The sequence below is a fragment of the Methylocystis borbori genome, from assembly GCF_036576025.1.
Lineage (GTDB): Bacteria > Pseudomonadota > Alphaproteobacteria > Rhizobiales > Beijerinckiaceae > Methylocystis > Methylocystis borbori.
The window spans coordinates 1-54428 of record NZ_JAZHYN010000006.1 but is presented as its reverse complement, the minus strand read 5'-3'; the positions used below and the strand labels follow the sequence as shown (position 1 = coordinate 54428).

The 54428-nt window shown below is 63.7% G+C and carries 58 protein-coding genes and 3 tRNA genes (1 of these 61 running past the window's edge); 38 read left to right on the top strand and 23 right to left on the bottom strand.

Translation table 11 applies throughout. From position 1 onward, the window contains the following. The 4 genes from V3H18_RS03375 to V3H18_RS03360 form a co-directional block, all read left to right on the top strand. Window positions 1–1607, top strand: partial view of an autotransporter outer membrane beta-barrel domain-containing protein gene (locus V3H18_RS03375; RefSeq protein WP_332080480.1) — the 3' portion only. Its footprint begins 205 nt before the window's first position; 1607 of the gene's 1812 nt are visible here — the last part of the coding sequence; its start codon lies off the left edge, out of view; it ends in the stop codon at window positions 1605–1607. Window positions 1608–2067: 460 nt separating this feature from the next. After that, complete coding sequence (locus V3H18_RS03370; protein WP_332080479.1) at window positions 2068–2571, top strand: type III secretion system chaperone family protein; 504 nt, start codon at window positions 2068–2070, stop codon at window positions 2569–2571. Further along, window positions 2568–3392 (top strand): pyrroline-5-carboxylate reductase, encoded by an 825-nt coding sequence (gene proC / locus V3H18_RS03365; protein WP_332080478.1) that lies wholly within the window; start codon window positions 2568–2570, stop codon window positions 3390–3392. Before V3H18_RS03370 ends, proC begins: the two co-directional genes overlap by 4 nt. 75 nt (window positions 3393–3467) lie before the next feature. Next, on the top strand, window positions 3468–4142 hold the full coding sequence (locus tag V3H18_RS03360) for a TetR family transcriptional regulator (RefSeq protein ID WP_332080477.1): 675 nt from the start codon (window positions 3468–3470) through the stop codon (window positions 4140–4142). 6 nt (window positions 4143–4148) lie between these two features. On the opposite strand, the gene V3H18_RS03355 is transcribed toward V3H18_RS03360, so the two are convergent. The 3 genes from V3H18_RS03355 to V3H18_RS03345 all read right to left on the bottom strand — a co-directional run bounded on the left by V3H18_RS03355 (window position 4149) and on the right by V3H18_RS03345 (window position 6945). Beyond that, window positions 4149–5519, bottom strand: coding sequence for an ATP-binding protein (locus V3H18_RS03355; RefSeq protein WP_332080476.1), 1371 nt, complete (start codon window positions 5517–5519; stop codon window positions 4149–4151). Window positions 5520–5629: 110 nt separating this feature from the next. Then, window positions 5630–6385, bottom strand: coding sequence for a response regulator transcription factor (locus tag V3H18_RS03350; RefSeq protein WP_332080475.1), 756 nt, complete (start codon window positions 6383–6385; stop codon window positions 5630–5632). Then, complete coding sequence (locus V3H18_RS03345) at window positions 6382–6945, bottom strand: MarR family winged helix-turn-helix transcriptional regulator (RefSeq protein WP_332080474.1); 564 nt, start codon at window positions 6943–6945, stop codon at window positions 6382–6384. The genes V3H18_RS03350 and V3H18_RS03345 overlap by 4 nt, the downstream gene beginning before the upstream one ends. A 137-nt stretch (window positions 6946–7082) precedes the next feature. On the opposite strand from V3H18_RS03345, the gene V3H18_RS03340 reads away from it, so the two are divergent. Then, window positions 7083–7970, top strand: coding sequence for a branched-chain amino acid aminotransferase (locus V3H18_RS03340; protein ID WP_332080473.1), 888 nt, complete (start codon window positions 7083–7085; stop codon window positions 7968–7970). Between the two features lie 174 nt (window positions 7971–8144). Here the strand turns inward: V3H18_RS03340 and V3H18_RS03335 are convergent, their stop codons facing one another. Continuing rightward, entirely contained in the window at window positions 8145–9614 is a 1470-nt protein-coding gene (locus V3H18_RS03335) for an aspartate aminotransferase family protein (RefSeq protein WP_332080472.1), read from the bottom strand. Between the two features lie 442 nt (window positions 9615–10056). On the opposite strand from V3H18_RS03335, the gene V3H18_RS03330 reads away from it, so the two are divergent. The 10 genes from V3H18_RS03330 (at window position 10057) to V3H18_RS03285 (ending at window position 14919) form a co-directional block, all read left to right on the top strand. Then, on the top strand, window positions 10057–10644 hold the full coding sequence (locus V3H18_RS03330; RefSeq protein ID WP_332080471.1) for a cold-shock protein: 588 nt from the start codon (window positions 10057–10059) through the stop codon (window positions 10642–10644). Between the two features lie 49 nt (window positions 10645–10693). Beyond that, the gene (locus V3H18_RS03325; RefSeq protein ID WP_332080470.1) at window positions 10694–11158 is read left to right on the top strand and encodes a DUF192 domain-containing protein; all 465 of its coding nucleotides are present in this window, start codon (window positions 10694–10696) and stop codon (window positions 11156–11158) included. Between the two features lie 84 nt (window positions 11159–11242). Continuing rightward, window positions 11243–11319 (top strand) — tRNA-Pro (locus tag V3H18_RS03320). Window positions 11320–11382: 63 nt separating this feature from the next. Beyond that, a complete protein-coding gene (locus tag V3H18_RS03315) occupies window positions 11383–11694 on the top strand; it encodes an ETC complex I subunit (protein WP_332080469.1) in 312 nt (103 codons plus the stop codon). Between the two features lie 8 nt (window positions 11695–11702). Next, window positions 11703–11779: transfer RNA gene (locus V3H18_RS03310), tRNA-Arg, on the top strand. 99 nt (window positions 11780–11878) lie between these two features. After that, a tRNA-Arg gene (locus V3H18_RS03305) sits at window positions 11879–11955 on the top strand. Between the two features lie 27 nt (window positions 11956–11982). Further along, window positions 11983–12693, top strand: a complete 711-nt coding sequence (locus V3H18_RS03300; RefSeq protein WP_332080467.1) for a DUF2865 domain-containing protein — start codon at window positions 11983–11985, stop codon at window positions 12691–12693. Between the two features lie 109 nt (window positions 12694–12802). Further along, window positions 12803–13447, top strand: coding sequence for a DUF47 domain-containing protein (locus tag V3H18_RS03295; protein ID WP_332080466.1), 645 nt, complete (start codon window positions 12803–12805; stop codon window positions 13445–13447). Window positions 13448–13456: 9 nt separating this feature from the next. Continuing rightward, window positions 13457–14455, top strand: coding sequence for an inorganic phosphate transporter (locus tag V3H18_RS03290; RefSeq protein ID WP_332080465.1), 999 nt, complete (start codon window positions 13457–13459; stop codon window positions 14453–14455). Next, window positions 14452–14919 (top strand): NUDIX hydrolase, encoded by a 468-nt coding sequence (locus V3H18_RS03285; RefSeq protein ID WP_332080464.1) that lies wholly within the window; start codon window positions 14452–14454, stop codon window positions 14917–14919. The genes V3H18_RS03290 and V3H18_RS03285 overlap by 4 nt, the downstream gene beginning before the upstream one ends. A gap of 4 nt (window positions 14920–14923) precedes the next feature. Here V3H18_RS03285 and V3H18_RS03280 read toward each other — a convergent pair whose 3' ends face one another. From V3H18_RS03280 to metC, 3 genes are all read right to left on the bottom strand, one after another. Continuing rightward, window positions 14924–15403 carry a hypothetical protein gene (locus tag V3H18_RS03280; protein WP_332080463.1) on the bottom strand — a complete coding sequence of 160 codons (480 nt, stop codon included), beginning with the start codon at window positions 15401–15403 and terminating at the stop codon, window positions 14924–14926. A 110-nt stretch (window positions 15404–15513) separates the two neighbouring features. After that, the gene (locus tag V3H18_RS03275; protein ID WP_332080462.1) at window positions 15514–16569 is read right to left on the bottom strand and encodes a TIR domain-containing protein; all 1056 of its coding nucleotides are present in this window, start codon (window positions 16567–16569) and stop codon (window positions 15514–15516) included. Between the two features lie 149 nt (window positions 16570–16718). Further along, window positions 16719–17903 (bottom strand): cystathionine beta-lyase, encoded by a 1185-nt coding sequence (metC, locus tag V3H18_RS03270; protein ID WP_332080461.1) that lies wholly within the window; start codon window positions 17901–17903, stop codon window positions 16719–16721. Between the two features lie 77 nt (window positions 17904–17980). Between metC and V3H18_RS03265 the strand changes: the two genes are divergently transcribed. Then, window positions 17981–19018, top strand: coding sequence for an amino acid ABC transporter substrate-binding protein (locus V3H18_RS03265; RefSeq protein ID WP_332080460.1), 1038 nt, complete (start codon window positions 17981–17983; stop codon window positions 19016–19018). Here V3H18_RS03265 and V3H18_RS03260 read toward each other — a convergent pair. Next, window positions 19011–19592: a DUF2478 domain-containing protein gene (locus V3H18_RS03260; protein ID WP_332080458.1), complete on the bottom strand. Its 582-nt coding sequence runs from the start codon at window positions 19590–19592 to the stop codon at window positions 19011–19013. The genes V3H18_RS03265 and V3H18_RS03260 overlap by 8 nt on opposite strands. A gap of 140 nt (window positions 19593–19732) precedes the next feature. Between V3H18_RS03260 and V3H18_RS03255 the strand changes: the two genes are divergently transcribed. Both V3H18_RS03255 and V3H18_RS03250 read left to right on the top strand, forming a co-directional pair. Further along, entirely contained in the window at window positions 19733–20440 is a 708-nt protein-coding gene (locus tag V3H18_RS03255; protein ID WP_332080539.1) for a VWA domain-containing protein, read from the top strand. Between the two features lie 10 nt (window positions 20441–20450). Next, window positions 20451–21176, top strand: a complete 726-nt coding sequence (locus tag V3H18_RS03250) for a DnaJ domain-containing protein (protein ID WP_332080456.1) — start codon at window positions 20451–20453, stop codon at window positions 21174–21176. A gap of 54 nt (window positions 21177–21230) precedes the next feature. Here the strand turns inward: V3H18_RS03250 and V3H18_RS03245 are convergent, their stop codons facing one another. Further along, window positions 21231–22916: a serine hydrolase gene (locus tag V3H18_RS03245; protein WP_332080455.1), complete on the bottom strand. Its 1686-nt coding sequence runs from the start codon at window positions 22914–22916 to the stop codon at window positions 21231–21233. A gap of 260 nt (window positions 22917–23176) precedes the next feature. On the opposite strand from V3H18_RS03245, the gene V3H18_RS03240 reads away from it, so the two are divergent. From V3H18_RS03240 to lipA, 5 genes are all read left to right on the top strand, one after another. After that, window positions 23177–23518, top strand: coding sequence for a phasin family protein (locus V3H18_RS03240; RefSeq protein WP_332080454.1), 342 nt, complete (start codon window positions 23177–23179; stop codon window positions 23516–23518). A 116-nt stretch (window positions 23519–23634) separates the two neighbouring features. After that, window positions 23635–23991 (top strand): hypothetical protein, encoded by a 357-nt coding sequence (locus V3H18_RS03235; protein ID WP_332080453.1) that lies wholly within the window; start codon window positions 23635–23637, stop codon window positions 23989–23991. Between the two features lie 190 nt (window positions 23992–24181). Further along, window positions 24182–27643, top strand: coding sequence for a DNA polymerase III subunit alpha (gene dnaE / locus V3H18_RS03230; RefSeq protein WP_332080452.1), 3462 nt, complete (start codon window positions 24182–24184; stop codon window positions 27641–27643). Window positions 27644–27903: 260 nt separating this feature from the next. Then, window positions 27904–28218, top strand: coding sequence for a hypothetical protein (locus tag V3H18_RS03225; protein WP_332080451.1), 315 nt, complete (start codon window positions 27904–27906; stop codon window positions 28216–28218). A gap of 26 nt (window positions 28219–28244) precedes the next feature. Further along, the gene (gene lipA / locus V3H18_RS03220) at window positions 28245–29234 is read left to right on the top strand and encodes a lipoyl synthase (protein ID WP_332080450.1); all 990 of its coding nucleotides are present in this window, start codon (window positions 28245–28247) and stop codon (window positions 29232–29234) included. 25 nt (window positions 29235–29259) lie between these two features. Here lipA and V3H18_RS03215 read toward each other — a convergent pair whose 3' ends face one another. Next, window positions 29260–29742, bottom strand: coding sequence for a hypothetical protein (locus V3H18_RS03215; RefSeq protein WP_332080541.1), 483 nt, complete (start codon window positions 29740–29742; stop codon window positions 29260–29262). Between V3H18_RS03215 and V3H18_RS03210 the strand changes: the two genes are divergently transcribed. Together V3H18_RS03210 and V3H18_RS03205 are read left to right on the top strand one after the other, a co-directional pair. Continuing rightward, on the top strand, window positions 29647–30252 hold the full coding sequence (locus V3H18_RS03210) for a protein-L-isoaspartate O-methyltransferase family protein (RefSeq protein WP_332080538.1): 606 nt from the start codon (window positions 29647–29649) through the stop codon (window positions 30250–30252). The genes V3H18_RS03215 and V3H18_RS03210 overlap by 96 nt on opposite strands. A 42-nt stretch (window positions 30253–30294) precedes the next feature. Beyond that, entirely contained in the window at window positions 30295–31464 is a 1170-nt protein-coding gene (locus tag V3H18_RS03205) for an acyltransferase family protein (protein ID WP_332080449.1), read from the top strand. Window positions 31465–31595: 131 nt separating this feature from the next. Here the strand turns inward: V3H18_RS03205 and V3H18_RS03200 are convergent, their stop codons facing one another. Continuing rightward, window positions 31596–32090, bottom strand: coding sequence for a hypothetical protein (locus V3H18_RS03200; protein ID WP_332080448.1), 495 nt, complete (start codon window positions 32088–32090; stop codon window positions 31596–31598). Between the two features lie 140 nt (window positions 32091–32230). On the opposite strand from V3H18_RS03200, the gene V3H18_RS03195 reads away from it, so the two are divergent. Further along, a complete protein-coding gene (locus V3H18_RS03195) occupies window positions 32231–32701 on the top strand; it encodes a type II toxin-antitoxin system RatA family toxin (RefSeq protein WP_332080447.1) in 471 nt (156 codons plus the stop codon). A gap of 55 nt (window positions 32702–32756) precedes the next feature. Here the strand turns inward: V3H18_RS03195 and V3H18_RS03190 are convergent, their stop codons facing one another. The 3 genes from V3H18_RS03190 to V3H18_RS03180 all read right to left on the bottom strand — a co-directional run bounded on the left by V3H18_RS03190 (window position 32757) and on the right by V3H18_RS03180 (window position 35006). Continuing rightward, on the bottom strand, window positions 32757–33254 hold the full coding sequence (locus tag V3H18_RS03190) for a CinA family protein (RefSeq protein ID WP_332080446.1): 498 nt from the start codon (window positions 33252–33254) through the stop codon (window positions 32757–32759). Then, complete coding sequence (gene arfB / locus V3H18_RS03185) at window positions 33254–33688, bottom strand: alternative ribosome rescue aminoacyl-tRNA hydrolase ArfB (protein WP_332080445.1); 435 nt, start codon at window positions 33686–33688, stop codon at window positions 33254–33256. Before arfB ends, V3H18_RS03190 begins: the two co-directional genes overlap by 1 nt. Before the next feature lie 106 nt (window positions 33689–33794). Then, window positions 33795–35006: a bifunctional 2-C-methyl-D-erythritol 4-phosphate cytidylyltransferase/2-C-methyl-D-erythritol 2,4-cyclodiphosphate synthase gene (locus V3H18_RS03180; protein WP_332080444.1), complete on the bottom strand. Its 1212-nt coding sequence runs from the start codon at window positions 35004–35006 to the stop codon at window positions 33795–33797. 108 nt (window positions 35007–35114) lie between these two features. On the opposite strand from V3H18_RS03180, the gene dusB reads away from it, so the two are divergent. From dusB to hflX, 9 genes are all read left to right on the top strand, one after another. Beyond that, window positions 35115–36146, top strand: coding sequence for a tRNA dihydrouridine synthase DusB (dusB, locus tag V3H18_RS03175; RefSeq protein ID WP_332080443.1), 1032 nt, complete (start codon window positions 35115–35117; stop codon window positions 36144–36146). Continuing rightward, window positions 36143–37321 (top strand): two-component system sensor histidine kinase NtrB, encoded by a 1179-nt coding sequence (locus V3H18_RS03170; protein WP_332080442.1) that lies wholly within the window; start codon window positions 36143–36145, stop codon window positions 37319–37321. Before dusB ends, V3H18_RS03170 begins: the two co-directional genes overlap by 4 nt. A gap of 28 nt (window positions 37322–37349) precedes the next feature. After that, window positions 37350–38819 (top strand): nitrogen regulation protein NR(I), encoded by a 1470-nt coding sequence (gene ntrC, locus V3H18_RS03165; protein WP_332080441.1) that lies wholly within the window; start codon window positions 37350–37352, stop codon window positions 38817–38819. Window positions 38820–38978: 159 nt separating this feature from the next. Then, a complete protein-coding gene (locus V3H18_RS03160) occupies window positions 38979–39308 on the top strand; it encodes a hypothetical protein (protein WP_332080440.1) in 330 nt (109 codons plus the stop codon). 100 nt (window positions 39309–39408) lie between these two features. Further along, on the top strand, window positions 39409–41091 hold the full coding sequence (locus V3H18_RS03155) for a B12-binding domain-containing radical SAM protein (protein ID WP_332080439.1): 1683 nt from the start codon (window positions 39409–39411) through the stop codon (window positions 41089–41091). A 75-nt stretch (window positions 41092–41166) separates the two neighbouring features. Beyond that, window positions 41167–43455: a sensor histidine kinase NtrY-like gene (locus V3H18_RS03150; RefSeq protein ID WP_332080438.1), complete on the top strand. Its 2289-nt coding sequence runs from the start codon at window positions 41167–41169 to the stop codon at window positions 43453–43455. Beyond that, window positions 43455–44822 (top strand): nitrogen assimilation response regulator NtrX, encoded by a 1368-nt coding sequence (gene ntrX, locus V3H18_RS03145; RefSeq protein WP_332080437.1) that lies wholly within the window; start codon window positions 43455–43457, stop codon window positions 44820–44822. The genes V3H18_RS03150 and ntrX overlap by 1 nt, the downstream gene beginning before the upstream one ends. 243 nt (window positions 44823–45065) lie before the next feature. Further along, entirely contained in the window at window positions 45066–45329 is a 264-nt protein-coding gene (gene hfq / locus V3H18_RS03140; protein WP_332080436.1) for an RNA chaperone Hfq, read from the top strand. Between the two features lie 32 nt (window positions 45330–45361). Continuing rightward, window positions 45362–46714, top strand: coding sequence for a GTPase HflX (gene hflX, locus V3H18_RS03135; protein ID WP_332080435.1), 1353 nt, complete (start codon window positions 45362–45364; stop codon window positions 46712–46714). Window positions 46715–46730: 16 nt separating this feature from the next. On the opposite strand, the gene mazG is transcribed toward hflX, so the two are convergent. The 7 genes from mazG to V3H18_RS03100 form a co-directional block, all read right to left on the bottom strand. Next, window positions 46731–47546: a nucleoside triphosphate pyrophosphohydrolase gene (mazG, locus tag V3H18_RS03130; protein WP_332080434.1), complete on the bottom strand. Its 816-nt coding sequence runs from the start codon at window positions 47544–47546 to the stop codon at window positions 46731–46733. Between the two features lie 70 nt (window positions 47547–47616). Continuing rightward, entirely contained in the window at window positions 47617–48306 is a 690-nt protein-coding gene (locus V3H18_RS03125; RefSeq protein ID WP_332080433.1) for a cold-shock protein, read from the bottom strand. A gap of 547 nt (window positions 48307–48853) precedes the next feature. Continuing rightward, entirely contained in the window at window positions 48854–49648 is a 795-nt protein-coding gene (locus V3H18_RS03120; protein ID WP_332080432.1) for an MBL fold metallo-hydrolase, read from the bottom strand. Next, a complete protein-coding gene (locus V3H18_RS03115) occupies window positions 49645–50436 on the bottom strand; it encodes a TatD family hydrolase (RefSeq protein ID WP_332080431.1) in 792 nt (263 codons plus the stop codon). The genes V3H18_RS03120 and V3H18_RS03115 overlap by 4 nt, the downstream gene beginning before the upstream one ends. 2 nt (window positions 50437–50438) lie before the next feature. Then, on the bottom strand, window positions 50439–50558 hold the full coding sequence (locus V3H18_RS03110; protein WP_332080430.1) for a type II toxin-antitoxin system RelE/ParE family toxin: 120 nt from the start codon (window positions 50556–50558) through the stop codon (window positions 50439–50441). Then, complete coding sequence (locus V3H18_RS03105) at window positions 50528–50734, bottom strand: type II toxin-antitoxin system RelE/ParE family toxin (protein WP_332080429.1); 207 nt, start codon at window positions 50732–50734, stop codon at window positions 50528–50530. The genes V3H18_RS03110 and V3H18_RS03105 overlap by 31 nt, the downstream gene beginning before the upstream one ends. Then, the gene (locus V3H18_RS03100; RefSeq protein WP_332080428.1) at window positions 50731–50991 is read right to left on the bottom strand and encodes a type II toxin-antitoxin system ParD family antitoxin; all 261 of its coding nucleotides are present in this window, start codon (window positions 50989–50991) and stop codon (window positions 50731–50733) included. The genes V3H18_RS03105 and V3H18_RS03100 overlap by 4 nt, the downstream gene beginning before the upstream one ends. Window positions 50992–51177: 186 nt before the next feature. Here V3H18_RS03100 and V3H18_RS03095 point away from each other — a divergent pair, with 186 nt between their 5' ends. The 3 genes from V3H18_RS03095 to V3H18_RS03085 are packed head-to-tail and all read left to right on the top strand — an operon-like array spanning window position 51178 to window position 52978. After that, window positions 51178–51432: a hypothetical protein gene (locus V3H18_RS03095; protein WP_332080427.1), complete on the top strand. Its 255-nt coding sequence runs from the start codon at window positions 51178–51180 to the stop codon at window positions 51430–51432. After that, a complete protein-coding gene (locus V3H18_RS03090) occupies window positions 51429–52580 on the top strand; it encodes a CapA family protein (RefSeq protein WP_332080425.1) in 1152 nt (383 codons plus the stop codon). The genes V3H18_RS03095 and V3H18_RS03090 overlap by 4 nt, the downstream gene beginning before the upstream one ends. Window positions 52581–52609: 29 nt before the next feature. Further along, on the top strand, window positions 52610–52978 hold the full coding sequence (locus V3H18_RS03085; protein WP_332080423.1) for a VOC family protein: 369 nt from the start codon (window positions 52610–52612) through the stop codon (window positions 52976–52978). A 7-nt stretch (window positions 52979–52985) separates the two neighbouring features. Here V3H18_RS03085 and V3H18_RS03080 read toward each other — a convergent pair whose 3' ends face one another. Together V3H18_RS03080 and V3H18_RS03075 are read right to left on the bottom strand one after the other, a co-directional pair. After that, a complete protein-coding gene (locus V3H18_RS03080; protein WP_332080422.1) occupies window positions 52986–53453 on the bottom strand; it encodes a hypothetical protein in 468 nt (155 codons plus the stop codon). Further along, complete coding sequence (locus tag V3H18_RS03075; protein ID WP_332080421.1) at window positions 53450–54262, bottom strand: class I SAM-dependent methyltransferase; 813 nt, start codon at window positions 54260–54262, stop codon at window positions 53450–53452. Before V3H18_RS03075 ends, V3H18_RS03080 begins: the two co-directional genes overlap by 4 nt. Window positions 54263–54428: the final 166 nt, after the last annotated feature.

Sequence of the window (54428 nt, the reverse complement as noted above, 5' to 3'; positions counted from 1 at the left end):
TTTACCCGTCGATTACGAACGGGCACGACGCCGATACTTACCTGTTGCCTTATACTTGGCCCTCGACGACGACGCCCCCTTTCGTCGATTCACCGCTCGCCGCCGTGGCTGTGGTTTGGACCTCGACGCCAACCCAATATGTGCGTTTTTACGACGCTACGAGCAATCCGGCCGGGAGCTGGGTTGTGCCGTCCAACCAAGTGCGCGGTTTGACCCCAGAGCAAATTAAGGACGTTTTGGCGCTGCCTACCACTCCCACAATGCAGACCATCGCCTTACTGCCCGCCCACACTTGTATCCTCCTTGGGCAAGCGGGCCCCATTACGGACTCGCAACAAGTTCAACCACACGGCTTCTGGGGAAACGGAGGCGCGATTCAGGGCTACTTAATCGGCCAAAGCCCAAGCGGATGTGGGCCGAGCTCTGATCCCTTGTTTATCGACCAAAGCAACTTCGTCAATCGGCAATCCATCGGACTTTTCGCGCTGGCTTATGGCCCTCGGGCCGGGGGCGGCAATCCTGGGACGGTGGCCTTCGCCCTCGACCACGCGATTTTTCCTGCGCAATTCACCGATATGGACGGCGTCTACAACGCCCTTGATCTCCTCAACTATGGAGATTCCGGCTCCTTGCGTTACGCATTGAGGCAGTTGGACGGCGAGGTTAACGCTAATGTGGCGTCGATCGCGATCGGGGCAGGACGCATGTTCGCGCAGGTTCTGCGAGATCAAATTCATTTGGGCCGGGTCCCAACCGTTCCGCGCTTGGCGAATGGTTGGCGGCCCTGGATAAGCGGATTTGGGGGCGCGGCCTCGCTATATGGAAGCCAAGATTTTGAGGGATTACGCTTCTCCGGCGGCGGAGCGGCCGTCGGAGCGGATTACCTTTTCAGTCCCGCGCTTCTCGTTGGTTTGAGCGCGGCCTACACGCGTAGCTCTTTCGGTTTGAATGGCGTTTCCGGCTCGGGAAATCTTGATAGCTATTCCATAGGATCTTATGCGGGATATGCTTCGAACGATGTCTATATCGACGCGGCTTTGGGATACTCCTACAACCAAACGGCGGTTAGCCGCAGCATCGCCTTCCCCGGACTTGCGCGAACGGCGACCGCGAGTTTCAACAACGACTCCCTGCTTTCCACGGCGGAAGTCGGCTATGATTTTCACTGGAGCGATAGGCTGACAACCGCGCCTTTTGCGTCGTTTCAAAGCATTGTGTTTTTTGCGAGAGGTTTTTCGGAGCAAGGAGCTGGAGCCGTCAATCTCAATGTCACGCAGCGTACGGTGGCGACGGCAATGAGCGCTTTGGGCGCAGAGCTTTCCTATGGTTTGCCTCTTGGCTTGAGCGCTCCCTTGACTCTCTCTGGGCGAGCCGGCTGGGCGCATGATTTCGCCGATGTGCATCGGAAGGTCCTGCAAAACTTCCAAGGCGCGCTGCGCACTGATTTTTGGGCGGAGGGCGCGCGATGGCCGCGTAACGCCGCAGCGGTTGGAGCCAAACTAACCCTCTCCATTGCCGAAGCCGATCTCTTTATTCGCTATGACGGCATGTTTTCGAACAATGCGGACATCTTTAGCGCGACAGGCGGCGCGGCAATAAGATTTTGAAGGCGCTTATGCCTTAGCTAAGCGAAGCGTCGGCTTTTCCTTCAAGGCTCCGCCGCCCAAACGAAAAAGCGATTCTTTCGAATCGCATGCGATCGAAAGTTTGCGCGGCGTCGAGGACCGGGCGACGAAAAATCCTTCTTCTCCAAAGATTTTTTATCGCGAACGCCGCCTCTTGCTGTGGAAGAGAGGGCGGGCGCCGATTTACGCCCAAGAGCGAATCCAGCAGTCTCCGCCGCGAAAGAACCGGCGAAGAAATCTACGCGATGGGAGAACGACCATCATCCTCGCAAGCGACGACGCACTGCTTTCTAGCGTCATGGTTGATGTGGAGTATAGTGACGGCAAGAGTTGATTCGCTCTCGAATCAAATGCTTGAAAAGGAGGCGCCTCCTCGGAAGCAGCATTGTCGCTCGTTTGTTTAGTCGCCGCGTTCTGCTGACATTTACAAAAAGGTTGGCACATGCTGATCGCAACAGAAAAAGAAATGGAACGCGCCGAACATCCCGTGGATGTTGTGGAGCAACTGGCGGCCACCAACGACTGGTCTTTCGACAGAGACGATGAAGATGAAATCTCCATTTCCGTCGCCGGCGCATGGACGGAATATCACGTCGCCTTCACCTGGCTTCCCGACCTCGAAACCCTGCATGTGAGCTGCGCTTTCGATCTCAAGGCGCCGGAGCGCCGGCGCGGCGAGGTGATGTCGCTCGTCAACGCCATCAACGAGCAGATGTGGATCGGCCATTTCGACTTCTGGCCGAAGGAGGGCGTCGCCATGCACCGGCACGGGCTGATCCTCACCGGCGGCGCGCAGCCGTCGGCGACGCAATGCGCAGCGCTGCTCGACAATGCGCTGCAGGCCTGCGAGCGGCATTATCAGGCCTTCCAATTCGTGCTCTGGGCCGGGAAAAGCGCGAAGGAGGCGCTCGAGGCCGCGAATTTCGAGACGAAGGGCGAGGCGTGAGCGCCGAAGGGGCGTTGCGCGGCGCGTCGATCGCGCTGATCGGCGCCGGCAATATGGGCCTTGCTTTGCTTGAAGGCTGGGCCGCGCATGGCCTCTCCGGCCCCGACGCGGCGATCGTCGAGCCGCAGCCTTCGCTCAGGCTTCAATCGTTGTGCGCCGCGCACGGCTTTTTGCTTAACGGCGCAACGGCGCCGCGCGACGCCGTGCTTCTCGCCGTCAAGCCGCAGATGCTGGAAGCCGGCGCGGAGACGGCGGCGTCTTTCATCGGCGAGGAGACGGTCGTCGTCTCCATCCTTGCCGGCAAGCGCATCGCCGATCTTGCGGGACGTCTTCCGGACGCGCGCGCCATCGTCCGGGCCATGCCCAATACGCCAGCGGCCATCGGACGCGGCGTCACCGGCGCTTACGCCAACCCCGAGACCGGCCCAGCCCAGCGCGCGCTCGCCGACGCGCTGCTCGCCACTGTTGGCGGCGTCGAATGGGTCGAGAGCGAAGCGCTGATCGACGCCGTCACCGCCGTGTCGGGATCTGGCCCCGCTTACGTCTTCTATCTCGTTGAATGTCTCACCGCGGCCGGCGTCGACGCAGGCCTGCCGGAAGCGCTCGCCGGCCGGCTCGCGCGCGCAACCGTCGAAGGCGCCGGCGAATTGTTGCATCGCCAGTCCGAAACAAGCGCCGAGACCTTGCGCCAGCGCGTGACCTCTCCCGGCGGCACCACGGCGGCGGCGCTCGAAGTTTTATCGGCGAGCGACGGCTTGGCTGCGCTCATGCGCCGCGCCGTCGCCGCGGCCAAGCGCCGGGCCGGCGAACTTTCGGGTTGATTAACCCGCTTGCCTTGTCCTGCCGCGGCGCTGCAATAGAATACTCCTGACGACCTCTTGCAGGCGGAGAGCGATATGAAGAGCGGCGATTCCCGGAACAATGTGATCGACGCCGCGCTGCGGTTGGCCGCGCGGCGCGAATTCGCTGAAGTCACGCTGACCGATATCGCCCATGAGGCGAATATCTCGCTGGCCGATCTGCGCGACCTCTTTCCCTCGAAGGGCGCGATCATCGGCGGCTTTTCCCGGCGCATCGACCGCGAGGTTCTCGACGCTTCGCCGGCTGACGGCTCTCACGAACCGGCGCGCGAGCGGCTCTATGAGGTGCTGCGCCGCCGGCTCGAGGCGCTCGAGCCGCATCGCGAGGCGCTGGCGAGCGTCGCCCGCTGGGCGGCGCGCGACCCGCTCACCGCCGCGGCGCTCAATCGGGAGACGGTGAATTCCATGCGCTATATGCTGGAAGCCGCCGACATCGACAGCGAGGGTCCCGTCGGCTCGCTCAAGCTTCAGGGCCTCGCTTTCGCCTGGGGCCGGGTGCTCGACGACTGGCTCTCCGGCGACATTCACGACGCGCTTTCGACGCTCGACCGCGAGCTTGCGCGCGGCGAGCGCTACGTCGATCGCGCCGAAGATTTCGCCCGGTTGACGCGGCCCTTCTACTCCTTCGCGCAAAGCCTGTTCGGCGGGCGAACGAAACGTGGCGGGAAGGATTACGACGACGAGGATTCCTATCCGCACGCGCGTGCGTGACAGCCGCTACAGCGGCAGGCTCACCGTGGCGCGCAGACCGCCGAGCGGGCTGCGGTCGAGCGTGATGTCGCCGCCGTGGGCGCGCGCGATGTCGCGGGCGATGGCGAGGCCGAGGCCCGAATTGCCGCCGTCCTGATTGCGCGACTCGTCGAGACGATAGAATGGCCGGAAGGCGTCTTCTCGCCGCTCCACTGGAATGCCCGGCCCGTCGTCGTCGACATGCAGCGTCAATGTCGCGCCGTCGTTGATCGCCGAAAGCTCGATCTGCTTGCCATAGCGCTGGGCGTTGCCGACGAGATTGGCGAGCAGCCGCTTGATCGCCGCGGGCCGAACGACGATCTGCGGATCGCCCTCGATCTTGATCGCGGCGGCGATCCCGCGCTTTTCGGTATCCGCCTTCAACTCGTCAAACAGGGCGCCGATGTCTGTGAGCGCCGAGGCCTCGCCGCCGTCGCCGCGCGCGAAGGCGAGATAGGCTTCGAGCATGCGCTCCATCTCGTCCACGTCCTTGCGCATTTCGACCGCCTCGCTCGACTCGGGCATCAGCGCGAGCGACAGCTTGAAGCGCGTGATGAGAGTGCGCAGATCATGCGAAACGCCGCTGAGCATAGTGGTGCGCTGCTCGATCGCGCGCTCGACTCGGCGCTTCATCTCGACGAAGGCCGCCCCGGCCTGTCGCACCTCGCGCGCGCCGCGCGGCCTGAAGGCCACCTCGCGTCCCTTGCCGAATTCCTCCGCAGCATGCGCGAGCCGCAAGATCGGGCGGATCTGATTGCGCAGGAAAGAGGTCGCTATGGCGAGGATGATGATCGACGCCACCGCCATCCACATGAAGAAAATATAGGAGTTCGAGGCGTAGGCGTGCGCTCGCGTCGCGAGCATCTTCAGCGTCGCGTCGTCGAGCGCGACGCGAATTTCGATGAGATTGCGGGGAACGGACGTGTTGACCCAGAAGGGCTGCGGAACGCGCCGCGACAGCTCCTTGGTCAGCGCCCTGTCGAGCAGGGAGAACAGCGACGATTTCGGCGCGGGCGGCGGCAGCGGCTGCTTGGGCAGCACCGCGACCTCCATATTGAGGTCCGTGGCGGCGATATGGCGCAAACGCGTATGTTCGGCGTCGTCGGGCATGTTCCGGTAGATGTCGACGAGCGCCGCCACCTGGCGCGCCATGCCGGCCGAGAGCCGATAAGTGACGACCTCCCAGTGCCGCTCCATGAACACATAGGCGATGGCCGATTGCAGCAGGACGACGGGAAGAATCACGATCAGCAGCGTGCGGGCGTAAAGCCCCTTTGGCATACGATCATGCAGCCAGGTGGCGAAGAACCGCCAAAGATTTCGCGGGGCGGCCAGAACTTCCGGTAGGACCACGGTCATCGTGACGCCTCCATGGCGTTTCCCGCCGAAGTGGATGCCGCTTCAGCGTGGAAATGCGTCAATTCAAGAATGCGGAGCGTGTACATAAACGGACGACTCATGGACATGCTCTAGCATTTCGGGCCGCCGCCGCGCATCGGCTCGACGAGCAGCCGGTAGCCGTGGCCGCGCACCGTATGCAGGTAGCGCGGCGCATTGGGATCGGTCTCGATCTTGCGGCGCAAGCGGGCGATCTCGACGTCGACGCTGCGTTCGCTCGCGCTTTTGCCCGGATCGCGTTGCGCCAGAAATTGCCGAGAAACAATGGCGCCGTCATGTTCGACAAGCGCGCGCAAAAGCCCGCGCTCGCGCGTGGTCAGGCGCACCGGCGCGCCGGCGCGCAGCAATTCGTCGCGCGCGGGATAGAAGACGAAATCGCCGAAACGCTTGGGAGCCGCCGGCTCGACGCGCCGCGCGCGCCGCAAAATGCTGGCGATCCGCAAGGACAATTCGCGCGGATCGAAGGGCTTGGCGAGATAGTCGTCGGCCCCGGCCTCGAGCCCCAGGACGCGATCGGCCGTCTCGGTCAGCGCCGTCAGCATCAGAATGGGCGCCGAGCGCATGGGCTCCGCGCTCTCGCGCAGCCGCGCGGCGAAGGCGGCGCCGCTTTCGCCCGGCATCATCACGTCGAGCACGATGAGATCGAAGGCGAGGTCGCGCATTCTGGCCGCGGCTTCCTGCGCATCGGCCGCCGCGCTGACGAAATAACCTTCGTTCATCAAATAGCGCGATAGAAGCGTGCGGATCCGCTTGTCATCGTCGACGACGAGAATATGCGCGCCCTTCGCCTGCGGCGGCCCCGGCGCGCGTTGCGGCGTCGCGGTCATGAGGGGCCGCCTTTGCGTCTGGCTCTCGCGAGATGCGCGCGCACGCGCTCGCGTTCGTTGGGATCGATCATGGCGAACAGGAATTGAGACGCGGCGCCGCGCGCGGCGGGCGGCAATTCCTCCATGACGCGCAGAAATCGCTCCGATTGCAGCGCGGCAAGTTCGCGCGCCAACTTCGCGCCCTGCGGCGTCGGATAGAGCAGGCGCTGACGGCGGTCGACGACGCCGGCGTGCGCCTCGACAAAGCCCGCGTCGAGCAATTGCTTGAGCACTCTGTTGAGGCTCTGCTTGGTGATTTTCAGGGTCTCGAGCAGCGCCGCGATGGTGAGGCCAGGGCGCCGATGCACGAAATGCAATACGCGGTGATGCGCACGCCCGAAGCCGTAATTTTCGAGAAGCCGGTCGGCGTCGCCGACGAAATCGCGATAGGCGAAAAAGAAGAGCTCGACGAGTTCGAGCGCGTCGGCTCCTTCCAGCTGCGCCGCGGCTTTCGCGGGCGCGCGTCGAAAGGCGGCGACAGGCGTCGACACGGTCGTTTTGCGCTGCAAAATTTCGCTCACGCTTGTCAAATCCTTGACGGTCGGCGCCGGCTTTTTATGTCAGCTATATTGACATATTTCTGACCGATGGCTAGTGCTGACCGCGGATTGTAACGCGCCATTCGGCCCTGTTCGACCGTATCTTCCCGGAGCCCGCCATGTCGCTTCCGCCCTTCGACCAGCGCGACGGATTCATCTGGTATAATGGCGCGCTTGTTCCCTGGCGCGACGCCAAGCTCCACGTCCTGTCGCATGGATTGCATTACGCCTCCTGCGTCTTCGAGGGCGAGCGCGCCTATGATGGCGCGATCTTCAAGTCGCGCGAGCATTCGGAGCGCTTCAAGGCTTCGGCGCGGGTGCTCGATTTCGAGATTCCCTACAGCGTCGAGGAGCTCGACGCGGCCAAGGACGCGACCGTCAAGGCCAATGGCCTGATGAATTGCTACGTCCGACCGGTCGCATGGCGCGGCAGCGAAATGATGGCGGTGGCGGCGCAGAATTCAACGATCCATGTCGCCATCGCCGTTTGGGACTGGCCGAGCATGTTCGACGTGAACGCGAAGATGAAGGGCATCAAGCTCGACATCGCCGAATATCGCCGGCCCGATCCGCAGACGGCGCCGTCGCTGGCCAAAGCCGCCGGCCTTTATATGATCTGCACGATCTCCAAGCATCGCGCGGAGCGGCGCGGCTACGCCGACGCGCTGATGTACGACTGGCAGGGCAGGGTGGCCGAATGCACCGGCGCCAATGTCTTCTTCGTCAAGGACGGCGCGCTGCATACGCCCATCGCCGACTGCTTCCTCGACGGCATTACGCGCCGCACGGTGATCGGCCTCGCCAAAAGGCGCGGGATCGATGTCGTCGAGCGGCGCATCCTGCCGGAAGAGATGGCGTCTTTTTCGGAATGTTTCATCTGCGGCACCGGCGCCGAAGTGACCCCGGTGTCGGAGGTCGGCCCCTATCGCTTCACCCCAGGGGAAATGTCCCGCCTCCTCATCGAGGATTATTCCAACGAGGTCGTAAGGAAGAGGGACGCCGCCTGAGCGCGCGTCAAAGAGCCTCTAATCGAGTCTTTCCGGTGTCATTCCCGACGCGCGAAGCGCGATCGGGAATCCAGGGCCACGACAAAAATCCTGACTATTGCTCTGGATTCCCGGTCCGGCCTTCGGCCTGCCGGGAATGACACGCCAAGCAAACCGCTTGATCGAAAGCAGACCTCAGCCGCTCATGCGCGCCTTTATGGCATGCTCCGCAAGCGTTTTGCCAAGCGACCAGACGGCGGAAGGCGCCTTATGCGCGTCCGCGATGACGGCGTCGAAGGAAGTTTCGATCCAGTCGCAGTCGGCGTCGGAAATCGTCAGCGGCGGCAGGAGCTTGATCGTGTGATTGCCATGTCCCGCGACCTGCGTCAGCACCTTGTGGTCGCGAAACAGCGGGATGGAGATGAGCTGGCAGAACAGCCCCGAATTGACCGTCTCCAGAAGATTCCACGCCGCTTTGAGCTTGAAGGACTGCGGCGGACCGAATTCCACGCCGATCATCAGCCCTTTGCCGCGAATGTCGGCGACGAGTTCATAGCCTTCCGCCATTTTACGGAATGAGGCGAGCAGGCGTTCGCCCTTCGCCGCCGCATTCTCGACGACGCGCTCGTTTTTCATCACGTCGAGCGTCGCGACGCCCGCCGCCATGGCGAGATCATTCTTGCTGAAGGTCGAGCCATGAACGACGGCGCGATCCATACGATCGAACACCTTGTCGAAAATCCATTTGCGCGTCAGCACGGCGCCGACGGGCACATGGCCGCCCGAAAGCGCCTTGGCGACGACGATCATGTCGGGCTCGATCCCGTCGAAATGATCGATGGCGAAGAAGCGCCCGGTGCGGCCAAGGCCGGTCTGGATTTCGTCGGCGACGAAGAGTGTTCCATATTTGCGGCAGAGCGCCTGCGCGCCGGCGAGATAGCCGTCGCTTGGAATATTGACGCCCTTGCCCTGGATCGGCTCGACGAAAAAGGCGGCGACGTCCCGGCCTTTCAGCGCCGCGTCGAGCGCCGCGAGATCGTCGAAGGGAACCTCGCGCGCATTTGGCAGCAGCGGCCCAAAGCCCTTTTTGAAAATCTCGTCGCCATTCATCGACAGCGAGCCGTAGGTGAGCCCGTGAAAGGAATGCGCGCAATGCAAAATGCCCGCGCGTCCCGTCGCCGCGCGCGCGAATTTGATCGCGGCCTCGACCGACTCGGCGCCGGAATTGGCGAAGAAGACCTTTTCGAGTCCGGGCGCATAGGCGAGCAGTTTTTCGGCGAGCACGCCGGCGAGGACCGAAACGTCGAGTTGCACCAGATTAGCGAATTCGCCGTCGAGAACGCTCAGCAACGCCTCGCGCAGCGCCGGGTGATTGCGGCCCACCGCAAAGACGCCCCAGCCGCTCAGGAGATCGAGATAGCGGTCGCCCTTGCGGTCCCAAAGATAGGGGCCGAGGCCGCGCGTGAAGCCAACGTCATAGCCGATGGTCTTGAGAACGCGCACCCACATTTCGTTCAAATATTTCGAGTGCAGCGCGAAACGCTCGTTCTCGCGCGCGGCGACGAGCGCGGCGAGATCATATGCGGAATCGACAGGCGCGCTCGCGCCGTCGTTCTGTGAAACGCCCCGGGGCGCGGTTGCGGGCGCGGTCGACGAATGGGTCATTGCGGCGGCTCCAACCGATCGAGCGGCGGCGGGAAGAAAAGCGGGTCCATGGCCCCCGCGACAAGGCCGCCGCCGGTTTCGATTGCGCGCGCCGGGCGAATTTGTCAAATCCGCAGATGTTGCCCGGACGCCACATGTCTTCGAGATTTTTGCGGCGGCAGTCTCCACATTTCTTCGCCGTCGCGCGCTTTGGCCGCTGCCGCGGCGCGCGCGCCAAGCCGGTAATGCTTATCGTTTCAGCATCGAGGCGAGAGTTTTGGCGCGACGGGCGGCTGCGCGCGCGCCTATCCACAGGCCCTCAAAGCTTGGAAAAATTGCGGTTGGATGAAACGCGGCGAATGCTATCCTACCGACGTGATTCAGAGCGACTCGACGATTCGGGCTGACGGGAATCGCTTTACGTCGGCGCGTCGCTGCTCTGGATCAGCAGGGGAGTTGGTCAGTGGTAGCCAAAGTGACTTTTCATGATGAATTAGGCGCCGCGAACGCAACAGAGCCGGATGAAGCCGGTCTGGACCTTGTTGAAATCGCCGGCCACATAAAATGGTTCGATGTTGCGAAAGGATATGGTTTCGTCGTTCCCGACGACGGCTCGGCCGACATTCTTCTTCATGTCACCATCCTCCGCCGCAGCGGGCTGCAAACCGCCTTCGAGGGCGCGCGCGTCGTCTGCGAGGCGCAAAAGCGCGCGAAAGGCATGCAGGTCTTCCGCGTCATCGCGATGGACGAGTCGACCGCCGTGCATCCATCCCAATCGATGGCCGGACGCACCCATGTGCAGGTCACGCCGACGAGCGGCTATGAGATCGCTATCGTCAAATGGTTCAATCGCGTGAAAGGATTCGGCTTTCTCACGCGCGGCGAGGGCACCGAGGATATTTTCCTGCATATGGAGACGGTGCGCCGCTATGGCATGACGGAGCTCAAGCCCGGCGATAGCGTGCTGGTGCGCTACGGCGGCGGTCCGAAGGGGTTGATGGCGGCGGAGGTGCGCCCGCTCGACGCCAAGAGCCTGCCGTCGTCGCATTGAAAGCGCCGTCCGATTCGACATGCGACGTCGCTTTCGAGAGTTTTCCCCGATGAGCGCGTCGCGGCCCTTTTCGCTCCTGCGGGTTTTGACGCTGTTCTGCGCGCTTGCGGCCTTCTGTCAGGCCCGCGCCGAGCCGACGCTGGAGACGGTGCGGATCGTCACCGCAACGGGCGAACATGTGTTTAAGGTCGAAATCGCGGATACGCCGAAGACGCGCATGCGTGGGCTGATGTTCCGCAAATCCATGCCGCAGGATCAAGGCATGCTCTTCGATTTCAAATCCGAGGAGCCCGTCTCCATGTGGATGAAAAACACCCATATCCCGCTCGACATGGTGTTCGTCGCCCATGACGGCAGGGTGGCGTCCATCGCCGCCGACACGGAGCCTTTTTCGGAAAAGATCATCTCCTCAGGCGAGCCGGCGCTGGCGGTGATCGAACTCAACGCCGGCGCGGCGCGCCGCATTTCGCTCGCGCCCGGCGACATGGTGCGCCATCGCCTGTTCCGGCAATGAGGGCTTCGCTTGTGAGGCGGCCTGCCGCATGCTAGCGAAAGGGCCGCCGAGAGCAGGGCCGCTTTGGCGCGTCTTAACGTCCGGCGGGGTATAGCGCAGCCTGGTAGCGCGGAAGTTTTGGGTACTTCAGGTCGCAGGTTCGAATCCTGCTGCCCCGACCAGCCTGCGCGTTCCGCGCCGAATTTCGCGACTTGGTTCCGCCAGCGGCGCATTATGAGGAAGCCATGACCGCACGCATCTTTCGCCCGGCGCCGAGCGCCACGCAATCAGGACCTGGTTCGGTCAAGCCCTGGCGCCTGGCCTTCGATCCCGAGTCGCCGCGCAGCATCGATCCGCTGATGGGCTGGACGAGCTCCGGCGACATGCGCCAGCAGATCCGCCTGAACTTCGCCACCAAGGAAGAGGCGATCGCCTATGCCGAGCGCAACGGCCTCGCCTATCGCGTCGAGGAGCCGAAGCCGGATCTCGCCGCCCGCCGCGGCGCGTCCTATTCCGACAATTTCAAAACCAGCCGTATCGGCCTCTGGACGCATTGAGGCGCTTCGACCCCGTAGCTCAGCCGGATAGAGCAACCGCCTTCTAAGCGGTAGGTCGCAGGTTCGAATCCTGCCGGGGTCGCCATAAATGACGCGATCTGTATGTAAGTCATCTGGAGCGGCCGGGCCGGGGGTGATAGGGTCCGGGCGGAAGCTTCGACGCGCCATAACTTCAACGCGTTTTGACTCCGTAGCTCAGCCGGATAGAGCAACTGCCTTCGAAGCAGTAGGTCGCAGGTTCGAATCCTGCCGGGGTCGCCAGACGGACAAAGGGACGGGACGAGCAAGATGCGGCTCATTCGGCGTCATCAGGCAGTTATTGCAGGGGCGCTCGCTTTTGGGCTGGCGCTCGCGCCGCGCGCCGTTCCGGCCCAGGAAAGCCTGTTCGATTTTCTGTTCGGTCCAGGGCCTTCCGCGCCCAGGGCGCCTTCTTCGCAAGGACCGCGCGATGGATCGAACGGCGCGCCGGCCGCGCCGCGGCCGGAGGGCGGCTCCGGCGCCTATTGCGTGCGCGCATGCGACGGTTACTACTTTCCGCTCGTGCGATCGTCGCAGGCGACGCGCCAGCAGTCGTGCGAATTCCTCTGCCCCTCCGCAAGCGTCGAAGCCTATGAGGGCGGCGGCATCGAATATGCGCGCAACGCCAAAGGGCAACGCTATTCGGCGCTTCCGACGGCTTTCAAGTTTCGGGAAAAGGTCACCAAGGACTGTTCCTGCAATGATCCCGCCACGTCGCAGGCGCATTTCCTGCGCCTGTCCCTCACCGACCCGACATTGCGGTCGGGCGACGTCGTTGTCGAGCCGAACGGCCCTTTCGTCTATAATGGCGAGAAACTCGTCGCGTTGAGCCGCTCCGCCTTGCCGGCGCCGGTCAAGGCGCATCTTCGCGAGCTGCTTCGCCGCAAGAATGCTCCCGACGAGGAGAGCGCGCTCACGTCGGACGACGCGCTGGCGTTAAGCAAGCCGGACGGGCAGGCTGCGCCTGAAGGCGCGAGATAATCGCGCCCAACGGACGCTTTGCCGCTTTACAGCCGCCCGCCGCCCCGGCTATGTGGCCGAGCCGATTTATGACAGTTTTGTGACGATTCGGCGCGAGCGAGGAATCTCCATGCTGTCTTGGTTTCAGGCGCTTATGCCCGGAGAGGAGCGCTTCTTCGATCTCTTCGAGCGCCACGCCGAGACGCTGGTCGCCGGCTCGCTCGCCTTGCGGGCGCTGCTCGAAGGAGGCGAGGGCGTTCTCGTCCACAGCCAGGAAATCCGCCGCAAGGAACACGAGGCCGACGCCGTCGCCCGCGACGTGCTGCTTGCCGTGCGCCGAACCTTCATCACGCCTTTCGACCGCAGCGACATCCGCGATCTTATCACGGCGATGGATGACGCCATCGACCAGATGCACCAGACCGCGAAGGCGACGCTACTCTACGAGACCCGCGATTTCGATCCCCCCATGCGCCGCATTGGCGACATCATCGTCGAGGCGGCGAAGCTGACGCGCGACGCGATTCCGCTCCTGCGCGCCCTGCGCCAGAACGCCGCCAGGCTCAACGCCTTCAGCGAAGAGGTCATCCGCATAGAGGACGACGCCGACGGCATTCACGATCAGGGGCTCAAGGCGCTGTTCCAGGCGCATCGCCACAGCGATCCAATGGCCTTCATCGTCGGCGCGGAGATTTACGACCATCTTGAGAAAGTCGTGGACTGTTTTGAGGACGTCGCCGACCGCGTCGCCGGCATCGTCATGGAACACACATAGAGACGAAGCGTGCAGGATTTCTCCGCCTATCTCTATGGCCTTGTCGCGGTCGCGCTGATTTTCGACTTCCTCAACGGCCTCCACGACGCCGCCAATTCCATCGCGACGATCGTCTCGACGCGCGTGCTGCGGCCGCAACTCGCCGTCTTCTGGGCCGCCTTCTTCAACTTCGTCGCCTTCCTGTTTTTCGGCCTGCATGTGGCGCAGACAGTGGGCGCCGGCATCATCTCGCCGGAGATCGTGGACGATTTCGTCATTTTCGGCGCGCTGATGGGCGCGATCGTCTGGAACCTCATCACCTGGACGCTGGGCATTCCTTCGTCGAGCTCGCATGCGCTCGTCGGCGGCCTCGTCGGCGCTGGCGTCGCCAAGGTCGGAACCTCGGCGATCGTCTGGGAGGGTCTCGCCAAGACCGCCGCCGCGATCGTGCTGTCGCCGGCGCTGGGGTTCCTGCTGGCGCTGGCGCTCGTCCTAGCCGTGTCGTGGATTTTCGTGCGCAAGACGCCGGGCGCGGTCGACGCCTTCTTCCGTTCCCTCCAATTCGTGTCGGCCTCGCTCTATTCTTTGGGCCATGGCGGCAATGACGCGCAGAAGACCATGGGAGTGATCGCGGTGCTGCTCTATTCGCATGGCGCGATCGAGGGGAAGTTCCATGTGCCGTTCTGGGTCGTCATCGCCTGCCAGGCGGCGATGGGCCTCGGCACGCTTTTCGGCGGATGGCGAATCGTGCGCACAATGGGGTCGAGAATCACGCGGCTGACTCCGATGCAGGGCTTTTGCGCCGAAACCGGTGGCGCGGTCACGCTCTTTCTGGCGACGGGATTGGGCGTGCCCGTCTCTACGACGCATACGATCACCGGCGCCATCGTCGGCGTCGGCGCGGCGCGGCGAACTTCGGCGGTGCGCTGGAACGTCGCCAAGGACATCGTCGTCGCCTGGATCATCACCATGCCCATGGCCGCTTTTATCGCCGCGACCTGTTACGCTCTGGCGAGGATCGCCGCATGAAAGTTCCCAAGGTCAAGAAAAAGCGGGAAGGCGCGGGGCCGGAGCCGCGCGTGCAATATGCGGCGCTGCCCTGGCGGCTGAAGGACGGCCGCGTCGAAGTCCTGCTCGCCACCTCCCGCGACACCAAGCGCTGGGTGATCCCCAAGGGCTGGCCGATGAAAGGCCGCAAGCCGCATATCACCGCGGCGATCGAAGCGCTGCAGGAGGCCGGCCTCCTCGGCAAGGTCGAAAAGGTCAAGCTCGGCGACTATCATTACGAAAAGCGCCTGAAGGGCGGCGCGACGCTCGACTGCCGCGTCGAGGTCTTTCCGCTGCGTTTCCTGCGCCAGCGCAAGGACTGGCCGGAAAAGAAACAGCGCGCGACGCAGTGGTTTCACTATGAGGTCGCCGCCGATCTCGTGGACGAGCCGGAGCTGCGCGGCCTGATGCTGGGCTTCGGCGCGTCGCTGGCCGAAAAGGGCTAAAGCATCAACGACCGTGTGTCTTTATCCAGTTCGAAAGAGATTTGGAGAATTGCCGATAGCCGGCGCTTGCTAACTTTTCCGCCGCGAGCTGAAGCGATTGGAAAGCTTTCGCTTTTTGCTCGGTCGAGGCTTCGACGCCTGACTGAAATACGGCGGCATAGTTTTCTTGCGCTTCGACCAATTCGGCTGGATCACTCGGCGAGGATTTGCCTGGCAGCGCGACGCCTTCCCGTTCATGAACGGGTAGGAGAGCCCTTAATCCGGCTTGCAAAAGAAGCCCCATGTTCATGAGCGCGTCTGCAGAAGGTTCGGGAGCCGATTGGTCACGTCCGCTTCCTGAAATCTCTCGAACGATTTCTCCGATCCGCAATTTGGCGATCGCGACGGGATTGAAATCAGATTTTTTTTCCGCTCTGGCGGAACCAAGATCGGCGCTCACAAAAGCCAAAGCCGCAAGAATGGCGCGCCTTCGATCAATGTACATCGCGATCCTCCTGCGCCGTCATTCGCCCGCATTTGTTCAACGAGATTCGATAGTTGACTTCGGCGCCTAACCTATTGGTATGATCCGCATTCAATGAAGTCAAATATGCTTCAGTCAACCCATTTAAGTTTTATTACGCCTTCCAAATGGCTCCCGTCGGTGGACGCCAACAAATGTTCAAGCGCCCTGAAAAAAGTCCTTGCCTCGCGCCTATCCAGAAGACCGCGTTCATCCGCTCTTTCGCCCAGCGCCTGTTGGGGAAGTATAAGACTGATAGCGTCGGAAGAGGCGCGCATGGTTGTCGGATAATCGCAAAAGTGAATCGGGTCGTCGTCCTTCCGCTCGGGGTAGGCAAAGAAGGAATAGGATCTGTTTGACTGTACATCAATTTGTTGTTCTTTTTCGGCTACAATCGACTCCCAATTTCGCTCTTTGGCGTAGCGATCGCGCATCTGCACGGTTGCTTTTGAGGCGAGTCGTGGAATATTTATCGTGAAATCATAGTTGCGTTTTTTGAAATCAAATCGTTCCTTGGTTGATCCATAAAAGACTTTTCTGTCGTCAATAAGCCTATTGACGGGAAGAATGAAGTTATGAAAATAGCCAAAAGCAAGACCTACGGAAGGCAATAGAGACAGCGGCGTTTCTTTCCAGCGCTCTTCCAGCACGGCGCGGATTTTGGTGATTTCTTGATGTAAGATTTTCATGTTTTCATTAGATAAAATGGATAAATTATCGATATTCTGCAGTTGGACACGACAAGTTAAGAGGCCTTCAAGGTCGCTTGGGAGTTTGGGGAGGCCGTTTGGTCCGTAAATGATGACCGGGAAAGCGCGTCTGCGACCGATCGTCCCCATAAACATTCCAAGCTCAAAGATGACATTGTCGCGCGGCGAGTCGAGTTGCTTTCCATTGCTTAATGTTACATCGTCGGCGGTGATGACAAAAAGCGCGAAATCGGAAAGCGCCGCCCTCCGCAACAGGGCGTCCAGCAAGACGTCTCCCAACTGCAAAATGCCTTGGTTCCAGACGTCCACCTCGATCGTATGGTTATCTTCCAAGATTTTCGCAATCGCGTGAGTGATAGGCAGGGCTCTTGAAGAGCTTCCGATAAATACGCGAGGGGCAATCTTTTCTTCTTCAGAATTGCTTGAATCAAGTGACATATAATTCTCTCCATGAAATATCGAGAGATAAAAGAAGCGTTTGCGACAGCGCCCACGAGGAAGATATCTTCGCCGAGGCCATGTGACAATCAAAGCATGAGCCGATCCAGAACCTGCGAACAAAACAAATCAATTTATGGCCGAACGCTCTATCCGCCGATTAGCCGCGCCAAGCCAGTCTCCAAATCCTCCTTAAGGTCCGCTGTATCCTCAAGGCCGATCGAGAAACGCAGCGCCGGCCCCTCGGGCGCCCAGCGCGTCGCCGTGCGATAGGTCTCGCAATCAAAAGGCAGGACGAGGCTCTCATAGCCGCCCCATGAGTAGCCGATCCCGAAAAGCTCCAGCCCATCGACGAAGGCCGCGACCGCCTGTTTGGAGAAGGGCTTCAGAATGACCGAAAAGACGCCGGAAGCGCCCGAGAAATCCCGCTTCCACAGCGCGTGACCCGGATGCGTCGCCAGAGCGGGGTGCAGTACGCGCGCGACTTCCGGCCGCCGCTCCAACCATTGCGCGATGTCGAGCGCGGCGCGCTCCTGCTCGCGCAGACGCAGCGTCATGGTGCGCAGGCCCCGCAGGGCGAGCGCAGCGTCATCAGGGCTCGAACCGATCGCGAAGGCGTTGAAGGTCGTCCGCAGCCGTTTCGCCCATGCGGCGTTGGCGGAGACGAGCCCCATCAAAAGGTCGGCGTGCCCCGAGAGATATTTCGTGCCGGCGTCAACAGATAGATCGCAGCCGCGCTCATGCGGCGGGAAAAGCAGAGGCGTCGCCCAGGTATTATCGGCGATGACGCAGGCGCCATGCGCATGGGCGATTTCGGCGATCGCCGGAACGTCCTGAATCTCCATGCTCTGCGAACCGGGCGATTCGACGAGCACGGCGGTGGTCTGAGGCGTCATCAACGCCTCTATGCCGGTGCCGATCAGCGGATCGTAATAATCCACCTTCACTCCGAACCGGGCGAGAAAGCCGTCGCAGAACATGCGCGTCGGCTGATAGGCCGAATCGACGACGAGCGCATGGGCGCCGGCGCGGGTCGCCGTCAGCAGCGCGAGGGCGACCGCCGCGAGTCCGGAAGGAACCAGCACGGTGTCGGCGGCGCCGGCGATTTCGCTCCAGGCGGATTCGAGCGCGCGCGTCGTCGGCGTGCCCTTGGTGCCGTAGGTATAGGGCTGGCGTAGACCTTCCAGATCGGCGACCGTCGGAAACAGCACAGTGGAGCCGCGATAGATCGGCGGATTAATGAAGCCGAAATGATCGAAGGGCGCGCGCCCGGCCTGCGTCACCAGCGTCGCCGGCCTTAATTTTATTCTGGATTTTTTCTTATCTGTCGACATCCCGCCTCCCTGCGCCCCTATATTTGCGCAAGCGTCGCGCGACCGTAGTATATCGCCCGCCGGATGCCGAGCACGCCATGATCCGCTGCAGATTTTTCCTCTCCGTCGCCGCGGCTTTCCTCGGCGGCCTTCTCCTTGCGCCGCCGGCGCGCGCGCAGATCGAGATCGGCCCCACGCTCGCGCAGGTTTTAAAGCGGGAGCAGCTCGTCTGCGGCGTCACTGAATCGCCGGGCTTCGCCCAAAAGGACGGCGCGGGCGTATGGCGCGGCTTCGAGGCCGACTTGTGCCGCGCCGTCGCCAGCGCGGTTCTCGACGATCCATCCAAAGCGCATTTTGTTGCGCTCTTGCCAAAGGAGCGCGTTGGCGCGCTGCAGAACGGCCAGATCGACCTTCTCGTCAGCGCCTCGCCCTGGACGCAGTCTCGCGACGCGGGACAAAAGGTCATCTACGTCGCCGTCGCTTTTTACGATGGGCAGGGCTTTCTCGTCCGCCGCCAGCGCGGCTTCGCCTCGGCGCAGGATCTGGACGGCGCCTCGATCTGCGTCGAGCAGGGCACGCCGAGCGAGTTGGAAGCGGCCGACTTCTTCCGGACGCGCAAGGCGAAATATGAGTTGAAGCTCTTCCCGGCGCTCGAAGACGCGGCCAAGGCCTATGACCAAAACAAATGCGACGCGCTGACCGCCGACGTTTCGACGCTGAACGGGCTGCGCGTCGGCCTTGCGGCGCCCGCCGACCACGTCGTCCTGCCCGATTACCTTACAAAGGCGCCGCGCGGACCGCTCGTGCGCCAAGGCGACGATCACTGGCTCAATATCGTGCGGTGGACCCTCTTCGCGATGCTGGACGCGGAGGAGCTAGACGTCTCGAAAGAGAGCGTCGATGCGGCGCTCAATTCTGAAAATCCGCATATCCGCCGTCTTCTCGGCGTCGACGGCGCGCTGGGCGACGACCTCGGCCTGCCGCACGCCTGGGCCTATCGCATCGTCAAGGAGGTCGGCAATTACGCCGACGTCTTCGAGCGCAATCTGGGGCAGGGCGCGCCCTTCGCCATGGAGCGGCGGCTGAACGCGCTATGGACCAAGGGCGGGCTGATGTACGCGCCGCCGGTCAGATAGGCGCTTCGCCGCGGGTCTTCGCCCACCATTGCGCGAGCGCCTCGCGCTCGGGCGCGACATCCTCGGCGAGCGGCCCGGCGAAGGCGCGCCATTCCTCACGAAAATGCGGCGAGACCGCAGCGATGACGGGAACGCGCGCCGTCATGGCGGCGCGAAAGGCGTCGCAGAGGCCGCCGCGCGCCGCCTCCTGCTTGGAGAATTTGCTGATGACGATGAGGTCCGCGCCGGCCCGCGCCGCGCGCTCGATCGCGGCGCAGGCCATCGCCAGCTCGCTCGTGTCGAGATTGCAGGCGACGGAGCCGGGGCCGAGATCCTGCGAGATCGCATAGAGCGCGCCGCTCGCGACCTCGCGCAGCATGATCCCCGAGCGCGCGCCCGAAGCGTCGACGCCGCGCGTCTGCGTCACGCCAGCGACGCGCAGCCCCTGAGCCCGCAGCTCCTCGGCGAAAGCCAGCATCAGCGCCTGAACATGGGCGCTGTCCTCCCCGGGAAGCGCGGCGATGCGCGTCCATCCGGCCGTCGCGCTCAGAGCTGCGCCGCCCGCTCCCGGAAAAGCCCCGCCTTCGATCGACATGCGTAAAATCCTCGCCTCGCGCCGCGAAAGCGCCTATGGTCACTGTCGCGTCTCGCATCGCCGCCGGCAAGGCGGCGCCTCTTGTTTATCAGAGGATACGGCCGATCTTATAGAGCGTCCGATCAAACGACGTGAACGCAGTGGGCGACAGTCAGAATAAGCCGCCGGCGCCGCGGCGCCCCGCATCTCCCGGGGCGATCGACGCATTTGTGGAAAAGGCGCGCAGCGTCGCCGAGTCCGACGCTCGCGGGCGGCTCGTCTTCGCCCTCGACGCCACAATGAGCCGCCAGCCGACATGGGACATGGCGCAGTCGATCCAGGGCGAAATGTTCCGCGCCACCGCGGCTCAGGGCGGCCTCGACGTGCAGCTCGTCTATTTCCGGGGCTTGAGCGAATGCCGCGCCTCGCGCTTCGTCTCGGGAGGGGAGGGCCTTGCGGCGCTGATGTCGCGCATCTCCTGCCAGGGCGGACGCACGCAAATCGACAAGGTGCTGCGCCATGCGCGCGACGAGGCGCGGGCGAAGCGCGTCGGCGCGCTCGTCTATATCGGCGACGCGATGGAGGAGAATGTCGACGCGCTGACGGCGACGGCGGGAGAACTTGGCCTGCTCGGCGTCAAGGCCTTCATGTTTCAGGAGGGCCAGGACGGCATAACGCAAAGGGCCTATCGCGAAATCGCCCGCCTGACCGGCGGCGCCTATGCCGCTTTCGACGCGAGCGCGCCGCGCCGCCTCGCGGAGTTGCTCGCGGCGGCGGCGGCCTACGCCGTTGGCGGGAGGCTGGAATTGGAGCGGCGCGCGGGACAGGGCGAGGGCGCGGCCCGGCTGCTGCTGTCGCAGATCGGTTGAGGACAAAGGGATGTCCATTCTTTTAGGATTAGCCGCGCTCCTTCTGCTGATCTTCGCGCTCAAGGCGTATACGAAGACGCCGCCCGCGCTGCTCGCCGTCCTTCTCAAACGCGGCGGCGGCTTTCTCACGCTGGCCGTGGGGGCGATCCTTCTGGCGCGCGGACGCCTCGACTTCGGCCTCGCGCTCATGGGCCTGGGACTGTGGTTTTTGGGAGTGACGGGCAGCCCCTTGCGCGGTTTCCGCAACGCCGGCGGCGGCGCGAGCGGCGTCTCGCGGGTGCGCTCGGCGATGATCGAAATGGAGCTCGATCATTCCACCGGCGCGATACGCGGGGTCGTTCTCGCGGGAGAGCATGAGGGGGCGCATCTCGACGCGCTGACGCGGCCGGCGCTGCTCGAACTCTATGGCGTTTGCCGGCGCGACGATCCCGACGGCGCCCGCCTCTTAGAGGCTTATCTGGACCGCCGTTTTTCCGGCTGGCGTTCGACAGGCGATGCGCACGCGAACGCGGGGGGTTTCCGCGCGGGCGAAGGCGGCGGCGCGCGCCGTTCTGGCGCGATTACGGAAGATGAGGCGTACGAGATTCTCGGCCTCAAGCGCGGCGCGGCGGCGGCCGACATCGCGCGGGCCCATCGCGATCTGATGAAGAAACTTCATCCAGATCTTGGCGGGACGACGGACCTGGCGGCTCGGGTAAATGAGGCCAAGGACGTCCTGATGCGGCGCCATCACTGACGCGAATGGATTTGCGGCGTAGTTCTGATCCCAGCTAGCAGACATGGCGGCGCGTTAGTTCCTGGTGGTGAAACAAGAAAATCCGGAGCGTTTGAGCGCTCTGCAGGCGGAGGCGGCGCTCTCTTCCTCGAGGCCGGCGAAACGGGCGCGATAGAGCGTCTCCTTGCCCTTCTGCACCTTCTCGGTGAAAGCCTTGGCGTCCGCCGGCAAGCCTTGAAGCTGGCTGCGCGCGCGGGAAAGAAGCTGGTTCGCCTTGTCGGGGTCCTCGGTCGCGGCGATCTGAATCATCCAGCCGGCGCGAGCGGGGCGTCCCGCCTCCGCCTTGGCCGACTCGAGCTTGGATGGTGGCGGCTTCGCGGCGCGTATGGCCGAAGGCGTCGTCGAGACGGCGGCGACGTCGGCGCCCTTGGACGCGCGGCTGCTCGTCGAGCCGTCGGCGACCGCGAGCGTCGTCGCGCCGCCGTGTCCCTTCGCGGTCGCCCGGGCGCTTTTGCGCTCGGCGTCCTTCGTCTCGTCGAGGACTTTCCGCACCCCAGAGACAAAAGCCGGACGGATGACGGGCTTTTCCGCTCTCTCATGCGCAGGGGCGGGCGCGGCCGACTGAGCGGCGGGTTCGGCGGCTCGGCGCTGGAACTGCGGCGGCGCGATGGGCTCCATGTCTTCCGTCTGCGGGGCGTAAGCGACGCGCTCCTCGCGCACGGGCTCCGGCGGCCATTCCTCCTGCTGCGGCTCTTCGACGACGGCGCGGGCGGTGCGCGCCGCCGCGCCGCCGCGGATATGCTCCTCGATCAGACCGGCCATGATATTATCGCGCGATCCGGCCGTGGCACCGCCCATCACTACGGCGACGATGTGATGGCCGCCGCGACGCACGGAGGTCAGGAGATTGAAGCCCGAGGCGCGGGTATAGCCGGTCTTGATGCCGTCCATGCCTTCGACGCGGTCGAGCAGATGATTGTGATTGCGATGCAGGGCGCCGTTATAGGCGAAGGCGTGCGTGGAGAAATAACGGTAGTAGCGCGGGAAGCGCTCCTGAATGGCGCGGCCGAGGACGGCGAGGTCATAGGCCGTCGTCACCTGCCGCGCGTCGGGCAGGCCGGAGGCGTTTTCGTAATGCGTGTCGCGCATGCCGAGCGCATGGGCCTTGCTGGTCATCATCTGAGCGAAGCGGCGCTCGTCGCCGGCGACGTTCTCGGCGATGGCGCAGGCGATGTCATTGGCCGATTTGGTGACCACCGCCTTGATCGCGTTCTCGACGCTGATCGTCTCGCCCGGACGCAGGCCGAGCTTCGAGGGCGCCTGGGCGGCGGCGTGCTGGGAGATCATCAGCGGCGAATTGAGGCTGAGGCGTCCCTGCTCAAGCTGCTCGAACAGGAGATAGAGCGTCATCACCTTGGTGACGGAGGCGGGATGGCGCAACTCATGTTCATTGCGCGCATAAAGCTCGCGGCCGCTATTGGCGTCGACGACGATGGCGGCGAAGCCGCGATGTTCTCCCACGATCCCGTCGTCGCCCGCCGCCGCCCGCGTCCGGCCGAAGGAATGGCCCGCATCGGACCGATAGGCGCGCTGCTGAACATAGTGGCGATAGGAATAATAGTGACGTTCATGGGACCGCCAGCCGTGGCGGCGCGCCTCGGCCGGAATGGCGGAGATCGCCACGAAAGCCATGATCGCGGCGAAAATGACTGCGAGGGAACGAGGCTGGGCGAGACGGTCCAGCAAGCTCGGTTTCAACATGACGCGCCCTTTTAAAACTTCACGCTCGCCCGCATCCCGGCGCCGCGGAGCGGACTGGCGTCGCCGAGACGTGACAAGTTTCGAGATTAAAAGGGGCCAGTTACCCGGGGGTTAAGCACGGCAGGTTTTTTTATGGGAATTTTGCGTCGCAACATTTCGATTGACTTTATATTGTGCATTGCATATAAATCAGACGTTGATAGAGGGGCGCCGCGTCGCGAACGGCGGCATGTATGCGCCAAAGACACGAGGACGATCCAATGGTCGCGACTTTTGACAACGTTCAGCAGCTTGGCAAAGAGCAGTTCGAAGCCGTATCCGCCGCCGCCGCCGCGGTGACGAAGGGCTGGCAGAGCATCGCCGCCGAGACCACCGATTACTCCAAGAAATCCTTCGAGAAGAGCCGCGCGCTTGCCGAAAAGCTGATTGCGGTGAAGAAGATCGACGAAGCCTTCCAGCTCCAGTCGGATTTCGCCAAGAGCGCCTATGAGGACTTCATGGCGGAAGCGACGAAGCTCGGCGAACTTTACACCTCCCTCGCCAAGGAAGCGTTCAAGCCGATCGAGACGGCCACGAAGGCCTATACGAATCCCGCCGAGTAAATTCGGCGCGCCGTATTGGCGCCGCATTCGTCAATAACCCTTTAGACTGACCGCCTCAGCCCGGGGTGCGCTTTTGAGCCGCCGCCGGGTTAGGCGTTTCAGGTCAGAGGAGAATCATGGTCGAACAAAAACGGACGCCGTCCTCCAAGCGTAACGGCATCAACGCTTTTGGCGCAGCCTTTATCTTCGGCGCAGCCCTCTGGTCGACGCCGACGCTCGCCCAGGACCTTCGCGTCGGCTGTTCGCTCGTCCAGCAATATGACGGCGCGCAGGTGAAACTGCTCCTTGAGCAGGCGCGCCCAATGCTCGCCCAAGGCGAAGCCGACGCCCTGCACGCCAAATATATTGGCCTGCGGAGCGATTGCGGGGCCAACCATAACGCCTCGCGGCTCATTCGCCTTTCGCCGGCGATGCAGCGCCTGCTCGACGAATATGGCGTCAATCTCGGCAGGTTCGCCGTCGCGGCGCATTAGAACCGAAAAAAATTGACAGACTTTTTCAGTCCGAACGCGCTCTGATTTAGTTGGCGCGCTCCCGCCGAACCGGCCCGCCGGCTCGGCGTCCTTCTCATCAGATGGGGATGGCTGCGTTCTCATGGTTTCAGCGCGCGCGGCGAAGCGATAGAATTCGCTTCGATTCCTCCGCCCGATCGAGGCCGAGCCCATGCCTGCCGCCGACGCCGGCTTCGTCCATCTTCACGTCCATACCGCCTATTCGCTGCGCGAAGGGGCGCTGACGCTTACCAAGCTCATCGATCTTGCGGTCCGCGACGCGCAGCCGGCGCTCGCCGTCACCGACACCAATAATCTCTTCGCCGCCCTGGAATTCTCCGAAAAGGCCGCCAAGGCGGGCGTGCAGCCCATCGCCGGCGCGCAGCTTCGCGTCGATTTCGCGGACGGCAGGAGCGCCGCCGTCTCCGGCCTCGACGACCGCTTCGCCAATCTCGTGCTGCTCGCGAAGACCGAAGAGGGCTATCGCAATCTGATGCGGCTCGCCTCGCGCGCCTATCTCGAGGCCGGGCAGGGAGACGAGCCGCATGTAACGCTCGATATGCTCGCCGCCGACGCTCGCGACCTTATCGCGCTCACCGGCGGCCCGGATGGAGCGCTCGACCGCGCCTTCGCGCTCGGGCGGCCGGAGCAGGCGCGCGGGAGACTGGCGACGCTGGAGCGATTTTTCGACGACAGGCTCTATATCGAGGTCCAGCGCCACAAGCTGCCGCAGGAGCGCGAGATCGAGCCGCAATTGCTGGACCTCGCCTATCGGCGCGGCCTGCCGCTCGTCGCGACCAACGAAGCCTATTTCGCTCAGCCCGCCGATTTCGAGGCGCATGACGCGCTGCTCTGCATCGCGGAAGGCACGGTGACGAGCGCGGCCGAGAGGCGCCGCCTTTCGCCCGAGCATTATTTCAAGACGAGCGCGGAAATGCGCGCGCTCTTTTCCGACCTCGAAGAGGCGACGGCCAATACGCTCGAAATCGCTCGCCGGACGAGCTTTCGGCCACAGACCCGCAAGCCCATCATGCCGCGCTTCATCCAGGAGGCGGCGGAGGGCCGCCCGCTCGACGAGGTCGAGGCGGAGGAGCTGCGCCGCCAGGCGACGCTGGGGCTCGAAGAACGGCTCGCCGCCCATGGAGCGGCGGAAGGCCATACGCGCGAAGAATATGCGGCGCGGCTCGAATTCGAGCTTTCCGTGATCGAGAAGATGCGCTTTCCGGGCTACTTCCTCATCGTCTCGGACTTCATCAAATTCGCGAAATCCCAAGGCATTCCGGTCGGGCCGGGGCGCGGCTCCGGCGCGGGTTCGCTCGTCGCCTACTCCCTCACGATCACCGATCTCGACCCCATCCGCTTCGGGCTTTTCTTCGAGCGTTTTCTCAATCCGGAACGCACCTCCATGCCGGATTTCGACGTGGATTTCTGCCAGTCCCGGCGAGGAGAAGTGATCGACTATGTCCGCGAACGCTATGGCGCCGACCGCGTCGCGCAGATCATCACCTTCGGCTCCTTTTTGGCGCGCGGGGTGCTGCGTAGCGTCGGCCGGGTGCTGGAAATGCCGCTGGGCCAGGTGGACAAGCTCGCCAAGCTCGTCCCCCAGAACCCGGCGAAGCCGGTAACGCTCGCCGAGGCGCTGGCGGGCGAGCAGAAATTGCGCGAAGCCGTCGAGGAGGATGAGCGCGTAGGGCGTCTCTTTAAGATCGCCGGCTCGCTCGAAGGGCTTTATTCAAACGCCTCGACCCACGCCGCCGGCGTCGTCATTAGCGACCGTCCGCTCCATGAGGTCACGCCGCTCTATCGCGACCCGAAGTCCGACATGCCCGCGACCCAGTTCAATATGAAATGGGTGGAGCCTGCGGGTCTCGTCAAATTCGACTTCCTCGGCCTCAAGACGCTGACGGTCATCTCGACTTGCGTCTCGCTGCTCGAAAAGCGCGGGATTTCGCTCAATCCCACCGCCATCCCGCTCGACGACGAGCCGACTTTCGAGCTCCTGCGGCGCGGCGAGACGGTCGGCCTGTTCCAGGTGGAAAGCGCGGGCATGAAGAAGGCGCTGGTCGATATGCGCCCCGACCGCTTCGAGGACCTCATCGCCCTTGTCGCGCTCTATCGGCCGGGCCCCATGGCGAATATCCCGACCTATTGCGCGCGCAAGCTCGGCGACGAGCCGATCGAATATGATCATCCGGAGCTCGAACCCATCCTGAAGGAGACCTTCGGCGTCATCACCTATCAGGAGCAGGTGCAGCAGATCGCCAAGGATCTCGCGGGCTACAGCCTGGGGCAGGCGGATATTCTGCGCCGCGCCATGGGCAAGAAGATCAAGGCGGAGATGGACGCCCAGCGCGAGCGCTTCGTCTCCGGCGCGACGGAACATGGCATTCCGAAATCCACCGCCGACGCGATTTTCCACGCCTGCGCCAAATTCGCCGAATATGGCTTCAATAAATCCCACTCGGCGCCCTACGCTTTCATCACTTATCAAACGGCCTATCTGAAAGCCCATTATCCGGCCGAGTTCCTCGCCGCCTCCATGACCTTCGACAAGAGCCAGACCGACAAGCTCGCGGAATTCCGCGACGAGGCGCGGCGCATGGGGATCGCGGTGGAGCCTCCCTCGATCCGCCATTCCGGCGTCGATTTCGACGTCTCGGTCGGCGCCGATGGCCGGCTTGCCATCCGCTATGCGCTCTCGGCCATCAAGGGCGTGGGCGAGGGGCAGGCCGAATCGATCGTGCGGGCGCGGGGAGACCGGCCCTTCGAGAGCCTTTCGGATTTCGCGCGGCGGCTCAATCCGCGCGAGGCGAATAAGAAGACGCTCGAAAATCTCGCCGCCTGCGGCGCCTTTGACGAAATCGAGCCCAATCGCGCCCGCGTCTTCGCGGCGATCGAGCCGATCCTCGCCGCCGCCAACCGCCATATGGAGGACCGCAAGGCCGGCCAGAACGGGCTCTTCGGGGAAGCCGGGGCCGACGATCTCGCCGTGCCGAAGACGCGGCCCTGGCCGGCGGCCGAGCTGCTGCGCCGGGAATATGAGGCGGCGGGTTTCTTTCTCTCCGGCCATCCGCTCGACGCCTACGCCGGGCTGCTGCCGAAGCTCCGAGTGTCGCGCTGGGCCGAATTTTCAGCCTCCGTGAAACGCGGCGCGACCGCCGGTCGGCTCGCCGCCGTGGTGCTCGACCGCTCCGAGAAACGGACCAAGTCGGGCTCGAAAATGGGCATCGTCCAGCTCTCCGACGTGAGCGGGCAATATGAGGCCATCCTCTTTCAGGAGGGGCTCTCCCAATATCGCGACCTGCTGGAGAAGGGCGCTGCCGTGCTCGTCACCTTGTCGGCGGCGGTCGAGGGCGAGGACGTTCGCGCCCGCATCGCCACGGTCGAGTCGCTCGCCAGTGCGGCGGCGCGAGCGCAGAAAGGGCTGCGCGTCGTCGTCGGCGACGACGGACCGCTTGACGGGATCAAGAAGCGCCTCGCCGGCAAGGGCGAGGGGGAAGTATCGATCCTGCTGAAGCGCGACGCGGGCGCGGAGGAAATCGAAATCCGGCTTCCGGGAGGCTATCCTGTGACGCCCGAGGTCGCCGGCGCGCTACGGGAAATCCCCGGCGTGCTGGAGGTCGAATATCTATGAGCGATCCTAAACTTAAACAAGAACATTAAGTTGTAAATTACTGATATACAATTAAATAAACTCAACAATTTAATATTGGTAATGCCAGCTCACGTTCTGAGTGAAGGCGAGACGAAAGCCAGTCGTGAAGTCGGCGACTGTCCAAAACCCAGAGTCCTGGTCGAGCCTCTTTCATAAAGCAGAGAGGGAACAAAACGCGCCCTTCAATAGTTAATAAACGTTAACGTCCATCGCGATCTCTTCACTCGCCGGAGGGCATCATGGACCAGACGCTTCTCGACACGGCTCGCATCATTGGCGCCCCTAATGCGCAATTCCTCGTCCTGCTCCTGATCGGCGGCCTCATCGGCTGGTGCATCGTGAGAATCTCGCATCTCGGCTCTGTCGGCGCGCTCGCGCTGGCGGGAGTCACGGGAGCGTGGCTCGCCGCCGAGTTCGGCTTTCGCCTCGGGCTCGCCGATCGCTGCGCGGGCGCGCTGTTCGTCGCCGGCGCGGTCGGGGCGGCGCTTTGCTGCATGGGCTGGCGCGCCATTCATCCGGATCATGACATTGCGGTCGGGCGCGGCGGCGCTTAGGTTAAAGGCGAGGAGGCCCGCCGCCTTTGACCGTTCTCGATCTTCTGCATGACGACCCGCGCAAGAAGACAGGCGCGGCTCTGCGTCATCCCGAAAAGGCCGGCCGCCCCGACGCGCCAATCTTGCGCAAGCCCCCCTGGATTCGCGTCAAGGCGCCGGGCTCCAAAGCCTGGACCGAAACCAGCGGCCTCTTAAAAGGGGCGGGGCTGGCCACCGTCTGCCAGGAGGCGGCCTGTCCCAATATCGGCGAGTGCTGGGAGAAGAAACACGCCACCTTCATGATCATGGGCGAGGTCTGCACCCGCGCCTGCGCTTTCTGCAATGTTGCGACGGGCCTGCCAGCCCCGCTCGATCCGACCGAGCCCGAGCGGGTGGCGGAGGCGACGCGCGCTCTCGGCCTTACCCATGTGGTCGTGACCTCCGTCGACCGCGACGACCTTGACGATGGCGGCGCCGATCATTTCGCCCGGACCATCTCCGCGATCCGCGCGGCTTGTCCCGGGACGACGATCGAGGTTCTCACCCCCGACTTTTTGCGGAAGGCGGGCGCGCTGGAACGGGTTATCGAGGCCGGCCCCGACGTCTTCAACCATAATCTCGAGACCGTCCCGTCGCTCTATGTGTCGGTGCGGCCGGGCGCGCGCTATTTCCACTCGCTGCGCCTGCTCCAGCGCGCCAAGGAGCTGAACCCTGCGACCTTCACCAAATCGGGGATCATGGTGGGGCTTGGCGAGAGCCGCATCGAAGTGATGCAGGTCATGGACGACATGCGCTCGGCGGAGGTGGATTTCATCACCATCGGCCAATATCTGCAGCCCTCGCGCAAGCACCACCCGATCGCGGGCTTCGTGACGCCCGAGGAATTCGAATCCTATAAGACGCTCGCCTACGCCAAGGGCTTTTCCTATGTGGCGTCTTCGCCGCTCACCCGTTCCTCGCATCACGCGGGGGAGGATTTCGCGAAATTACGCGAGGCCCGTTCTCGGCAGGCGTTGGCGAACGCGGGTGGGAGATAAGGCCCGGCTCTGGAAAGATATCCATTCAGCCCTTCATATGCGGACGGCCGCTCCGGCCAACTGAAAGCCCTTTGCCAATATGCCAAAAATCGCCCCAGAACATGCCGGGGCCGAGCAGGGCCGGTCCGCCTTCGCTCCAGCCGAGCTCGCGATCGTCCGCCGCGCCTACGCCGCTCAAATGCTCGCGGTTGTCGGCGTCGCCAATCCGGCCCTCGAAGCCGCTTACGCCGCTGTGCCGCGCGAGCTTTTTCTCGGCGAGCCGCCATGGACCATCGCTTCGCCCTTCGGCCGCCTGCGATCGCTGCCTCGTCCCGATCCGGCGCTTGTCTACCAGGACGCGCTCTTCGCGCTGAACCCTTTGCGCGGAATCAACAATGGTAGCCCCTCGCTGCACGCCCGGCTTCTCGATGCCTTGGGTCCGCGACAGGGCGAGCGCATCACGCATATTGGCGCTGGGACGGGCTATTACACAGCGATACTCGCGGAACTCATCGGGTCCTCCGGTCATATCATCGCCGTTGAATTCGATCCGGTCCTCGCCGGCAAGGCGGCGGCCTTTCTTGCCGATCGCCCGAATGTCTCGGTGGTCGTCGGCGACGGAGCGGAGTGGCCCCAAGACCTTGCGGATGGCGTTTACGTGAATTTCGCCGTCGCTCGTCCGGCCGACCGTTGGATTGAACGTCTTGCGCCTGGCGGCCGACTGGTCTTCCCCCTCGGCGTGATTGGCGAGAAAGGCCGTCAGCTCGGGGGACGTCATAGCGATCGTGGCGCGGCGCTCTGCGTCGAACGCCGCCCTGAAGGCTATTCAGCGAGGGTTTTAGGACCGGCATCTTTCGTTTACGCGGAAGGCCCGCTCGGGGCTGTCGACGCCGGCGAGAGCGCGCGCCTTCGCCAAAGCTTCGAGGCCGGAATGCTAAAAGAGGTGCGCAGCCTAATTTGGAAACTGCCGGCCCAAGAGAAAAATTGCTGGCATGTCGGCGACGGATGGGCGCTCAGTCTTGATGAGACCTCCGATTAAGACGCCATAACTCCATTCCGCCGAGAGAAAGAACGCCAACCTATGTCTCTTCGACACAAAGCGCGTCTTGTCCCGCTTGACGCGCTCCGTGGGCTTGCCGCTTTCCTCGTCTTAACGGGTCATATTCGCGCCTATGTGTTTCATAATCTCGGAGAAATCGACCAACCCGGCTTCTTGTTGAAGGGTTTTTACTTTCTCACGGGCATTGGGCATCAGGCTGTCATCATTTTTTTCGCGCTGAGCGGATTTCTTGTCGGAGGGCAGGCTTTAGCGGACATATTGGCCGGGCGCTTTCTCTGGTCCCGCTATTTATTGAGGCGTTTAACGCGTCTCTGGATCGTCGTCATTCCCGCGCTTCTCCTCACTTTTCTCTTCGATAAGGGAGGCATGTTGCTGAGCGGCGGAGCAGGTTACGACGGACGTTATTATGATGTTTTTCTGTCCGGCCCGCATAAACCAATAGGAGCCGATCTGTCGTTGCCCGCATTTCTGGGGAATGTCGCATTTTTGCAAACAATCACCGTGCCGATATTTGGCAGCAACGGCCCCATGTGGAGCCTGGCGAATGAATTTTGGTATTATATTATTTTCCCGATGGCCGCATGGCTCGCTTGCGTATCGATGACGACCTTAGAAAGACTAGCTCTTTTTATAGGTCTCCTCGCCGTGGTTCTCCTTCTTCCTGCCAGCATCCTGCGAGACGGCTTGATTTGGATCGGCGGAGCTGCGGCGGCTTGGTGCGCCAATCGGCCTGAATTGACCTTCTTTTTCAAACGTCATTCGACCCGAGTCGTCGCGATAATCTTATTCTTTTTTACGCTCGTCGCGTCAAAGGCGCGCCCCGATGTTATCGGCGATCTTTGGCTCGGCGTGGCGGTGGCCGCCGCCTTGCCTGCGCTGGCGCTTTCACCCAATATTGGCGGGCGCCGCTTCGCCTGTGCCGCATTCGCGGGGTCCGAAATCTCTTATAGTTTATATCTTACTCATTTCCCTCTGTTGACCTTCCTAATTCTATCAACTGCCGCGCCGGCCCGTTTCTTTCCAAACGGCGAAGGATTTGGCGTGTTCGTCCTCCTGTTGCTCATCACAACTTCCTGGGCGACGATTATTTGGTACTGCTTCGAGCGACATACTGACCGTGTCTACCGCTATATTCTGCGGCAACCCTCTGCCAGCGGTTCCTTCTCGCCTCAGCGGCGCGGAAAGTCATAAGACAAGCGTTTTCCCGGGTCGGCGTAGAAAATGGGTTAATTCAAGAACCAAAACGCGTTCATGTATCAATAATTCATGAACGCGTTTTAGATCGAGGCCTTCTCCGCTCAAGCGGAGAAACGCCAAAAAAACTATGCGTGAAGAGCCGTCGAAATCTCCGCGAGCGTCGCGCGCTCGGCCTCAGTCACCTTCACCCCGCCAAAGCCCAGAAAGCCGCCCTCCGTGCCGGCCTCGGCGACGAGATTGGCGATATCGTTCAGCCACTTCTTGAAGGCCGCGGAGTCGCCCGGCGCCTTGGCGTCGAGGATCGACGCCGTGCTGCGCAGCTCCGCCAAAGCGCGATCCTTGATCTCGCCGAGCTGAACGCCGTGCACCACATTTTTCACGCCCTCGCGCGCGGCGGCGCGCCCGTCCGGCGTCAGCAGATCCTCGACCACGGCCTTGATGAGCGCGTCCGCGCCGGAGTCGGCCTTGGCGGCGGCCAGCGCCTTGGCGCTCGCAAACCCCTCCTGCAGAATTCCGATAAAGCCGCTAGGGTCGGCCGCCGAGACGGCGAATCCGGCAAGCAGCGGCGCTTCGAGCACTTTCTTCCATTCATCGGGCGTGAAATTGGTCTTGTCGGCCATTTCTTCCTCCTATTGAACGCGGCTTTATGAACGAGCTAAATCGGCGCCCCACGGTTCAACCATTCACGGACGCCATTGTTCCCTGTGGCGTCGCGGGCGCGCTTTGACGGTTGCAAGGGATGAACTAGAAGCATGGCGGCATGAAGAACTTCCGCAATCGCCGCCTCGTGCCGCACAGCGCCGTCGAAATGTTCGAACTGGTGCGGGACGTCGAATCCTACCCGAAATTCGTGCCGCTCTGCGAAGCCGTCCGCATTCGGCGGCGCGACGAGACCGCGCCGGGCGTCGAGATGCTCGTTGTCGAGATGCAGGTCGGCTTCAAGGCGATCTGCGAGCGGTATACGAGCCGGGTCGCCAGCGACGCCAACAAGCTCGAAATTCGCGTGGACTGCCTCGATGGGCCGTTTCGCAAGCTCGACAACCGCTGGGGCTTTCGCGAGGAGTCGCCAGGGCCGGAAGGCCGGCCGCGTTCGACGGTGGATTTTTATATCGCCTATGAATTCAAGAATATCGCCCTCGGCGTGCTAATGGGCGCGATGTTCGATAAGGCGTTCCAGAAATATTCCGACGCCTTCGCCAAGCGCGCCGACGAGGTTTACGGACGGCGCTAGAGCGAGATCGTTCTTGATGGAAGCGCGATGCGATTCCATTTCAAACGATCCTGCTCTAAGTCGCTTTGACAGCGCCGATCATCATATCCAGCGCTTGTTCGACCGAGGCGGCGCGAATTTCCGCGCGTGAGAGCGGGCCGAAGCGCCGCTCGACATGGTCGACGCCGCTCTCCCGACGCGCGCAGGCGAAATGAACGAGTCCGACGGGCTTTTCCAATGACCCGCCGCCGGGGCCGGCGACGCCCGTGACCGCGACGGCGATATCGGCGAGGGAATGCGCAAGCGCTCCCTGCGCCATGGCGCGCGCGACCTCGGCAGAGACGGCGCCATGGGCCTCGATGAGCGGCCAGGGCACCCCGATCATGTCGCGCTTCGCTTCGTTGGAATAGGTGACGAAGCCACGCTCGAACACGTCCGAGGAGCCGGGAATCTCGGTTAAGGCCGCGGCGACGAGCCCGCCGGTGCAGGATTCGGCGGTCGCGACCCGCAAGCCCTTTGCGCGCGCCAGCTTAAGCAGCAAATTAGCTTTTACGTAATCAGTATTTTCATTCATTACGTATCTCGTAAATCGCGGTTGGGGCGGCCGCGCATCGTCTTTGTTTCGCCGCGCTGCTTCTTGCCCGCGAGACGCCTCAGCTTCGAACCGAGCGTCGGCTTGGTCTTCTTGCGCGGCGGGGGCGGGGCGGCCGCCGCGATCCGGATCAGTTCGATGAGGCGTTCCAGCGCGTCGGCGCGGTTGCGCTCCTGCGTGCGATGGCGGCGCGCCTCGATGAGGATCACGCCTTCCTTGGTGAGGCGGCGTCCGGCGAGGCGCGCGAGCCGCGCCTTCACCGGCTCGGGGAGATTGGGCGAGCCCCGCAGATCGAAACGCAGCCGCACGGCGGTCTCGACCTTTTGCACATTCTGGCCGCCGGGCCCCGAAGAACGCGCGAATTCCTCGACGATCTCGGAATCGTCGAGCGCGATCGCTTCGGTGACGCGGATCATGGAAGGGCCTCGGCTTTACGAGGCGGATCTATAGCAGATCGCGGCCAAGTTTGCTTCGGCGTCAGCTCGGGGCTCCCCGCGGGGACTTAACTTGCGGCTTTCTTGCTCACGGCAGGCGCACGGTCGCGATGGCGAGCGCCGCCATGCCTTCGCCCCGGCCCGTGAAGCCGAGTCTCTCGGTTGTCGTCGCCTTGATCGCCACCCTTCCGATCTCGACGCCCATGATCGCGGCGAGGCTCGCCCGAATATTCTCGCGATGCGGGCCGATCTTCGGCGCTTCGCAAATGATCGTCGCATCGACATGGGCGATGGCCCCGCCGCGCGCCCGCACGCGCTCGCAGGCGTGGGCGAGAAAGATCGACGAGGCCGCGCCTTTCCATTGCGGATCGGAAGGCGGAAAATGCGCGCCGATGTCGCCCTCGGCGATGGCGCCGAGAATGGCGTCGGTGATCGCATGCGCCAGCACGTCGGCGTCGGAATGGCCGGCGAGGCCCTGCGTATGGGGAATGGCGAGGCCGCCGAGCCAGACCTTATCTCCCGGCCCAAAGGCGTGGACGTCATAACCCTGTCCCATGCGCACGTCGGGCAGATCGGCGAAATTTACCTGCTTCAATTGCTGCATGGCGCGGGCGAAGTCCTCTTGCGTCGTGAGTTTGAAATTGGCGGCGTCGCCGGGAAAGATATGCACGCGATGGCCCGCCGCCTCGGCGATCATGGCGTCGTCCGTATAGTCGCGTCCGCCCGCCGCCGCCGCGCGATGCGCCGTGAGGATGAGATCGAAACGGAAGGACTGCGGCGTCTGCACGGCGCGCAGCCGCGCGCGGTCGGGCGTCGCGACGACCGCGCCAGCCGCGTCGATCTCCTTCACCGTGTCGGCGAGCCGCACGCCCGGCGCCGCTGCGCCATGCGCCTGCGCCGCCTCGACCGCGCGGGCGATCAGCGCGGCGTCCGCGAAGGGCCTCGCGGCGTCATGGATCAACACGATGTCGGGAGAGGCTTCCCGCGCCAGCGCCTCGAGCCCGGCGCGCGCGCTTTCCTGCCGCGTGGCGCCGCCAAGCGCCGGGGGCAGCAGGCCCCTTTGGTCGGCGGCGTCGAGTTCGGCGACGGCCGCTTCGTAAAGCGCGCGATCGTCCGGGTGAATGACGACCTTCAGCGCCGCCCCGGGCGCGCCCCGGCGCATCGCCAGTAAAGTATGGACCAGGAGGGCTTTTCCGGCGAGCGGGCGATATTGTTTGGGCAGGCCTTCGCCCGCGCGCGAGCCTCGCCCGCCGGCGACGATGAGAATGGCGAGGGAAGGGGTTTCGTCTGGCGCGCCCATACGCGCTCTCTGTCGGTTTTCCCGCATGTCGTCAAATGGCCAAAGGCGATGAGCTGTGACAAAAGGCATGTTGCATGTGCGAAGCGACCTGCTTATGATGTGAGCAAGATGGCTATTGCTGAAAAACTGGGCGTTGGTCTTGAGCCGTCGCCTCTGCGGATTGGCGGATTGACGCTGTCGGGGCGGGCGCTGCTCGCGCCCATGGCGGGCGTGACCGATCCGGCCATGCGCCGCATCGCCGGCAGGTTCGGCGCGTCGGCGACCGTCAGCGAGATGATCACCGCGGCCGGCGTCGCCAGGGGCGATCGCGAAACCGCCCTTCGTCTCGGCTGCGCCGGGCAGGGGCCGCGCGTCATTCAGATCGCCGCGCGCGCGCCCGAAGAAATGGCGGCGGCGGCGCGCTGCGCCGAGGACGCCGGAGCGGATTGGATCGACGTCAACATGGGCTGCCCTTGCAAGCGCGTCACCGGCGGGCTCGCGGGCGCGGCGCTGATGCGCGATCTCGATCACGCGGCGCGGCTCGTCCGCGCGGCGCGCAGCGCGATACGCGTTCCGTTAAGCGTAAAAATGCGGCTTGGCTGGGATGACGCGACACGTAACGCCGCCGAGCTAGGGCGCCGCGTCGAAGCGGAAGGCGCGGCGCTGATCGCCGTGCATGGCCGCACGCGCCAGCAGTTTTACACGGGCCGCGCCGATTGGCGGGCCATCGCGGCGGTGAAGGCCGCCGTGCGCATCCCCGTAATCGCCAATGGCGATTGCGCGAGCGAGGAGGACGCAGCGCAAATGCTCGCCCATTCCGGCGCCGACGGCGTCATGATCGGCCGCGCGGCGCTTGGCCAGCCCTGGCTTGTCGGCGACATAGCGTATTATCTTTCGAGCGGCAGGCGCCGCGGGGCGCCGAGCCCCGCCGCGCGCGCGGAAATCGCGCGCGAACATCTCGAAGGGCTGTTGCTCATGATGGGCGTCTCCGCGGGCCTGCGCCACGCGCGCAAACATCTTGCCACCTATGTCGATCGCCTTGGCGGCGGAGTCGACGCCGAATCGCGCCGCGTGCTGGTGACGACCGAGTCGCCGGAGGAGGCGGCGCGGCTCATCGAGGCTATTTTTATGAAAACGGCGGAACGGGAGATCGCCGCATGAGTATGTCGGATAGCGCCGGCCATAACGGCCCGCCTTGCGGGGCAGGCGGATTTCGCCCGCTCGACATCATCAATGGGACGGGCCGCTCCTGCGTGCTCGAAGCCCTGCCGAACGCCATTCTCACCGTCGCCCGCGACGGAGCGATCGAGGACGCCAACGCAGCCGCCGAGGCCTTTTTCGAAATGAGCAAGCCCTTGCTCATTGGCCATACGCTCGACCGGCTGCTGCCCTTCGGCTCGCCGCTCATCACCCTCATCCAGCAGGTGCGAGAACGCGGCGCCACGATCAACGAATATAAGGTGGACCTCGGCCGGCCGGGGCAGGAGTCGGACCGGCGCGTCGACGTGCATTGCGCGCCGCTGCCGGAGGGCGAAGGGATGGTGCTGGTCATGCTCCAGGAACGGACAATTGCCGATAAAATAGACAGGCAACTGACGCATCGAGGCGCCGCCCGCTCAGTATCCGGGCTCGCCTCCATGCTGGCGCATGAGATCAAGAATCCGCTGTCCGGCATTCGCGGCGCCGCACAATTGCTCGAAACGTCGCTCTCCGACGCCGATCGGGCGCTTACCCAGCTGATCTGCGAGGAGACCGACCGCATCGTGCGGCTGGTGGACCGCATGGAGGTCTTCTCCGACGCCCGGCCCTTAAAGCGCGAGCAGGTCAATATTCATTCTGTCCTCGATCATGTGAAGCGCGTCGCCCAGACGGGATTCGCGCGCAACGTGCGTTTTGTCGAAAACTACGACCCGTCGTTGCCGCCCGTTTACGCCAATCGCGACCAGCTCGTTCAGGCCTTCCTCAATCTCGTGAAGAACGCCGCCGAGGCGGTAGGCGAGGCGGTCGACGGCGAGATCGAATTGTCGACCGCCTTCCGGCCGGGCGTCAGCCTGCGCGCGCTCGGGGACAAGAACCCGATCGGCCTGCCGCTCGAATTCTGCGTGCGCGACAACGGCCCCGGCGTGCCCGACGATATCGCCGCGCATCTCTTCGACCCCTTTGTCACGACGAAATCTTCGGGAACTGGCCTCGGACTTGCACTTGTGGCCAAGATCGTCAACGACCACGGCGGCATTGTCGAATGCGAATCTCTCCCCCGACGCACGACGTTTCGCGTGCTGATGCCCATGTACCGAACCAAAAGGTCCGACCCGCGCGAGGAGCGGCGCGCGTGATATCTCGCAGGAGCGGGAGAAAAAATCGATGACGCGAGGCGAAATTCTGGTCGCCGACGACGACGCCTCCATCCGCACGGTCGTCGCGCAGGCGCTTTCCCGGGCAGGCTATGAAGTGCGCACCACCGGCGCCGCGGCCACGCTGTGGCGCTGGGTGCAGTCGGGCGAGGGCGATCTGGTCGTGACCGACGTCGTCATGCCGGACGAAAACGCCTTCGAGCTTCTGCCGCGGATCAAGAAGCTGCGGCCGGAACTGCCGATCATCGTCATGAGCGCCCAGAACACCTTCATGACGGCCATTCGGGCGTCTGAGCGCGGCGCCTATGACTATCTGCCCAAGCCCTTCGACCTTAAGGAGCTCGTCGGCATCGTCGGCCGCGCCATGGCCGAGCCGCGCAAACATCCCGAAGACACTGGCCATGAGGAAATCGAGGGGATGCCGCTCGTCGGCCGCTCCCCGGCGATGCAGGAAATCTATCGCTCGCTCGCGCGGCTGATGCAGACCGACCTCACCGTCATGATCAACGGCGAGTCGGGCACCGGCAAAGAGCTCGTCGCCCGGGCCCTGCACGATTACGGCAAGCGCAAGAAGGGGCCCTTCGTCGCCGTCAATATGGCGGCCATTCCGCGCGACCTCATCGAGAGCGAACTCTTTGGCCATGAGAAGGGCGCCTTCACCGGCGCCAATCAGCGCTCCGCCGGGCGCTTCGAACAGGCGGAAGGCGGCACGCTCTTTCTCGACGAGATCGGCGACATGCCGATGGAGGCGCAGACGCGGCTCCTGCGCGTGCTGCAGCAGGGCGAATATACGACGGTCGGGGGGCGCACGCCGATCAAGACCAACGTCCGCATCATCGCCGCGACCAATAAGGATCTGCGCATCCTCATCCAGCAGGGCCTCTTCCGCGAGGACCTGTATTTCCGCCTCAACGTCGTGCCGCTGCGCCTGCCGCCGCTGCGCGAGCGCGCCGAGGACATTCCCGATCTCGTCCACCATTTCTTCAAGGTGGCGGCGAGCGAGGGTCTGCCGCAGAAATATATCGATCAGGCGGCGCTCGACCGGATGAAGAAATATCGCTGGCCGGGCAATATCCGCGAATTGGAGAATCTCATCCGCCGTCTCGCGGCGCTGCATCCGCAGGAGGTGATCTCCGACCAGCTCGTCGAAGCCGAGCTCGAACACGAGCTGCGGCAGGCGGACCCGGGCGACAAGGCGGCGGCCGGCGCGCAGTCGCGCGAACTCCCGGACGGCCAGACGCTCTCGAGCTCGGTTGAACTGCATCTCGCCAAGCTCTTCCGCGACTATGGCGATCAATTGCCGCCGCCGGGCCTTTATCACCGCATCATCCGCGAGATCGAGATTCCGCTCGTCTCGGCGGCGCTCGCGGCGACGCGCGGCAATCAGATTAAGGCGGCGGAGCTTTTGGGCCTCAACCGCAACACGCTGCGCAAGAAGGTCAACGACCTCGACATCAGGCTGATGCGCTCGCCGCGATAAGGCGGGCGCATCGCCTTCTCATTCATTTGGACCATGCCAATTGCGCAACGGTGGGGATAGCATGACCCGCCGGTCAACGCTTTCGACCGGATTTATTGGGGTTTGAGCGGTCGTCGCTCGACATTTTCAACAGACCGCTCATTTCGATAGGAGCGTTTCATGGCCGACGACATTGCCAAATTGACCGCCCGCATCGACCGTCTTGAGTCTGCTCTCGGCCATGTTCCGGGAGGAGGGGTCACCGATCCGCCGCCAGACCCGTGGCCGTGGCCGCATTGGCCCTTCCCGCGCCCCTGGCCGCCGCGTTGGCCGCCGTTTCCATGGCCAAATCCCTTGCCTCCGGGACCGATCATCGATCCGGCGCCTTTCGATCTGTCTCAATTGACGCGTCCACAACTTGAGATGGCGCTCGAGCAGATCAAGTCGCAGCGCGTGAGGCTCGACGCCCAGGAAAAAGCGATCAACACGCAGCTCAAAAATGTGAAGTAGCGCGACTTTCCGCTTTGGCCGCCCGCGCCGCGGGCGGCCGCCGCCGCGCGGCACGAAATTTTATCAAACCGTCAGTTTCGAAAAGACATTGGAGGGCGTCATGAACGCCATACCGCAAAGAGAGAGCGGCCGGCCGCAGCGGGCCTTGCTTGTCGGATTTCAGGATCAGGACAATCTCGGGCTTCGTTACCTGTCGTCGGCCGCGCGCAGCGCCGGCCATGCGCCGGAGATCGCCACTTATGAGGCCGATCCCTCCGCCTTGGCGCGGCAGGTCCTTGACGGCGGCTATGACTTCGTCGGGCTTTCGCTGATCTTTCAATATATGACGCCGGGCTTCGCGGCCGCGGTTGCGGCGCTGCGCGAAGCGGGCGTGAGCGCCCATATCAGCATGGGCGGCCATTATCCGAGCTTCGCCTATGAGGAGGTCCTGCGCGGGGCGCCGGGACTGGATTCGATCGTCCGCTTCGACGGCGAATTGACCCTCGTCTCTCTGCTCAACAATTTATCGCGTGGCGCCGATTGGCGGGAGACGGCTGGAATCGCCTTTCGCGGCGCCGATGGCGCTATTCACGCCGCCTGCTTGCGCGAGCCGCTCGCCGATCTCGACGCCTTGCCATGGCCCGATCGCGAAACGATCAACTATGAGAGCCACGCCCTCTCGACCGCGTCGGTTCTCGGCAGCCGGGGTTGCCCGTGGGACTGCAGCTTTTGCTCGATCCGGCCGTTCTATGAGGCGCAGGGCGGTCAGCTGCGCCGGCTGCGCCGGCCCGACGCCGTGGTCGATGAGATGATCGATCTGCACGAGCGCCGTTCGGTTCCCGTCTTCCTGTTTCAGGACGATGATTTTCTTGCGACCGGGCGGCGCGCCCGCGAATGGGCGGGAAAAATCGCCGACCGGCTCGTCGACGAGGGCTACGCCGGCGACATCGCCTTCAAGATCAGCTGCCGCTCCGACGAGATCGACGAGGCCGCCATCCGCCGCCTCATGGCCGGCGGGCTGACGCATGTCTATATGGGCGTCGAGTCGGGCGACGAGACGAGCCTCGCCACGATGAACAAGAAGCTCGGGCCGCAGCGCCACATCCGCGCCGGCGCGATATTGAAGTCGCTGGGGCTCTCCTTCGATTTCGGCTTCATGCTGATGGAGCCTTATTCGACCTTCGAGACGATCCGCAACAATATCGCTTTTCTCGACGCCTTCGTGGGCGATGGCTGGTCGGTCGCGCCTTTCTGTCGGATGCTGCCTTACGCCGGCACGCCCATTCGAGAGCGGCTCCTCTCCGAGGGGCGGCTTGCGGGAACCGAGTTCCAGCCGGACTACAGCTTCCTCGATCCCAAACTCGACATTTATTACGAGTGGATGATCGAAACCTTCCACCGCCGCAATTTCACCGCCGAAGGGCTTTGCCATCTCCTGCGCTATTATCTCTTCGAGGCGCGCCTGCGTCTGCGCGGCAAGGGAGTCGCGCCGCAGCGCCTCGCCCAACTCCAATATATCGCCGCGGTCGCCAATGGCGTCGCCTGTCAGGTGCTGCGCTCCGCGCTCGACCATATCGAAAGGACGCCGCTCGACACGCTGCGCCGCGACCGCGAATTTTTGAAAGCGTTAACGGCCCATGAGGCGCGCGAAGAGGAGCGGCTGATGCAGGAATTGCGGCGCTATTGCGCGCTCGTCGCGGCCGACCGGCGCGAAAACGTCATGGATTCCTTCGATAAATCATGGACCTTCGAGGGCGTGGAGCGCGAGGCTCCGAGGAACAGCGCCCCTCTCGGCGTCGCTTGATCCGTGCCATCCGGAGATAAGACGGGAAAAGCCCGTTGAATTGCAACCGGCTCCGGCGGAGCCTATACAAACGGCATGGCCCTGACCGAAGATCCGGCTTCTCAGCCGCTTGCAAAAGGCAGAGCGCCGCTTCGCAGCTGGCTCGGTCCGATCATCGTGGTCGGCGCCGTCGGCTGCGCCTTGGCCACTTTCCTCGTCGTCGCGGAATTCGGGGCGGTGTCGCCCACGGACGACCGGCTGCTGCCGCTGCTTGTCCTCAACGGACTCTCGGTCGCCGTTCTGCTCGGCATGGTGCTTGTCAAGGTTTGGCGGCTCTATCTGGTCTGGCGGAGCGGGGCGGCGGCGGCGCGGCTGCATGTGCGCACGGTCGGCTATTTTGCGATCATCGCGCTGATCCCGGCGATCATGCTCGCGATCGCGGGCTCGCTCACGCTGGAGCGGGTGCTCAACCCCGCCTTCATGGCGAGCGTCAAGCATTTCGTCCACAATACGGCGGAGGCGGCGGCGATTTTTCGCGAAAGCCAGTGCCGGGCGCTGTTGCAGGAGGCGCAGCTCACGGCCTCCGACCTCGACCGCGCGGCGATCCTCTTCAATACGGATCGTCCCTATTTCCATCAGATCTTTCAGTCCCGCGCTTATTTTCTTGGCTTCTCGGTCGCGGCGCTCGTCAAATCCTCGGGCGAAATCGTCGACCGCATCGACGTGGCGCAAAACGCCGCGGCGATCGTCATCGCGCCGCCGCAGGCGGAATTCGACGATGCGCGGCGCGGGGAGCCGCTCTGCCTCGTCATCGACGACGGCAACAGCTTCGTCGCGTTGCGCGTCTTGAACGCCTTTCAGGACACGTTTCTTTACGTGACGCGGCCGATCGACCCGATCGCCGTGGAGTTTCCCAAGCAGGCGCAAAGCCTCATCAGCAATTACGACAAGTTCGATTCCTATCGCGCCGCGGTGCAACGCGCCTTCGTGCTGATGTATGCGCTGCTGACGACGATCATGCTGCTCTCGTCGATCTGGTTCGGACTGGATTTTGCTGACCGCCTCGTGAACCCAATCCGCGCGCTCATCGCCGCGACGGACGCGGTTTCCGCCGGCAATCTCGACGTGCGCGTCACCGTCGACAAGGCGCAAGGGGAGCTCTCACGCCTTGGCGAAGTGTTCAACAATATGACGACGGAGCTCAATCTGCAGCAGACCCGGCTGATCGAGGCGAATCGCATCAACGACGAACGCCGCGAATTCACCGAAGCCGTTCTCGCCGGCGTGCCGGCGGGAGTGATCGGGGTCGACTCGGAGGGCGTCGTCACCGTGCTGAACCGCTCGGCGGAGGAACTGTCTTTCGCCGCCGATCAAGGCAAGCCCGCCATCGGCGTGTCGGTCGCCGCCGTGCTGCCGGAAATCGCGCCAATCCTGAAAGACGCCGGAGAAATCTTTCCGCGCGCCGTGCAAAGCCAGATCACCGTCAAGCGCGGCGCCTCGGAGCGCACCTTCAATGTGCGCGTGACCTCCGCGCGGGCGAAGGAAGGCCATCCCAATTTCGTCGTCACGCTCGACGACATCACCGATCTCGTCATGGCGCAGCGCACCTCCGCCTGGGCCGACGTCGCGCGGCGCATCGCGCATGAGATCAAGAATCCGTTAACGCCGATCCAGCTTTCGGCCGAGCGGCTTCGCCGCAAATACGGCAAGGTCATTCAGGAGGACCGCGACATTTTCGACCAATGCACCGATACGATCGTGCGTCAGGTCGACGACATCAAAAGAATGGTGGACGAATTTTCGTCCTTCGCGCGCATGCCCAAGGCGCGGCCGGAACGCGACGATCTCAACGAATGCATTCGGCGCGTGGTCTTTCTCATGCGCGTCGGCAACGCTGACATAGATATTGTCGAGAATTTGCCGGAAACGCCCGTTTTCGCCCAAATCGACCGGCGTTTGCTGTCGCAAGCGCTCACCAATATCATCAAAAACGCCGCGGAGGGCATCGCCGCCAGGGAAGAAAAGGACGCGCAGGAGAAAGGACGAATCGAGATCAACCTCGATGTGCGCGACCGCATGGCCGAAATCGACGTGATCGATAATGGTAAGGGCTTCCCGGCCATGAACCGGCAACGCCTGCTCGAGCCTTACATGACGACGCGGTCCGACGGAACCGGCCTTGGCCTGCCGATCGTCGCGAAAATCATCGAGGATCACGGCGGCCGCCTGGAATTGCTGGACGCGCCCACAGGGCGGGGCGCCTGCGTGCGGCTGATCTTGCCGCTCGCCGACGAGACGGGGACAAAACGCGAGCCGCCAACGGCGAGCGGCGAAACGGAGGGGCCGCATGCCCAAGCGGGGCAGGCGGGACAAAGCGGGGCGTGATGGCGAGCGACATACTGATCGTTGACGACGAAGAAGATATACGGGAGTTGGTCGCCGGCATTTTGAGCGACGAAGGACATGGCGTTCGCACCGCCAAGGACGCCGACGAGGCGCTCGCGGCGATCGCCGCGCGGCGGCCGCATCTCGTCTTCCTCGACATCTGGCTGCAGGGCTCGCGGCTCGACGGGCTGCAGGTGCTCGAAGTCGTGCAGAAACAGCACAAGGGCCTGCCCGTCGTGATGATCTCGGGCCATGGCAATATCGAGACGGCGGTCAGCGCCATCAAGATTGGCGCCTATGACTTCATCGAGAAGCCGTTCAAGGCGGACCGGCTGGTGCTCGTCGCCGAACGCGCGCTCGAAGCCTATCAGTTGAGACGCGAGCTTTCGGCGCTGCGCCAACGCGCCGGCGCCTTCGACCGCATCGTCGGCGACTCGCCGCCCGCCCATCAGCTTCAGCAGCTCATCGCCCGCGTGGCGCCGGTCAATTCGCGCGTGCTCATTACCGGCGCGCCTGGCACGGGCAAGGAGCTCGCCGCCCGCTGCATTCACGAAGCCTCGACCCGCGCCGGCGGCCCCTTCGTCGTCATTAATTCGGCGACGATCACCCCGGAAAATATGGAGATCGAGCTTTTCGGACGCGAGGAGCCGGACGGCGAGCGCAAGATCGGCGCGCTGGAAGAGGCGCATGGCGGCACGCTGTTCCTCGACGAAATCGCCGACATGCCCAAGGACACGCAGGCGAAAATCCTGCGCGTGCTCGTCGATCAGACCTTCCAGCGGGTCGGCGGCGCGCAGAAGGTCAAGGTGGACGTGCGGATCATCTCCTCTTCGGCGCGCGACCTAGCCTCGGCGATCGAGGAAGGGACGCTGCGGGAGGATCTCTTCCATCGCCTTGCCGTCGTCCCGATCCGCGTGCCCTCGCTCGCAGAGCGGCGCGAGGACATTCCGGCGCTGATCAATTATTTCATGGAGAATATGTCGCTCGCCTCGGGCATGCCGCGGCGCAGGATCGCCGAGGACGCGCTCGCCGTCCTCCAGTTGCACGATTGGCCCGGCAACATTCGGCAGTTGAAAAACAACGTCGAACGGCTGATGATCCTGACCTCCGGGGACGCCGGCGCGGTCATCACGGCGGAGATGCTGCCGCCTGACGTCGGGGAGCTCGTGCCCGCGACGCCGGCCGGGGTGCGCGGCGAAAAACTGATGAGCCTGCCGCTGCGCGAGGCGCGCGAAGTCTTCGAGCGCGAATATCTCGTGGCCCAGCTCAACCGCTTCTCCGGCAATATTTCACGCACCGCCGAATTCATCGGGATGGAGCGATCCGCCTTACACCGAAAACTGAAGTCGCTTCTTATCGAATCTTAATATCAGTTATTTAAGGCTATCTCTTAATGTTCTACATCATATACTTTCACACGCCGCGCTTGGTCGCTCGGGATAAGCCCGCTATATGCGCGTCGAGGTCGCCGCCGGCGCTTTCGACCAATCCGCCTTGCGCTTCGCCATTCGAGAGGTTCTAATGAAGCTTGGCGGCGAAAAAATAAAAACGATCCCAAGGGGGCGGCGTCAAACCGCTCGGCTCAACAAAAAAAGAGAACAGGACAGCCGATGTCGTCAGAACGTTCGCAGAATCTGCAAGATACATTTTTGAATTTCGTCAGGAAGAATAAAGTCCCGCTCACCATCTTCCTTGTCAATGGCGTCAAACTGCAGGGCATTGTCACCTGGTTTGACAATTTCTGCCTGTTGTTGCGGCGAGATGGCCATTCTCAACTCGTCTATAAGCACGCCATCTCGACGATCATGCCCGGACACCCCATACAGATGTTTGAGCCCGGCGACGATGACGGGCAGGGCGATAAGCAGCGGTAGACGGATTGAACGCGAAATTCGAAGCAAAGCGCGTGTCGCGTGAGAAGCGCGTCGCGACCCGCGCCCTGGTTGTAGCGCCTTATCTCGCGCAAAGCGCGGCGCAGCTCGGGCGCGATCCTCAGGCGCGGCTCGCGGAGGCGGTCGGCCTGGCGCAGGCGATCGACCTCGAAGTCGTGGGGGAAATCTCAGTTTCCTTGAACGAAGTTCGTCCCGCGACCTATCTCGGCAAGGGCAAGGTCGAGGAGATTGCCGAAATCGTCAAGGAACGGGAGGCGGCGCTGGTCAGCATGGACTGCCAACTCTCGCCCGTGCAGCAGCGCAATCTGGAGAAAGCCTGGGACGCCAAGGTCATCGACCGCACCGGCCTCATCCTCGAAATCTTCGGCGAGCGCGCGCGCACCAAGGAGGGCGCGCTGCAGGTGGAGCTCGCGCATCTCGCCTATCAGAAATCGCGGCTCGTGCGCTCCTGGACCCATCTGGAGCGCCAGCGCGGCGGCTTCGGCTTCCTGGGCGGACCCGGCGAGACCCAGATCGAGACCGACCGCCGCCTGATCGAGGAGCGCATGCGCCGCATCGAGCACGATCTCGACAAGGTCAAGCGCACGCGGGCGCTGCATCGCAAGACGCGCCGCGACGTTCCCTATCCCGTCGTCGCGCTTGTAGGCTACACCAACGCCGGCAAATCGACGCTTTTCAATCGGCTGACCAAAGCGGAAGTCCTGGCGCGGGACATGCTGTTCGCGACGCTCGATCCGACGCTGCGCCAGATCCGCCTGCCGCATGGGGCGCGCGCGCTGCTCTCGGACACGGTGGGCTTCATTTCCGATCTGCCGACCATGCTGGTCTCGGCCTTCCGCGCGACGCTCGAAGAAGTCATGCTCGCCGACGTGGTCCTGCATGTGCGGGACGTGTCGCATGAGGATTGGGAGTCGCAGGCGAAGGATGTAGAAGCCATTCTCGCCGAACTCGGGCTCAAGGGCGCCGAGGAAGGGCGCATTTTGGAAGTCTGGAACAAGATCGACGCGCTCGATCCCGAGCGGCTTGCGGCTCTGCGTCTCGCCGCGCGCGGGATCGAGGCGCGCCGGCGCCCGACGCTCGTCTCGGCGCTGACGGGCGAAGGGCTCGACGAATTGCTGGCGCGAATCGAGGAGACGCTCGCGGCCGGACGCGTGAAGCTCGAACTCGATCTCGACGCGGCCGACGGCGCCGGGCTCGCCTGGCTTCACGCCCACACCGAAGTTCTCGAACGCGACGCGCTGCCGCAAGGCGGCGTTCGCCTCGTCGTGCGCGTCGATCGCGAGCGTTCCGCAAGCGTCGCCCGGCGCTTTCCGCAAGCCGAAATTGTGCGGGAGCGGGGCGGGAAGCGCCGGCGCGCGGCGTCGTAGACCGAGCGCGCCGGCTTTAGCGCGCCTTTTCGAAGCCTTTCGCCTCGACCCACAATTCTTCCATCTCGTCGAGCGAGGCCTGCGCCGGCGCGCGCCCCGCCGCGGCGAGTCTTTGCTCAATATGGCGGAAGCGCCGCTCGAATTTGGCGTTGGCGGCGCGCAGCGCCTGTTCGGGATCGACCTTGGCGTGGCGCGCGAGATTGGCGACGACGAAAAGCAGGTCGCCGACCTCTTCTTCCAGGGCGGGCGAGGCGACCGCGCCCGGCGCGGCGAGTTCGGCGGCGACCTCTTCGGTCTCCTCGCGAATCTTGCCGAGCACATGCCGCGCGTCGTTCCAGTCGAAGCCGACCGCCGACGCCTTTTGCTGAAGTTTCACGGCGCGGGTAAGCGCGGGCAGGGCGAGAGGAACGCCTTCGAGAAGGCTTGCGGGCGCCTGGCCTTTCTCCGCCTTTTCGCGCGCCTTGATCTCGCTCCATTGTGCGGCGACCCGCTCGGAATCGACGCTTCCGCCATCGCCAAAGACATGCGGATGCCGGCGGATGAGTTTGGCGCAGATCGCGTCGACCACGTCCGCAAAGGCGAAAGCGTCGGTTTCCTGCGCCATGCGTGCGTGAAAGACGACCTGCAGCAGGAGATCGCCCAGCTCATCCTTCAATTCGTCGAGATCGCCGCGCTCGACCGCCTCGGCGACCTCATAGGCCTCTTCAATCGTATAAGGCGCGATCGAGCGGAAATCCTGCTCGAGATCCCAGGGACAGCCGCTGCCCGGCGTGCGCAGCGCCGCCATGATCTCGATAAGACGGGCGACGTCGCCGGGCGGACGGCCGGACATGACAGGGTCCCTCAAAAGAAAACGCCGCGCTCCCCGAAGAGAGGACGCGGCGCAGATGCGGATGGCGTGTTTAGTCCAGGTTGATGGACAGCGCCTCGCGGCCCTTCGCCGTATCGACGACCTGCATCGTCACCGGCTGACCCTCAGCCAGGCGGTTCACGCCCGAGGGTCCGAGGATCGAGATATGGACGAAAACGTCCTTGCCGCCGTCGTTGGATTGAACGAAGCCAAAGCCCTTGGTTTCGTCGAACCATTTGACCTTGCCGGAGACTGTCACGGCGGTCGACGGATCGGGCGCCTGGCGGCGGGGCCGGGGACTGTCGAAACCGCCTCCGCCACCGAAACCGCCGCCGCCGCCGCTTCTCGGCGGGGGGGCGCGCTCGGAGGCGCCGGCGAGATCGACTTCGAGAATGCGCGCGACCTGCTGGCCCTTCACCGAACTCGTCACTTGGACCTGAAGCTTGGCGCCCGGCGGCAAAGTGTCATATCCAGCGGCCTGCACCGCTCCGATATGAAGAAAGGCGTCGCCGGTGCCATTGGCCAGTTCGACAAAGCCGAAGCCCTTATCGGATTTGAACCATTTGACGATGGCTTCGACGGCGGGCTCGTTCAATGACGGCGGCGGGGCGTCTGGAAATCCCCCGCCTCCGAATGGCGAGCGCGGCGGCCGGCTGCTCGGTCGCGGCGCATCATAACCGAACGGGGCGTCGTCATCGAATCCGCGCTTGCGGGGGCCCCGGAAATCTCTACCTTTGCTCATGTCTAGTGCTCGTCTCCGCCAAAAACGGCAAGACTGCTATGTCAAACGCGTGCGCCCAGACGTTCCCGCCCGGGCGCCGAAAGGCGTCCGCTCGGAAACGACGATGATGTGCCTGTTGAATGCCATATAGTCCCGCGCAACGAGCCTTTTATCAGAATTTTGCCCTTGAAGGCCAGAGAATTCCGTAGGCGGATCCAAAAATCCCAACGATCGCCACAGTTTGAAACGCTGCGAATTTTCCGGCGGCCGGGCTTAATGGCAGCTTTTGCAGCGTGTTAGCCGGGTTTTGCGCGCGCGGCGCGCCGAGGTTGGAAAATTTGCAGTCGCGCCTTGGCTCTGTCGCGAGCGTCGCGGCTCGGCTTCGGAGGCGACACGCCCGCGAAAGCGAAGCCTCCTCAAGAAAGCCGTCGACATAGGTTCGCGCCGCGAGGCAGGAAACCGGAGACCTCATTTGAGAAGACGAGGGAACCCACTTGCGGCTTTGGAATCTAAGATCCTAGATTCGCATAATCGATATTATGGAACCTAATCTGGCGTATCCGGGCGATCAGGCTTCGAGCCGCATTCCGTCATAAGCCGGCGTGACATTTTCCGGCAGCGTCGCCGAAAGCGCGTCGTAATCGAGATCGACATGCAGGTCCGTCAGCACGGCGCGCTTCGGGCGAAAATGCGCGATGAACTCCAGCGCCTGTCCGACCGAAAGATGCGTGCCATGGCGCTGATGGCGCAGCGCGTCGATGATCCAGAGATCCAACCCCTCGAGATATTGGGCGCTCTCGGGCGGTATGGCATGGAGGTCCGGCGTATAGGCCACATTGTCGAAACGAAAGCCGAGCGCGTCCATATCGCCGTGATCGAGGCGGAACGGCGTCGCGCCGATCTCGCCGCCCGGCCCTTCGATCGAGACGGCGCGCCCCAGATGCAGCCGATGCTCGATCATCAGCGGCGGATAGAAACTGCCCGGCGGCGTCTCGAAGACGTAACCGAATTTCGCGGCGAAGGCGCGCGAGGTCGGCTCGTCCATATAGGCCGGGATACGCCGGCCGCTCATGATGACGAGCCCGCGCACGTCGTCGACGCCATGAGTGTGGTCGGCGTGCGGATGCGTATAGAGCACGCCGTCGAGCCGCTTGACGTCGGCGTCAATGAGCTGCTCGCGCAGGTCCGGGCCGGTGTCGACGAGGACTTGCGTCGCCGCCCCCTGGGGTCCGCGCGCGACGAGGATCGAGCAGCGCCGGCGCCGGTTCTTGGGGTTGCCGGGATCGCATTTTCCCCAGCCTTGCCCGACGCGCGGCACGCCGCCCGACGAGCCGCAGCCAAGGATCGTGATCCTGAGCGTCACGCGGCCTCTTTCAGCGCCGGCATTTTGGAAAAAAGCCGCAGCGCATTGGCTGTGGTGGCCTCGGCGAGCGCCGCTTCGCTCACCCCCTTAAGCCCCGCGAGAAGGCGCGCGGTATCGACCACAAAGGCGGGCTCGTTGCGCTTTCCGCGATGCGGCGTCGGCGCGAGGAAAGGCGCGTCGGTTTCGACGAGCATGCGGTCGAGCGGCGTGTCACGGGCGATCTCGCGCAGATATTCAGCGTTCTTGAAGGTCACGACGCCGGAAAAGGAAAGATAGAGGCCAAGCTCCAGGGCGGTCTCGGCCAAGGCGCGGCCGCTCGTAAAGCAATGGAGCAGGGCGGGGAAAGCCCCCTTCCCCATCTCCTCCTTCAGGATCGCGGCGCAATCCTCGTCGGCGTCGCGCGTGTGGATGACGAGCGGCAGGCCGCTCTCGCGCGCCGCTGCGATATGGGTGCGAAAGACGCGCCGCGACAGTTCGCGGGGCGCATGATTGTAGTGATAGTCGAGCCCCGCTTCGCCGAGGCCCACGCATTTTGGATGCTGCGACAGCGCGACCAGCGCCTCGACCGTCGGCTCCGCTTCCTCATGCGAATGATGGGGATGCGTTCCGACGGTGCAGAACACGTCGTCATAGGCTTCCGCCACCGCCTTCACGCGGTCGAAACGCGACAGATGGGTGGAGATGGTGATCATCCGCCCGACGCCGCGCGCCTTGGCGCGGGCGACCACCTCGGCCTGTTCCGGCGCGAAGTCGGGGAAATCGAGATGGCAGTGGGTGTCGATAAGCATGGTCATTCCGGGAACAGCAGCCGTTCATAGTCCATCGCGCCGTGAAGCACATGCAGGATTTCCACCGCCGATGGCTGAATGCGATAGAAGATCAGATAGTCTCCGTGAACGCGGCGTCGCACGCCGAGGCGCTCATAACCGGGAACTGCTGAAATCTTTCCGGCATATAGGACAATCCCTCGCAGCATTCCCTCAGTTCTAGCAGGAAACTTGCCGCGCGAGCCGGGCTTGACTCCGCGATCGCGTCGCCGACGCGTTCGAGATCGGTCTCGGCCGCTTCCGTGAGGACGACGATCATCGGCGCGTTTTGGCGGCGCCTCCATATTTCGCCTCAAGCCGGTCGAAAACGGCGTCGACGGGCTTGAGCCTGCCGGCCTCGGCGTCGGCAACGCCGCGCGCAATGGCGACGTCCAGCGCGGCCAAACGCGCCTCGCGCTCTTGAATGAGGCGCACGCCCTCCCGCAGCACCTCACTCTTGGAATTATATCTGCCGGACGCAACGAGGCTGCTCACGAAGGCTTCCAATTTGTCGCCTAAATCTGCGCTGATGGCCATAAGCTTCCTCCGCTACCGGAATATGGCTCCTTCAATAACTATTATCAATCTGGGACATAACGGCGAAGCGTGGCGATAGGTCGGATTGTCGAGCGAGCGCAAACTTCCCAATATAGCCCTCGGCGCCCGTCGAAACGCGCAGGCTGAGGAGGTCAGCAATCGGCGCTCTAACAATAGGAGGGGCCATTGACGCAAAATGACGAGAGCCGTCCGCTGGCGACGGCCAGGGACGTGAGGGAGACGCTGGGCGATATGGACGACGCCACGCTCTCGGCGATCCTCGAGCTGCGGCCAACGATCGCGGATATCGAGGAGGCCTCCGTCTGGCTATCCGGCGACCGCGACGTTTTCGGCGCCGGCGCGCCACTGAAAGATGTCGCGGGCGAGATCGTTTCGCTTCTATCCGTCGATGACGAGGAGGGCGCTCCGCGCATCCCATGAGCGCCGCTTCGCTCCGGCTCTTTCTTTGCGGCGACGTAATGATCGGCCGGGGCGTGGATCAGATACTCCCCGCGCCCTGCCCGCCGAAGCTTTATGAGGAATATCTCTCCTCGGCCGAAGACTATGTGCGCCTCGCCGAAGAGGCCTCGGGGCCGATCCCGCGCAAGGCGGATTTCGCATATGTCTGGGGGGACGCGCTCGAAGCGTTTCAGGCGAAAGCGCCAGATGCGCGGATCGTCAATCTCGAAACAAGCGTGACGCTGAACGAGGCCGCCGAAGCCAAGAGCGTCAATTATCGCGTGAGTCCCACGAATGCGGCATGTCTATCCGCGGCCGGCATCGACTGCTGCGCGCTCGCCAATAATCATGTGCTCGACTGGGGACCGCGAGGCCTCATCGACACGCTCGATACGCTTGCGCATTTTGGGATCGAGACCGCCGGCGCCGGGCGCGATCTCGACGCGGCGCAAAGGCCGGCGATCCTCGACATTCCGCGTAAGGGGCGGCTCCTCATTCTCTCCTTCGCTTCGCCCGACGGCGGCGCTCCGAGGGATTGGGCTGCGACCGGCGCCGCGCCGGGCGTCAATTTGCTCGCCGACTTGTCGCCAAGAAGCGCCGCGCGCGCTTGCGACCTCGCGAACAGCTTCCGAGGGCCGGGAGACATTCTGATCGTCTCCATTCACTGGGGGCCGAACTGGGGCTATGGCGTTCCCGACGATCAGCGCCGCTTCGCCCATGAACTCATCGAAAAGGCGGACGCCGCGGTCGTCCACGGCCATTCCTCCCATCATGCGAAAGGCATGGAGGTTCACCGGAACCGCCTGATCCTTTACGGATGCGGCGATTTCCTCAACGATTATGAGGGAATCTCCGGTTACGAGCGCTTTCGCGGCGATCTTTCGCTGATGTATTTCGCGGATATTGACGCGGCGAGCGGCGATCTCGTCGCGCTGGCGCTTGTTCCGCTGCATATGCGCCGATTCCGGCTCGAACGCGCGTCTGGCGCCGACGCCGACTGGCTCGCCCGCAGGCTCGATCGCGAAAGCGCTCCCTATGGCGTCCGCATCCGGCGCCGGGACGATGGAACGCTCTACGCGCATTGGCGCGACGGCGACGCTTGTGACGCGCCCCGCGCCGCCCCCATATGAAGAGTCGGGGGCCAAGCGGAGTTCAGGCGATGGCCATCGTCCTCAACCATACGATCGTGCCGGCGCGCGACAAGGAAGCGGCGGCGCGCTGGTTTGCGGAGATTTTCGGCCTGCATTATGACGGCGCGAAGGGTCATTTCGCGCCCGTTAAAGTGAATGACGCGCTGACTCTTCTCTTCGACGCGCACGCCGCCTTCGAGCCGGGACATTACGCCTTCCATGTGAGCGACGCCGACTTCGACGCGATCTTCGGCCGCGTCAAGGAGAAGGCCCTCGCCTTCGGCAGCGCGCCGGGACGCTTCGACGACGGCCGGCTCAATGATTGGGGCGGCGGCCGCGGCGTTTATTTCAAGAGCCCGGACGGGCATGTGCTGGAGCTGATGACCGTCCCGCAATGAGCGGGCGTCATTTGCATTTCGCGCGCAGCGACGCCGCGACATGGCCGACCAGAGGATCGTATTTGTCCTTCTCGCTCGCCGGATATTCGAGAAAGACGCTGTTCCAGATCGTATCGCGGCAGGACAGCAGCGATTTTCGATAGAAGATCTTTTCGCCCTTGACGCCGGAAACCACGAGCCAGTCCCTGCCCCGCCGCTCATATTCGATGGTCTCGCCCTCAAGCGGCCCGAGTCTCAGCGCGAATTCCTCTTTGCGCGGCCCGATGGAGAACATGCCCGAGACAATGATCTCGGCGCGCCCGTCCGGCGATGTAAAAACGCGCCCGTCATTGTTCTCCGGCGGCGCGCCCATCCGCCATCCTTGGGGAACCTCCGCCGTCGTTCCAAAGCGCGGGTTATGATAGGCGCGCCAGCTCTCGGCGCTCGCGCTCTGTGCGGCGAAAGCCGCGAGGACGACCGCCAGAAATATCCTCACGCGCGCGCCGCCTCGAAGACGATCGCCTGCATCGGCACGCGGGTCGGACCCGCGCCAAACTCCTGCGCAAGCCGTTTCGTCATCTCTTCGACGAGCGTTTCCGGCGCGACCCCGCCGCGCGCGCGAACCTGATCGACGAAAGGATTGCCGCAGATGAGCCCCGTCGCAAAAGGCCTGGGATCGGCGATCTCCTTCACGCGCGGCAATATGGAGACCACGATATTGACGAAACCCGCCGCGGTGAGCGCCTCCTTGATCGGGTCGATGTCGGCGTAGGAGAATGGCGTCTTGAGGAATTGCGGCGGATCGGCCGGGAAAAAACGCTCCGCGAGTTCAAGCCCGAAGCGCGCGAAAGGATTGTAGCTCGGCGAGTCCCAGACGCTGAACAGATAGCGCCCGCCGGGCCGCAGCACGCGCCGCGCCTCGCGATGCGCCGCGGCCTTATCTGGAAAGAACATCAGGCCGAACTGGCAGACGACCGCGTCGAAACCCTCATCCACGAAAGGCAGGGAAACGGCGTCGGCCGTCTCGAAGGCGACCTCCTCGCCTGCGCGGAACTTTCCCCGCGCCACATCGAGCATCGGTTCGTTGAGATCGGTCGCCGTCAGCCGGACTTGTGGATCGAGCGCGTCGCGCAGCTTGCGCGTGACGATCCCCGTCCCGGCGGCGATCTCCAGCACGTCCCGCGGCGCGCCAAGCGCCGTCCGCCTGGCGATGTCCGCGGCGTAATCCTCGAAAATTACCGGACCGAGGCCGCGGTCATAATGCGCGGGGATGTCGCCGACGAAACGCGCCGTCTCGCTGGTCATGTCGCACGCCTCGCCGTTCTGCGTCCTTAAGGAGCGGCCCTATTGGGCCGGCTCCTCCGCGGGAGCCGCCGGCTTCGGCTTGGGCTTCGGCTTCGGCTTGGGTTTCGGCTTCGCCGGGGCGGGCGGGGGCGGCGGCGGCTCGGGTTCAGCGGCGGGCGCCGCTTCC

Coding starts and splice junctions, on each gene's coding strand:
- V3H18_RS03215 (WP_332080541.1), bottom strand. CDS start 29,742: ATGACCGGAGGACCCGATGAGTTCCGCGAGTATCGCTGTGTAATAGCC.
- dusB (WP_332080443.1), top strand. CDS start 35,115: ATGGCTATTGCTGAAAAACTGGGCGTTGGTCTTGAGCCGTCGCCTCTG.
- V3H18_RS03235 (WP_332080453.1), top strand. CDS start 23,635: ATGGTCGAACAAAAACGGACGCCGTCCTCCAAGCGTAACGGCATCAAC.
- V3H18_RS03200 (WP_332080448.1), bottom strand. CDS start 32,090: ATGGCCGACAAGACCAATTTCACGCCCGATGAATGGAAGAAAGTGCTC.
- dnaE (WP_332080452.1), top strand. CDS start 24,182: ATGCCTGCCGCCGACGCCGGCTTCGTCCATCTTCACGTCCATACCGCC.
- V3H18_RS03285 (WP_332080464.1), top strand. CDS start 14,452: ATGAAAGTTCCCAAGGTCAAGAAAAAGCGGGAAGGCGCGGGGCCGGAG.
- V3H18_RS03240 (WP_332080454.1), top strand. CDS start 23,177: ATGGTCGCGACTTTTGACAACGTTCAGCAGCTTGGCAAAGAGCAGTTC.
- V3H18_RS03195 (WP_332080447.1), top strand. CDS start 32,231: ATGAAGAACTTCCGCAATCGCCGCCTCGTGCCGCACAGCGCCGTCGAA.
- V3H18_RS03125 (WP_332080433.1), bottom strand. CDS start 48,306: ATGAGCAAAGGTAGAGATTTCCGGGGCCCCCGCAAGCGCGGATTCGAT.
- V3H18_RS03190 (WP_332080446.1), bottom strand. CDS start 33,254: ATGAATGAAAATACTGATTACGTAAAAGCTAATTTGCTGCTTAAGCTG.
- V3H18_RS03275 (WP_332080462.1), bottom strand. CDS start 16,569: ATGTCACTTGATTCAAGCAATTCTGAAGAAGAAAAGATTGCCCCTCGC.
- V3H18_RS03205 (WP_332080449.1), top strand. CDS start 30,295: ATGTCTCTTCGACACAAAGCGCGTCTTGTCCCGCTTGACGCGCTCCGT.
- V3H18_RS03280 (WP_332080463.1), bottom strand. CDS start 15,403: ATGTACATTGATCGAAGGCGCGCCATTCTTGCGGCTTTGGCTTTTGTG.
- V3H18_RS03250 (WP_332080456.1), top strand. CDS start 20,451: ATGTCCATTCTTTTAGGATTAGCCGCGCTCCTTCTGCTGATCTTCGCG.
- V3H18_RS03260 (WP_332080458.1), bottom strand. CDS start 19,592: ATGTCGATCGAAGGCGGGGCTTTTCCGGGAGCGGGCGGCGCAGCTCTG.
- V3H18_RS03315 (WP_332080469.1), top strand. CDS start 11,383: ATGACCGCACGCATCTTTCGCCCGGCGCCGAGCGCCACGCAATCAGGA.
- V3H18_RS03170 (WP_332080442.1), top strand. CDS start 36,143: ATGAGTATGTCGGATAGCGCCGGCCATAACGGCCCGCCTTGCGGGGCA.
- arfB (WP_332080445.1), bottom strand. CDS start 33,688: ATGATCCGCGTCACCGAAGCGATCGCGCTCGACGATTCCGAGATCGTC.
- V3H18_RS03300 (WP_332080467.1), top strand. CDS start 11,983: ATGCGGCTCATTCGGCGTCATCAGGCAGTTATTGCAGGGGCGCTCGCT.
- V3H18_RS03155 (WP_332080439.1), top strand. CDS start 39,409: ATGAACGCCATACCGCAAAGAGAGAGCGGCCGGCCGCAGCGGGCCTTG.
- metC (WP_332080461.1), bottom strand. CDS start 17,903: ATGTCGACAGATAAGAAAAAATCCAGAATAAAATTAAGGCCGGCGACG.
- V3H18_RS03295 (WP_332080466.1), top strand. CDS start 12,803: ATGCTGTCTTGGTTTCAGGCGCTTATGCCCGGAGAGGAGCGCTTCTTC.
- V3H18_RS03225 (WP_332080451.1), top strand. CDS start 27,904: ATGGACCAGACGCTTCTCGACACGGCTCGCATCATTGGCGCCCCTAAT.
- ntrX (WP_332080437.1), top strand. CDS start 43,455: ATGGCGAGCGACATACTGATCGTTGACGACGAAGAAGATATACGGGAG.
- V3H18_RS03160 (WP_332080440.1), top strand. CDS start 38,979: ATGGCCGACGACATTGCCAAATTGACCGCCCGCATCGACCGTCTTGAG.
- V3H18_RS03245 (WP_332080455.1), bottom strand. CDS start 22,916: ATGTTGAAACCGAGCTTGCTGGACCGTCTCGCCCAGCCTCGTTCCCTC.
- V3H18_RS03370 (WP_332080479.1), top strand. CDS start 2,068: ATGCTGATCGCAACAGAAAAAGAAATGGAACGCGCCGAACATCCCGTG.
- hfq (WP_332080436.1), top strand. CDS start 45,066: ATGTCGTCAGAACGTTCGCAGAATCTGCAAGATACATTTTTGAATTTC.
- mazG (WP_332080434.1), bottom strand. CDS start 47,546: ATGTCCGGCCGTCCGCCCGGCGACGTCGCCCGTCTTATCGAGATCATG.
- V3H18_RS03100 (WP_332080428.1), bottom strand. CDS start 50,991: ATGGCCATCAGCGCAGATTTAGGCGACAAATTGGAAGCCTTCGTGAGC.
- V3H18_RS03090 (WP_332080425.1), top strand. CDS start 51,429: ATGAGCGCCGCTTCGCTCCGGCTCTTTCTTTGCGGCGACGTAATGATC.
- V3H18_RS03180 (WP_332080444.1), bottom strand. CDS start 35,006: ATGGGCGCGCCAGACGAAACCCCTTCCCTCGCCATTCTCATCGTCGCC.
- ntrC (WP_332080441.1), top strand. CDS start 37,350: ATGACGCGAGGCGAAATTCTGGTCGCCGACGACGACGCCTCCATCCGC.
- V3H18_RS03360 (WP_332080477.1), top strand. CDS start 3,468: ATGAAGAGCGGCGATTCCCGGAACAATGTGATCGACGCCGCGCTGCGG.
- V3H18_RS03350 (WP_332080475.1), bottom strand. CDS start 6,385: ATGACCGCGACGCCGCAACGCGCGCCGGGGCCGCCGCAGGCGAAGGGC.
- V3H18_RS03085 (WP_332080423.1), top strand. CDS start 52,610: ATGGCCATCGTCCTCAACCATACGATCGTGCCGGCGCGCGACAAGGAA.
- V3H18_RS03355 (WP_332080476.1), bottom strand. CDS start 5,519: ATGACCGTGGTCCTACCGGAAGTTCTGGCCGCCCCGCGAAATCTTTGG.
- V3H18_RS03335 (WP_332080472.1), bottom strand. CDS start 9,614: ATGACCCATTCGTCGACCGCGCCCGCAACCGCGCCCCGGGGCGTTTCA.
- V3H18_RS03325 (WP_332080470.1), top strand. CDS start 10,694: ATGAGCGCGTCGCGGCCCTTTTCGCTCCTGCGGGTTTTGACGCTGTTC.
- V3H18_RS03340 (WP_332080473.1), top strand. CDS start 7,083: ATGTCGCTTCCGCCCTTCGACCAGCGCGACGGATTCATCTGGTATAAT.
- V3H18_RS03115 (WP_332080431.1), bottom strand. CDS start 50,436: ATGCTTATCGACACCCACTGCCATCTCGATTTCCCCGACTTCGCGCCG.
- V3H18_RS03075 (WP_332080421.1), bottom strand. CDS start 54,262: ATGACCAGCGAGACGGCGCGTTTCGTCGGCGACATCCCCGCGCATTAT.
- V3H18_RS03265 (WP_332080460.1), top strand. CDS start 17,981: ATGATCCGCTGCAGATTTTTCCTCTCCGTCGCCGCGGCTTTCCTCGGC.
- V3H18_RS03150 (WP_332080438.1), top strand. CDS start 41,167: ATGGCCCTGACCGAAGATCCGGCTTCTCAGCCGCTTGCAAAAGGCAGA.
- V3H18_RS03105 (WP_332080429.1), bottom strand. CDS start 50,734: ATGATCGTCGTCCTCACGGAAGCGGCCGAGACCGATCTCGAACGCGTC.